Genomic DNA, 40,544 nt, shown 5'->3' on the forward strand with positions numbered 1-40,544 from the left:
GTCGGCAACCGCGCCCGGATCTACGGCATCAACACCATCGGCCTGATCCGCCGGGGTTTCTCGCAGGACACGATCACCAAGCTGCGCCGCACCTACCGCGTGCTGCTGCACGCCAATACCAGCCGCGCCCTCGCGCAGATCGAGCGCGACCCGAACCTGCAGTCGCCCGAAGTGGCCTACGTGGTGAACTTCATCCGCACGTCGAAGCGCGGGGTTGGTCTGAGGAGACCCAGTCGGCGGGTCGAAGAGGTGGTTGAGGACTGAGTCAATTCCCAACGAGCAAGGCCCAACTCCCAATTAACTCCCAACTTGGGAATTGGCAGTCGGGCCTTGGGAATTGACCTGGACGCCCCCGTTACTGGGGATGCTTCACCGTCACCGTATACGTATACGGGACGTTGTCGGTCGTGACGTTGCCGTTGTCGTAGACCCGGACGCAGTACGAGCCGAGCGTCGTCGCGTTGGCCTTGAACTCGAACGCCTGGAGCGCCGCCGGATTGTCGAAGACGGCGGTGCAGACGTTGAGCGTCGAGTTGAACGTGCCCAGGCTGAAGCCGACGTTCTTGGCCGGATCCGGCCCGACGGCGGTGAGGGTGGCGGTGACGGCGCCGCCGAGCAGGGTGACGAAAGAGTGCGTCGAACCGGACGCCGGGTTCACCGTGCCGGTGAACGTCTCGGTCACTTCCGCCGGCGTGGGTGCCGTGCCCGTGGTGGTGTCCCCGCAGCCGGCCAGCACGGCCGTCGCGCCGAGCAGCAGTCCGCACACTATCCGTCGCAGCATTTCCCTCTCCTAGCCCAATGATAGACTTCGCTTGTTAGACTTCTTGTGGCTCGCATCGGTCTTATTGCCGGCAACGGCCGGTTTCCCTTCCTGGCGCTGCAGGGGGCGCGCAGCCTCGGTCACGACGTGACGGTCGTCGCCGTGAAAGAGGAGGCGTTTCCGGAGCTGGAAGCGGCGGCTCGGGACGCCGGCGCAGACCTCCACTGGGTCTCGCTCGGCCACCTCGGTAAGTGTATCAAGATCCTGAAGGCGGCCGGCGCCCGGCAGGCGCTCATGGCGGGGCAGGTCAAGCACGCCAGAATCTTCTCCGGCATCGTCCCCGACATGACCCTGCTGTCGGTGATCACGCGGCTGCGCGCGCGGAACACCGATGCGCTGATCTCGGCGGTGGCCGACGTGCTCCGCGGCGAGGGGATCGAGCTGCTGAATTCGACCGCGTTCCTCGAGCCGCTGCTGGCGCGCCCCGGCGTGCTGAGCCGACGCCCGCCGACGGCGGAGGAGCGCGAGGATCTCGAGTTCGGGTATCGCATGGCGGATGCGATCGCCGGGCTCGACATCGGCCAGACGATCGTCGTGAAGGACAAGGCGGTGGTGGCGGTCGAGGCGATGGAAGGCACCGACGCCGTGATCCGGCGCGCCGGCGAGATTGCCGGGCCCGGCAGCCGTGTGATCAAGGTGGCGAAGCCGAAACAGGACATGCGCTTCGATGTTCCGGTGGTGGGCGTGGCGACGATCGAGGCGATGAAGGCGGCGGGGGCGAGCGCGATCACGATCGATGCCGGCAAGACGCTGATCGTCGACGGAGAGCGGTTCTTCGACGCCGCCAATGCCGCGGGAATGGCGGTCGTGGGTCGTGGATAGTTCCCCGATCCGCACCGCCGTCATCGGGATCGGGCATCTGGGCAGGCATCACGCGCGGCTGCTGGCGGGAATCGACGCCGCGACGCTCGTCGCCGTCGTCGACACCGATCCCGAGCGCGCCGCAGCCGCGGCGGCCGCGACCGGCGCGCGCGCGCTGGCGGATTATCGCGAGCTGTTCGGCCAGGTGGATGCCGTGACGGTCGCGGTGCCGACGGAGCTGCACCGCGAGATCGCGCTGCCGTTTCTCGAGCGCGGGATCGCGGTGCTGGTGGAAAAGCCGATCGCGCGTACGCTCGCGGAGGCTGACGCGCTGATCGCCGCCGCTGCCGCGTCCGGCGCGACGCTCGCGACCGGACAGACCGAGCGCTTCAATCCGGCGATCGCGACGGTGATGCCGTTCGTGACCACGCCGCGGTTCATCGAGGTGCACCGGCTCGGCGTCTTTCCCGACCGGAGCCTCGACATCGACGTCGTGTTCGACCTGATGATTCACGATCTCGACATCATTCTGGCGCTGGTCAAGGCGGAGCCCACGTCGATCGAGGCGGTCGGCGTGCCGGTGCTGACCGACAAGTTCGACATCGCCAACGCGCGGCTGCGGTTCGCGAGCGGCTGCATCGCCAACGTGACCGCGAGCCGGATCAGCAAGGAGCGCGTCCGCAAGATCCGGTTCTTCCAGCCCGACGCCTACGTGTCGATCGACTACGCCGAGCAGGAAGTGGAAGGCTACCGGCTGCTCCGGCGTGCCGGCGAGCGCCCGCAGATTCAGGGCGGCAAGCTGCCGGTGACGCGCGAGGAGCCGCTGAAGCGGGAGCTCACGGATTTCGTCCACGCCGTCCGCGACACGCGCCGGCCGCTGGTCACCGGCGAGGACGGCCGCCGCGCGCTGGCGCTGGCCCAGGCGATTGCAGACAGGATGGAGACCGTTTGACGTACAAGGATCTGAACACGTTCATCTCCGCGCTCGACCAGGACCGCGAACTGGCACGCATCAAGGAGCCGGTCAGCCCCGACCTCGAGATCTGCGCCGTGACCGATCGCGTGTCCAAGTCCCCGGGCGGCGGCCCGGCGCTGCTGTTCGAGAACCCCAAGGGATACGCCATGCCGGTCGCGATCAATCTCTACGGATCGATGAAGCGGATGTGCATGGCCCTCGGCGTCGAGTCGCTCGACGCGCTCGCCAGGGAGATCGAAGCGCTGACCAACCCGAAGATGCCCGCCGGCATGCTCGACACGCTGAAGATGCTGCCGATGCTGTCGCGGCTCAAGGACCTGATGCCAAAGACGGTCAGCAGCGCGCCGTGCCAGGAGGTCGTGACGAAGAACGGCACGCTGGACGAGATCCCGATTCTCACCTGCTGGCCGGAAGACGGCGGCCCCTACATCACGCTGCCGATGGTCTTCACCAAGGACCCCGAAACCGGCATGCGCAACATCGGCACCTATCGCATGCAGGTGTACGACTCGCGCACCACGGGCATGCACTGGCAGCGCCACAAGGGCGGGGCGCAGCACCATCGCATCGCCGAACGGATGGGGAAGCGGCTCGAGGTCGCGGTCGCGCTCGGCGCCGATCCCGCGTTGCCGTTCGCCGCCACCGCGCCGATGCCCGAGGGGCTCGACGAGCTGCTGCTCGCCGGCTTCCTGCGCCGAGAGCGGGTCGAGCTGGTGAAATGCGTGACCGTCGATCTCGAAGTGCCGGCCAGCGCGCAGATCGTTCTCGAAGGTTACGTCGAGCCCGGCGAGCGCCGCCGCGAAGGCCCGTTCGGCGACCACACGGGTTTCTACTCGCATCCCGACGACTATCCGGTGTTCCATCTGACGTGCGTCACCCGGCGCAAGAATCCGATCTACCTGACCACGGTCGTCGGCATCCCCCCGATGGAGGACTACTATCTCGGCAAGGCGAGCGAGCGCATCTTCCTGCCGTTGATCAAGAAGACCGTCCCCGAGATCGTGGACATGAACTTCCCGGCCGAAGGCATCTTCCACAACATCGTCATCATCTCGATCGACAAGCGGTACCCGGGACACGCGCGCAAGATCATGAACGCGGTGTGGGGGCTCGGCCAGCTCATGTTCTCGAAGTCGGTGATCGTCGTCGACAAGGACATCGACGTGCAGAACCTTTCGGAAGTCGCCTGGGTCGTGGGCACGCACATCGATCCCGAGCGCGACATCCAGTTCATGCGCGGCCCGGTGGACGATCTCGAGGACGCGAGCGATCTCGCCGCCTACGGCAGCAAGATGGGGATCGACGCGACGCGGAAGTGGAAATCGGAAGGTTTCATGCGGCCCTGGCCGACACGGATCCGGACCACGGACGCGGCGGCGCGGCGCGCCGATCAGATCTGGACGCAGATCCGCCAGGGTTGGAAGCCATGAGCACGATCTCGATGGCCGACGCGGAAGCCATCCTCACCGACCGCAACGTCATCGCCGTGGGCGCACGGGGAGACGACGAGCGGCGCCGCCGGCACGGCACGAAGACGACGTTCGTGCGCGTGTTCGAGGTCCACGGCGACGCCGTCCCCGCGGCCGTGCCCGCGGGCACGGCCGCCGGTGAGGTTCGGCTGACCGGCAGGCCGGCGTCAGCAGACGCGGCGGTTGCGAGCGTGATCGCCGTACGCGCCCTCGCCCGAGCGATCCCGCTCACCGCATATTCGCTGGCCGACCTTCTCGCCCTCGCTGGTGGAAGCAGCGCCACCCTGACCGAACTGGCGCGCCGTCTCGCGGCGGCGGGACTTGGCGCCATTGCCGAGGCGCCGATCGACCTGCTGCCCGACCCGGTGCAGACGATTCGCGCCGTCCGCAGCGCCGGCCTGGACGTGCCGCGGCTTACCGTCCAGCAGCCCGCCGCCGATCCTCTGCGGCACGTCGCGCTGGCGCGCGACGTGCAGGCAGGCGCGGGCGGCGTCCGCGCCTTCGCGCCGCTGCCGCGCGTCCAGTCGGTCGCGCAGCCGACCACCGGGTACGACGACGTGCGGCTCGTGGCGGTGTCGCGGCTGATGCTGGACAACATCGAGTCCATCCAGGTCGACTGGGCGCTCTACGGCCCGAAGCTCGCGCAGGTCGCGCTCACCATGGGAGCGGATGACGTGGACAGCGTGTCGCCGTTCGACGGCGATCTCGGACGCCGCCGCAGCCCGCTCGAAGAGATCCGCGGCAACATTACCGCCGCCGGCCTCGAGCCGATCGAGCGTGACGGCACCTGGCAGCCTCGCTAGATTTCCAAATTCCCAAATTTCCAAATTTCCAAATCCTGCATGATTCGGGTAGGCGCCGTCACGTATCTGAACGCCCGGCCACTGGTGTACGGGCTCGAGCACAGCGATCGGTTCTCAATCCGATACGACCTTCCGTCGGAGTGCGCCCGGCTGCTGCATGCGCATGAGACCGACGTCGGACTGATCCCGTCGATCGAGTATCTGCGCGGACCCTCGCCGTACTGGATCGTGCCGGGGCCGGCGGTGACCTCGCGCGGGGCCGTCGCCTCGGTTGCGATCTTCACCCGCCGCGAGCCGCGCGACATCCGCACCATCGCGATGGACACCAGCTCGCGCACGTCTGTCGCGCTCGCCACCGTGCTGCTGCGGCGCCGCTTCGACGTGGCGCCGGCGCCGGCGCCGATGGCGCCCGATCTCGAGGCGATGCTCGCCACCGCCGATGCGGCGCTGATCATCGGCGACGTCGCGCTGTTTCTGGATCACGAGGCGGCCGGCGCCGCCAAGATCGATCTGGGTCAGGAGTGGACGGCGATGACCGGCCTGCCGTTCGTCTATGCCTGCTGGACGGGCTGGGCGGATGCCGTCGCGCCGCACGACGTGACCCTGCTGCAGCGCGCCAGGGACGCGGGGATGGCGCAGTCGCACGCGGTGGCCGCGGCCTACTATCCCGACGATACCCCGCGCCAGGCGATCGCCCGGCGCTACCTGCGCGATAATATCCAGTACGTGCTCGGGGAGAGCGAGATCGAGGGCTTGAAGACGTTCTATCGCTATGCCAGCGAGCTCGATCTGGCGGACTTCGACGGCACGCTGCGGTTTTACGATGCCGAGGACTGAGACGCTCGCGGCGAAGATCCGTGCCGGCGGCCGCGTGAGCGCCGACGAGGCGCTGCACCTGTATCGTCACGCGCCGCTGCCGCTGCTCGGCGAGCTGGCCGACGGCCTCCGCGCCGCCCGGCACCCCGGCGGCATCGTCACCTACATCATCGACCGCAACGTCAACTACACGAACATCTGCGTCGCGCGGTGCAACTTCTGCGCGTTCTACCGCCCGGTGGGTTCCGGCGACGGCTACGTCCTCGGCTTCGAGGAGATCTTCAAGAAGATCGACGAGACGATTGCGCTCGGCGGCGTGCAGCTGCTGCTGCAGGGCGGCCACAATCCCGATCTGCCGATCGAGTGGTACGAGGACCTCTTCCGCGCCGTCAAGCAGCGGTATCCGTCGTTCAAGCTGCACGCGTTGTCGCCGCCCGAAGTGATCCATCTGACCAGGATGACCCGTCTCCCGGCTCCGGAGGTCATCGATCGCCTGATCGCCGCGGGGCTCGACAGCATTCCCGGCGGCGGCGCCGAGATCCTGGTCGACCGCGTCCGCAGGCTGCTCAACTGCTACGGCAAGGCGACCGCAGACGAATGGCTCGAGGTGATGCGCCAGGCGCACCTGAAGGGGCTGCGCACCACCGCGACGATGATGTACGGGCACGTCGAGACGGTGGAGGAGCGGATCGAGCACATGCGCCGGCTGCGCGAGGTGCAGGACGAGACCGGCGGCTTCACCGCGTTCATCACCTGGAGCTACCAGCCGGAGCACACCGAGCTGGGCGGCGGCGAAGCGACCGGCGTCGAATACCTGCGGATGCTGGCGCTGGCGCGGATCTTCCTCGACAACTTCCCGAGCCTGCAGGCGTCATGGGTGACGCAGGGCGGCAAGGTCGGCCAGCTCTCGCTCGCCTACGGCTCGAACGACATGGGCAGCGTGATGATCGAGGAGAACGTCGTCCGCGCCGCCGGCGCGAGCTACTGCATGGACGAAGTCGAGATCGTGCGCAACATCGAGAACGCCGGGTTCGTCGCCAAGCGGCGCAACATGCATTACGACATCCTGGGCGACCCGTTCTTCCGCGAGCAGGCAGTGCCGCGGCAGTTGGCCCTGGCCACGGCGCGCGCCGACGGCGACACCAGCCGCCCCGAGGAGCTGAAGCTCTACGCCGCCCGCAGCGCCGCGGAAAAGCGCCTGCGGGCCAACGACGGCCCGTCCTAGCACGGCGTTCGCTGCGAGGGCCGACGGCTTACGCTCCGGCACGAAGATCACAAAGGCCACAAAGACACTAAGAAACCCAATAGGTCTTCTTTGTGAGCTTTGTGATCTTCGTGGACTTTGTGTCGGAGCGTTGAGCCGTCGGCCGTCACAGGCGGATTACACTTGAATGTTGCCCGTCGCTTACAGAGCCGCCTGGGTCCTTCCGATCTCCACGCCACCGATCGCCGGCGGCGTGGTCACGGTCGATCGCGGCATCGTCACGGCCGTCGGCGCGTACGCGGGGGGCGCGGTCGAGGATCTCGGAAGCGTGGCGATCCTGCCGGGGCTGGTGAACGCCCACACCCATCTCGAACTCTCGTGGATGCGCGGGCAGGTGGCGCCGAACACGTCGATGCCTGCCTGGGCGGCATCGCTGATGGCGCTGCGTCGCACGGTGTCGCACGAACCGCCGGAGCCGATCGGTGATGCGATCGCCGAGGCGCGGCGCGCGGGCACCTGTCTGGTCGGCGACGTCACGAACACGTTCGCGACGTTCGATCCGCTGCTCGACAGCGAGCTGTCGGCGGTGTTGTTTCGTGAGCTGCTCGGATTCGCGGTCGCCGATCCCGAAGCCGCGATGGCCGGCGCGGTCGAGCAGATCGCCGCGCTGACGCCGGTCGAATGGCTGCGTCCCGCGCTTGCGCCGCACGCGCCGTATTCGGTCGCACCGGCGCTCCTGCAGGCGATCGCCCGCGCCAACGACGGCCGTCCGCTGAGCATTCATCTCGGCGAGTCGGCCCAGGAGATCGAGTTCCTCGCCGACGGGACGGGGGAGTGGCGCGGGCTGCTGGAGGCGCTCGGCGTCTGGAACCCGTCGTGGACCCCGCCCGGCTGCGGTCCGGTGGAGTACCTGGATCGCCTCGGACTCGTCGACCACCGGCTGCTCGCCGTCCATGGCGTCCATTTCACCGATGCCGACCTCGGGCGTCTCGCGGCCGCGGGAGCCACGGTGGTCGCGTGCCCCCGCAGCAACCGCTGGACCGGCGCGGGGGAGCCGCCCATCGGGCGGTTCTACGCGTCCGGCGTCCGGGTCGCGGCCGGCACCGACAGCCTCGCCAGCGTGGCGGATCTCGATATGTTCGCGGAACTGGCCGAAATCCGTCGTCTCGCGCCTGGCGTCCCCGCCGCGCGCCTGCTCCACAGCGCGACCCTGGCCGGCGCGCAGGCGCTCGGGTTCGGCGCGGAGCTCGGCTCGATCGAGCCGGGAAAGCGGGCCCAGCTCCTGGCGGTTCGCGTGCCGCCAGACGTCCCGGACGTGGAACAATATCTGCTGAGCGGTATCGAGACTGCCGACGTCCGCTGGCTCGATTCGTAAATACTACCGGCTACCGGCTACCGGCTACCGGCTACCGGTTACCGAACCTCGACATTGAACAGGCTTGCGACATACCTCTCGTTCGTGCGCTTCTCGCACAGCGTCTTCGCGCTCCCGTTCGCGCTGACCGGGGCGCTGCTCGCGCTCCGGGCTTATCCCATCGGCCCTCGCGAGATCGCCTGGCGCGTTTTGTGGATCGTGATCGCAATGGTGGCGGCGCGGACCGCGGCGATGGGCTTCAACCGGCTGGCGGACGCGCGATGGGACGCGCAGAATCCACGCACCGCCATGCGTGAGATCCCACGCGGCGCGATGAGCCGCCGCGAGGCCGCGGTGTTCGTGATCGCCGCCGCCGCCGTCTTCGTCGGCGCATCCTCGCGGCTCGGCGCGCTGTGCTTCGCGCTGTCTCCGGTCGCGCTCGCCATCGTCTTCTGGTATTCGCTGGCGAAGCGGTTCACCAGCTACACGCAGTTCTTCCTCGCCCTGGCGATGGCCGTGGCGCCGGTCGGCGGCTGGCTCGCCGCGGGCGGGCCGATCGCCGCGGCGGAGCCCTGGCTGCTCGGCGCGGCGATTGGCGCCTGGGTCGGCGGCTTCGACATCCTCTACGCCTGCCAGGATCTGGACTTCGATCGCGCCGCCGGCCTCAATTCGATTCCGGTGCGCTTCGGCGTCCGCGCGTCGCTGCTGATCTCGCGCCTGATGCACGCCGCCGCGGTCGTGTTCCTCGCCTGGCTCGGCCTCGTGGCCGATCTCACTCCGCTCTATTTCCTCGGCGTCGCCGTCGTCGCGGCGCTGCTCGTCTACGAACAGTCGCTGGTCAGCGAGCAGGACCTGTCGCAGGTGAAGCGCGCGTTCGACCTGAACGGCTACGTCGGCATCCTGTATTTCGTCGCGACCGCGGTATCGATCTATGTCGCCTGAGCATCCTCCCGCGCCGCCTCGGAGACGCACGTTCGCGCTGGCGATTACCGGCGCCAGCGGGGCGATCTACGCGACGCGGACGATGGCGGCGCTGCTCGAGCGCGAATGCCACCTCGAGGTGGTGATTTCCGACTACGGCCGCCGGCTGCTGCACGAGGAGCTGGGCGAGGCGGCCGCGGTGCCGCGGCTGAGGGAGTACCTCGTCGGCAAGTACGGCGACGCCGCGTCGCGCGGCTCCTACAGCGTCCTCAGCAACAAGGATCTCGGCGCCACGATCGCGAGCGGCAGCCACGACTGCGAGGGGATGGTGATCGTCCCCTGCTCGATGAAGACCCTGGCGGGCGTCGCGCACGGGCTGTCGCGCAACCTCATCGAACGCGCGGCGGACGTGATGATGAAGGAAAAGCGGCGCCTCGTGCTGGTCCCGCGCGAGGCGCCGATGAGTCTGCCGCAGCTGAGGAACATGGTGCTCTGCGCCGAGGCGGGTGCGATGATGCTGCCGGCGATGCCGGCCTTCTACCAGATGCCGAAGAGCCTCGACGATCTCGCCGACTTCATGGCCGGCAAGATCCTCTCGGCGCTCGGCTTCGAGCAGACGCTGTATCCCAAGTGGGAAGGATGACGCTCACTTCACGAGCGGCCCGCCGCCGATCATCGCGCCGCTGAACGACGCGCTCCCGTTCGGGTCCCGGTCGGGATCGCGGTTGCCGCGCGGGCGCGAGTAGGCGATCCCCGCATGGTAGGACTCCGCCGCGGAGAGCACGCCCGCCGGACACGCGCCGGAGGCGAACGGGTACATCAGGCTGCCGCGATCCGACACGTGGAAGAAGCCCATCGCGTGACCGACCTCGTGCATCGTCACCGCGCCGGGCACCTTCACGCTCCCGCAGGAGCACACGTCGATATACAGCGTGATCTCGCCCGGGTTGCGGCCGACGTATGACGTGCCGCAGGTGCGTCCGCCGGTGTTGCGCATGAAGTTGACGGCGATCCACCCGGTCCGCTCGGGCCGCGCGTCGGTGCCCGTCTCGACCGTCGCGGTGTAGGTGCCCCCGGTGTAGGCAGGGACGGCGCGGCGGATCGCATCCAGCGTCACGGCCAGCACTTCCGGCTCCACGGCGCGGCCGCCGGCGTCGACGGTGCGCACGTAGAAGCTCGGGGCGCTCGTCCAGCGCAGCACCGGCCACGGCGATCCCTCGCTGTTGTCGTACGTATCGCGCACGAACTGCCGGTAGAACTCCATCGAGAACGGCGCGGAGTCGCGGATCAGCGTGATGTCGACGCCGGTCCGCGCGCTGCGGCTCCACGAGAACCAGGTGTCGCGCGTGATCATGCCGTTGGCCGACACCGCCACCGGATACGGGGAAGACGGCGGGTTCGCCACGTCGCCGAGCATGAAGTTTCCGTCGGCGTCGGCGACGACGGCGCCGAGCGACCATCCCGGGGTGAGGGTTGCGCCGCCCACGCCCTGACCCGTTCCGTACGCCGTGACCCGTCCGGCGGCCGACCACGTATTCGTGGGTGTCGTCGGGGTCGTCGGGGTAGTGGGCGATCCGGGCGTCGACGGGGTGCCTCCGCCGCCACCGCAGCCGGCACCCAGCGCACACGCGATGATGGCGCACGCCGCGGCACCCCGCGAAAATGCGTTCGTCATATTGAGTTGTCCTGTCGGGGAGCGACCGATCTTACCACGGCCGAGCCGGGAGCTCTACCATGGGAAGGTAAGATCGCGGGAGTGGCCACGCTTCCCGACAAGTCCCCGGCGCGCATCGCGGCGATGTTCGACGCGATCGCCCGGCGGTACGACTTCCTCAACCACTTTCTCAGCGTGGGGCTCGATACGCGCTGGCGCGCCCGCGCCATCCGCGATGCCGCCCTGCCGCCGGACGCCCGCGTGCTCGATCTCTGCACCGGCACCGCGGATCTGGCGATCGCCGCCGTCGCCGGCGTGCCGACCGCACGCGTCGTCGGCGTCGATTTCGCCGGTGCGATGCTGCGCGTCGGCCTGGACAAGCTGCGCGGCCGCGGTCTCACCGGCCGGATCTCGCTCGTGCGCGGCGACGCGACGCGGATTCCGGTGCGCGACGGCTGGGCGGACGCGGCGACCATCGGTTTCGGCATCCGCAACGTGGCCGACCCGGAAGCGGCGCTGCGCGAGCTGGCGCGGACGATCAAGCCGGGCGGGCGCCTGGTGATCCTGGAGTTCGGCGAGCCGCGGATTCCGGGGATCCGGACGCTGTACCAGTGGTATTTCCGCTACCTGCTGCCGAGGCTCGGGAAGGTCGTCTCGAAGCACCAGAGCGCCTATTCGTACCTGCCTGCCTCCGTCGGCACGTTCCCGCCCCCGGCACAGTTCGCCGCCACGATTTCTTCACACGGGTTTCGCGACGTTCGTGCCGTCCCTTTGTCGCTCGGCATCGTCTATCTCTACGGCGGCACCCGCGCGCAGCTGTTATAATCGTGTAAATCACTGATGTACTTCGACTTTGAGGATCGTCGCCCGGACACGCCCATCCTCGAGCGGCCGCTCACGCGGCTCGAGCAGATGCTCCTCACGGTCATCGCCTATCTGCTCATCGTGATCGCGCTGATTCTCTATCCGCGCATGCCCTGGGTGAAGGCGGCGGAAGCGGCCCGCCTGCAGAAGCTGGAAGAGCAGCGTCAGAAGCAGCAGGACGACCTGCGCGATCGCGCGCAGTTCGTCTTCGTCCAGCCGAAGATCGAGATGGACGCGAAGATTCCGCCGAAGCTCGCGGAGCTCTCCGATCGCACGCGCCGGGCCCAGACGATGGAGCGGGCGCGCGACCCGAAGAACGACGTCGCGTTCTCGCGCGGCAACTCCGGCGAGAAGATCATCAGCGACGCGCCGAAGGAGCGGCCGCAGCCGTCCGAATCCGCAGCCCCGCCGGCCGGCAACGAGGGCACCAACCCGAACGGCGGCCAGAAGCCGGATCCCAACGCGCTCGCGCTGCCGACCGCGCCGCAGGCGACGATCGCGCGCAACGACCCGAACCGCAACCCGATGCTCGGCGGTCCGGCGCCCGGCGTGCTCAGCGACGCGATCCGCAACGTCCAGAAATACTCGCAGGGCGAGTCGCTGCAGAACGTCCAGGGGAACGGCGACTTCGGTCCGTCGATTCAGTTCGATACCAAGGGGGTCGAATTCGGTCCGTGGCTGCGCCGCTTCGTGGCGCAGATCCGGCGCAACTGGTTCGTGCCCTACGCGGCGATGTCGCTGCGCGGTCACGTGGTGCTCAGCTTCAAGGTGCACAAGGACGGCAGCATCACCGACCTGCAGATCATGAAGCCGTCGGCGATCGAGGCGTTCACGCGGTCGTCGTTCAACGCCATCAAGCTGTCGAACCCGACGGTGCCACTGCCGACGGAGTTCCCGGACGAGAACGCGCCGTTCATCGTGACGTTCTACTTCAACGAGACCCCGCCCGGAGGGGGCAGTTAGGACTCCGTGTCGTGAGGCATCGGCAAGTACCGGACTCGACTGAGACGCGCCGACGGCTCGGGCACAAAGATCACGAAGACCACAAAGACCACAAAGTCACGAAGACATCGTGGGTCGTTTTTGGTGATCTTCGTGACCTTTGTGGTCTTTGTGTCGCGCCGTGGGCACGTCTCAGTCAAGCCTGTTTCCGCGGCATGACCTGTCAAATGGCAACCCGGACGCAACAGGTCGGTCTCTTTCTCGTGCTCACCATCGTCGCGATCTACGCCGTCGTCCGTGCGTGGGCGCGGTGAAGCCGCGGCTGATCGCGATCGTGGGCCCCACGGCGACGGGGAAGAGCGCCCTCGGGATCGCGCTGGCGCAGCGGTTCGAGGGCGAGATCGTCAGCTGCGATTCGACGGCCGTGTACCGCGGGTTCGACATCGGCACCGACAAGGTGCCTCCCGCCGAGCAGCAGGGCATTCCCCACCACATGGTCGACGTCGTCGAGCCGACCGAAGAGTATTCCGCCGCGCGCTACGCGCGCGAGGCGGCGGCCGTCGTCCGCGACATCACGGGGCGGCGGCTGCTGCCGATTCTCGTCGGCGGCACCGGCTTCTACTACCGGGCGCTGACGCGCGGGTTGTTCGAAGGGCCGAGCCGCGACGAGCGGCTGCGGCGGCGGCTCGAACGGGTCGCCGAGCGCCGCGGCGCGGCGAGCCTGCACGCGTGGCTGGCGAGAGTCGACCCGTCGTCTGCTGCACGTGTCAAGGCGGCGGACGTCAAGCGGGTGGTGCGCGCGCTGGAAGTGTGGATCCTGACCGGCCGTCCGCTCACCGAGCATTTTGCCGCCACCGCGTCCCCGCTGCCGGAGTACGACGTGACCGCGTTCGCGCTGCAGATTACTCCGGAGGAAACGGCCGAGCGCGTGGCGCGGCGCGTCGACCAGCAGTTCGCACAGGGACTGCTCGACGAGATCCGGGGACTGCTGGCGCGGGGCGTCCCCGAAGACGCGCTGCCGTTCACGGGGCTGGTCTACCGCCAGGCGCTCGAGCACCTGCACGGCGTCCGCGGCGAAGCGGAGACGCGCGAGCTGATCGTGCGCGAGAACCGGAAATACTCGCGGCGCCAGTTGATCTGGTTCCGGAAAGAGCCTAACCTACGCTGGATTCACGCCGCCGGCGAGCGTGCCGAGACGCAGGAACTGGTGGCCAGCCTCCTCGACTTTCGCCGCCGGCAACCCCAGGAACTTTGACCCTGCTGCCCGATCGAGTCTTTCTGACGGTGCTCGACAGCGTCGGCGTCGGCGAGCTTGCCGACGCCGATGCGTACGGCGATCGCGGCAGCGACACTCTCGGCAACATTTCGCGGGCCGTGCCGCTCCGGCTTCCGACGCTGCGATCGCTGGGGCTGGCGCGCGTGGCGCGCATCGATGGCGATCCGCCGCCGCCGAGCGCGCCGGGCGCCGTTCCCCTGGGCGCGTTCGGCCGCATGGCGGAGCGCTCGCCCGGCAAGGACTCCGTCACCGGCCACTGGGAGATCGCGGGCATCGTGCTCGACCGCCCGTTTCCGACCTTTCCCGACGGCTTCCCCGCGGAGGTGATGGCCGAGTTCGAGAAGCGGATCGGGCGTGCCGCGATCGGCAACTACCCGGCGTCGGGCACGGCGATCATCGACGAGCTCGGTCCTGAGCACATGCGGACGGGACGGCCGATCGTCTACACATCCGCCGACAGCGTGTTCCAGATCGCCGCGCACGAAGAGGTGATTCCGGTTCCGGAGCTGTATCGCATCTGCGAGATCGCCTTCGACCTGGTCGGGAAGGGGATGAACGTGGGGCGCGTGATCGCGCGGCCGTTCGTCGGCCGGCCGGGGGCCTTCACGCGGACGGCGAACCGCCACGACTACGCGCTCGAGCCCGCCGGGATCACGCTGCTCGACCGGCTCACCGACGCGGGACACCACGTCCATGCGATCGGCAAGATCAAGGATCTCTTCGCCGGCCGGGGCATCACCACCGCCGTGCACACGAAGTCAGACGATGAAGGGGTCGATGCGATCGAGGCGGCGATTGCGGCCGGCGGACCAGGGCTGGTCTTCACCAACCTGGTGGACTTCGACACCCAGTACGGCCACCGCAACGACGTCGAGGGCTACGCCGCGAATCTCGAGCGGTTCGACGCGCGGCTGGCGCGCCTCCTGCCCCGGCTTCGCGAGCGCGATCTGCTCGTCATCACCGCCGACCATGGCAACGATCCGACGACGCCGAGCACCGACCACGCGCGCGAGCACGTGCCGGTGCTGATCGCCGGCGCCTGCGTCCGCCCGGGCGCGGACATCGGCACGCGGCCAACCTTCGCGGATCTCGGCCAGACGCTGGCGGAAGTCTTCGACGTCAATCCGCTGGCACACGGCACGAGCTTCCTTCGCGATATCCTGCGATGATGATCCGCAGACAGCTCGAGCAGCGGGAGCACGAGATTCTCGCGCCGCAGGCGGCCAAGAGCGACGCGACGAAGGGGCGGCTGCGCCCCGAGCCGGAGGATCCGATCCGGCCGGCGTTTCAGCGCGATCGCGATCGCGTCATCCACAGCAAGGCGTTCCGGCGGCTGAAACACAAGACGCAGGTATTCTTCGCGCCCGAAGGGGACCACTACCGCACGCGCCTCACCCACACGCTCGAGGTGTCGCAGATCGCCCGCAGCATCGCCAAGGTGCTCAGGCTGAACGAGGAGCTGACGGAAGCGATCGCGCTCGGACACGACCTGGGGCACACGCCGTTCGGCCATGCCGGGGAGCGGGTGCTGCAGACGCTGGTGCCCGGCGGCTTCGAGCACTACGAGCAGAGCCTGCGCATCGTCGACGTCCTGGAACATGACGGCGCCGGCCTGAACCTCACCTGGGAAGTGCGCGACGGGATCGCGCGGCACTCGAAAGGCAAGCACGGCGTGCCGGTCGGCGCGGATCCGGCGCACCGCGCCAGCACGATCGAGGGACAGATCGCGCGCGTCGCCGACATCATCGCCTACGTCAATCACGACATCGACGACGCGGTCCGCGCCGGGCTGCTGAAGCACGAAGACCTGCCGCACGAACGCACGCAGCTGCTCGGCCGCACCTCCTCCGAGCGCATCGGGACGATGGTGACGGACGTGGTGCTCCGGACGCTGGAAGGAGGAATGACCGACGTGCGGATGAGCGACGAAGTGCTCGACGCGACGATCGGCCTGCGCAGCTTCCTGTTCGAAGCGGTGTACGAGAACGACGTCGCGACCGCCGAGTTCAAGAAGGCGGCCGGGATTCTCGGCGGCCTGTGGGAGAAGGTTCGCGAGAACCCGCACGCGTTCCTCGATCCCCGCGTGATCGAGAGCGAAGGGCTCGACGTGGCCGCCAAGGATTTCGTCGCCGGGATGACCGACCGCTACGCCGTCAACCTCTACGAGCAGCTGTTCATCCCGAAACCGTGGGTATCCGTGAATCCCTAATCTCCGATCGCTGATCCTGAATCGCGCATCGCGGATCCTGAATCGCGAATCCCGAATCCCGAATCCGTTGCAGCCGGTAACCGGTAACCGGTAACCGGTAACTGGCAACCGGCAACCGGCAACCGGTAACCGGCAACCGGCAACCGGCAACCGGCAACCGGCAACCGGTAACCGGTAACCGGTAACCGGCGCCTGGAGCACCCATACCCTACGGAGCTCCCGCACCCCAGCCAAGCGGGTTTCAGGTTATAATGAGCGGTTCCTGCCCGTGAGGAGAGGGACCACCGTGACCATGCGATTCGACCTCAGGCAGCTTGGGCGGAAAGGGAGCGGGACGCTCCGGGACGAGCACGTCGATCGGACGTTTCAGCCGGCCGACTTCGCGGCCTCGCTCTCGGCGGACGAGGAATACACGGTCGCGGCGCCCGTCCATCTGGTGATGGACGTGCACAGGGACGGCGGCGCCTATCGCGTCACCGGCCGCGTGCAGACCCGGCTCCGCCTGGAGTGCGGCCGCTGTCTCGAGGCCTTCGAGATCCCGATCGACAGCGCGTTCGAGCTCCGCTACGTGCCCGAGCCGGCGGCCGGCGCCGACGGGGACGAGCGCGAGGTCAGCGAAGACGATCTGACCACCGCGTTCTACAAGGAGGACGCGATCGACCTCGGCGAGCTGATGCACGAGCAGTTCGTGCTCGCGCTGCCGATGAAGCCGCTCTGCTCGGAGGACTGCAAGGGGTTGTGCGGGCAGTGCGGCACCAATTTGAACCGGGGCACCTGCGAGTGCAAGCCGACGTGGACCGATCCGCGCCTGGAAGGCCTCAAGGGGATGCTCAAAGAGAGCTGAACAAGGAGTAGCATGCCGAATCCCAAACGCCGGCACTCGAAGACCCGCACCGCCAAGCGCCGCACCCACGACGCCTTGCAGCCGATCGGCCGCAGCGTGTGCCCGCAGTGCCAGGAAGCGAAGATGCCGCACGTCGTCTGTCCGAACTGCGGCTACTACAACGGCCGGCAGGTCAAGGCGGTCGAAGAGTAGCTCTCAGCCTTCAGCGTTCAGCTCTCAGCACGCGCTGACGGCGGCTGAAAGCTGACAGCTGACAGCCGACAGCTCTATGCGCATAGCCATCGACGCCATGGGGGGCGACGGCGGCCCCGCCGTCACCGTCGATGGCGCGCTCGTCGCGGCGCGGCACCTCCAGGTCGGACTGCTGCTCGTCGGCGACGCGGCGGTGATCGAAAGCGAACTGGCCCGCCATCCGGTCGCCAGCCTCTTCCGCCGCATCGACGTGCAGATCGCCGACGCGCCCGAGCGCGTGGAGATGTCCGAAGGCGCCGCCCAGGCGCTGCGGCGCAAGCCGCGCGCCTCGATCCGCGTCGCCGCCGAGGCGGTGCGCGACGGCCGCGCCGACGCGCTGTTCAGCGCCGGCCACACCGGCGCGTCCGTGATGGCGGCGCACGCCGCCTTCGGCCTGCTGCCCGGCGTCGATCGTCCGGCGCTCGCCACCATCATTCCGACCCGCCGCAGCCCCGCGGTGCTGCTCGATGCGGGCGCCAACGTCGGCTGCCGCGCCGCGCATCTCGTGCAGTTCGCCGTCATGGGATCGGCCTATGCGCGCGTCGCCCTCGGCGTCGAGTCGCCGCGCGTCGCGCTGCTCTCGATCGGCGAAGAAGAAACCAAGGGCAACGAGCTGATCCGCGAAGCGCACCAGCTGCTCAAGTCGGCGCCGATCACCTTCATCGGCAACGTCGAAGGACGGCATGTCTACTCCGGCGACGCCGACGTGATCGTCTGCGACGGCTTCACCGGCAACGTCACGCTCAAGCTCAGTGAAGGGCTGGTCGAGACGGTCGAAGCCCTGCTGCACGACGAGCTGGCGGCGACCTTCGGCGGCCGCGTCGGCTACGTCCTGTCGCGCCAGGCCTTCCGCCGCTTCCGCCGCCGCGTCGACTATTCCGAGTACGGCGGCGCGCCGCTGGTCGGCCTCGACGGCCTCTGCATCGTCGGCCACGGCCGCTCGTCCCCGAAGGCGGTCGCCAACGCGGTCACGATGGCCGTGCGCGCGGTGAACGAGGATCTGATCGGCCGGCTCACGCGCGATCTCTCCCCGATCTCCGTTGCCCGATCCCCGATCCCCCGATCCCTCAAATGATCGCGTTTGTCTTCCCCGGGCAAGGCTCGCAGAAGGTGGGAATGGGACGTTCGCTCGCAGAGGCGTTCCCGATCTGCCGCGAGACGTTCGCCGAAGCCGACGCGGCGCTGGGCGAATCGTTGAGCACGCTGTGCTTCGAAGGGCCGGCCGATCGCCTGATGCTGACCGAGAACACGCAGCCGGCGATCGTCGCCATGAGCACCGCCGTGGCCCGGCTGGCGGCCTCGCGCGGGCTGCAGCCGGCGTTCGCGGCCGGCCACAGTCTCGGCGAGTACTCGGCGCACGTCGCGGCCGGTACGCTATCCTTCGCGGATGCGCTGCGCACGGTGAGGCGCCGCGGGCGATACATGCAGGAGGCGGTGCCGGTCGGCGAAGGGGCGATGGCGGCGATCCTGGGGCTCGACGCCGACACGGCCGGGCGCGCGTGCGCGGAGGCCGCCCAGGGGGACGTCGTCACGCCGGCGAATCTCAACGCGCCGGGCCAGGTGGTGATCGCCGGCCATGCCGCCGCGGTGACGCGCGCCGGCGCGCGCGCGAAGGAGCTTGGCGCCCGCCGCGTGATGCCGCTCGCCGTGTCCGCGCCGTTCCACTGTCCGCTGATGAAACCGGCGGAGGAACGGCTCGCGCCCGAACTGCGAGCGCTGTCTGCCGCCGATCCGGCTTTTCCCATCGTCGCCAACGTGGACGCGCTGCCGAAGCGCCGCGCCGACGAATCGATCGAGGCGCTGATCAGCCAGGTGTCGTCGCCGGTCCGCTGGGAAGAGGTGGTCAGGCGGCTGATCGCCGACGGCGCACGGACGTTCGTCGAACTGGGTCCCGGCACCGTGCTCGCGGGGTTGATCAAGAAGATCGACCGCGAGGTTGCGGTCTACAGCGTCGAGGATGCGGCCGGGCTCGACGCATTGAAGCTATGATCGATTTGACGGGACGGGTCGCGATCGTCACCGGCGCGTCGCGCGGGATCGGCCGGGCGATTGCAGCGAAGCTGGCGGCGCAGGGGGCGGTGGTGATCGGCGCCGCGCGCGGCGACAACGCCAGGGCGACGGCCGACGCGATCGTCGCCGCCGGCGGCAAGGCTGAAGCGGCGGCCGCGGATGTCGCCGATCCCGCGGCGATCGAACGGCTGGTCGCCGCCACGCTCGAACGGCACGGCCGCATCGACGTGCTGGTCAACAACGCCGGCATCACCCGCGACCAGTTGATGCTGCGGATGAAGCGCGATGACTGGGACGCGGTCATCGCCACCAACCTGACGGCCGCGTTCATGCTGACGCAGGCCGTGCTGAAGCCGATGATCCGGCAGCGCAGCGGCCGCATCATCTGCATCAGCTCGGTGGTCGGGCAGGGCGGCAACGCGGGGCAGGCGAACTACGCGGCGTCCAAGGCGGGACTGATCGGGTTCGCCAAGTCGGTGGCGCAGGAAGTGGCCTCGCGCAACGTCACCGTGAACGTGGTGGCGCCGGGGCTGATCGAAACGGACATGACGCGCGCCATCACCGACGCCGCGCGCGACGACTGGTCCGCCCGCATTCCCTTGAAGCGGCTGGGCACGCCGGACGACATCGCGGCGGCGGTCTGTTTCCTTGCATCGGACGAGGCGGCGTATATTACTGGACAGGTCCTTGCCGTCAACGGCGGCATGTACATGTAGGTGAGTTTGGAGGGTGTTTAGATGGCCGTAGCAGACAAGGTGAAGAGCATCATCGTCGAGCAGCTCGGGGTCGACGAAGAGGAAGTGACGCCGGATGCGTCGTTCGTGGATGACCTGGGCGCCGACTCGCTCGACACCGTCGAGCTCGTGATGGCGTTCGAGGAGGAGTTCGGGATCGAGATCCCCGATGAGGACGCCGAGAAGATCACGCGCGTGAAGGAAGCCATCGAGTACATCGAGTCCCACGCCAAGTCCAAGAAATGACCGGCGGCAGGCGCGTTGTGGTGACGGGCGTCGGGCTGGTGTCCCCGCTCGCCATCGGAACGCAGGCGAACTGGGAAGCCCTGCTCGCCGGCCGGAGCGGCATCGGGCCGATCACCCGGTTCGATGCGTCCAGCTTCTCGGCGCGAATCGCGGGCGAGGTCAAGGGCTTCGACCCGCTGCAGTTCGTGGACAAGAAAGACGTCAAGAAGATGGACGTCTTCATCCAGTTCGCGCTGGCCGCCTCGCAGTTCGCGGTGGACGACGCCCGGCTGCAGGTCACGGCGGATCTCGCCGACCATGTCGGCGTCTACATCGCCTCCGGCATCGGCGGGTTCCAGACCATCGAGCGCGAGCACCAGGAGCTGATGAAGGGCGGCCCGCGCCGCATCTCTCCGTTCTTCATTCCCGCCTCGATCATCAACCTGGCCGCGGGCCAGGTCTCGATCCGCTTCAACGCCCGCGGCCCGAACTTGGCGACGTGCACGGCGTGCACCGCCTCGGCGCACGCCATCGGCGAGGCCTACGAGATCATCCGCCGCGGCGACGCCGAGGTCATGATCGCCGGCGGCTCGGAAGCGGCGATTACCCCGATGGGCGTCGGCGGCTTCGCCGCGATGCGCGCGCTGTCGACGCGCAACGCCGAGCCGCATCGCGCCAGCCGTCCGTTCGACAAGGATCGCGACGGCTTCGTGATGGGCGAGGGCTCCGGCATCTGCATCCTCGAGACGCTCGAGTCGGCCACCCGGCGCGGCGCCGGCATCTACTGCGAGCTGGTCGGCTACGGCCTGACCTCCGACGCCTATCACCTCACCGGCCAGCCCGAAGAAGCGCACGGCGCGATCCGGTCGATGACGATGGCGCTGAACAAGGCGGGCATTCAGCCGTCCGAGGTGAATTACATCAACGCGCACGGCACGTCGACGCCGATCAACGATCCGACGGAGACGCGCGGCGTGAAGAAGCTGTTCGGCGAGCACGCCTACAAGCTGGCGCTGTCGTCGACCAAGTCGATGACCGGGCACCTCCTGGGCGCCGCCGGCGGGCTGGAAGCGGGCATCACCGCCCTGGCGATCAAGCACCAGATCGCCCCGCCGACCATCAATCTCGACAACCCCGACGCGGCGTGCGATCTCGACTACGTGCCGTACACGCCCAGACCGATGACCATCAACTACGCGCTGTCCAACTCGTTCGGGTTCGGCGGGACCAACGGCACGCTGTTGATGAAGAGGTTCGACCCGCACGCGTGATTCGCACGCCGGTCGCGCAGGGAGCTCAAGCGAGGGGCCGCTGGGAACCGGCGCGAAGCCGGCCCCGAGCGCCAAGACCATGAAAATTGTCGTCTGTATCAAGCAAGTGGTGACGCGAGAGTGGCAGCTGCGCGTCAACGATCAGAAGACCTGGATCCGCGATCAGGATGCGGGGTTCGAGCTGAACGAGCCTGACGCTTACGCGCTCGAAGAAGCGCTGCGGCTCAAGGAGAAGCATGGCGGCGAGGTCGTGGCGTGCTGCGCCGGTCCCGCCCGTGCCACGCAGGTCATCCGCGAGGCGCTCGCCCGCGGCGCCGATCGCGCGATCCACGTCGAAGCGGACGCGCTGGCGACCGCCGACGCGAGCGTGATCGCCGACGCGCTGGCGGCGGCAATCAAGGACGAAGCGGTCGACCTGGTCCTGACCGGGCTGCAGTCCGACGATCAGGGCTTCGGGCAGGTCGGCGTCATCCTGGCCGAGAAGCTCGGCATGCCGCACGCGACCATCATCATGGAAGTGCAGCAGGGGGACGGCGGGCTGCTGCGCGTGAAGCGCGAGCTCGAAGGCGGATGGTTCCAGTGGGTGGCCCTGCCGATGCCGGCGCTGCTGACCATCCAGAGCGGCATCAACCAGCTGCGCTACGCCACGCTCAAGGGGATCATGGCGGCGAAGAAGAAGGAGATCAGGAAGGTGACGCCGCCGGCGGCCGCGCCGGCGCAGCGCATCACCAGCCTCTACTTCCCCGAGAAGGGGAAGAAGACGCAGATGCTCGCCGGCTCCCCGGCCGAGGCCGCGAAAGAGCTGGTGAAGCGGCTGCGCGAGGAAGCGAGGGCGCTGTGATTCTCGTCATCGCCGAACATCGCGACGGCAAACTGAACCGCGCCACGCTGGAGACGATCGCCGCGGCGCAGGCCGCGAGCGCGCAGGCCTCAGGGCCCGTCAAGGCCGCCGTGCTGGGCTCCGGCGTCGACACGGTGGCGGCGGAGGTTGCCGCCGCCGACCTCGCCGAAGTGATTGCCGTGGACGACGCCGCGCTGAAGGACTACACCGCCGACGGCTTCGTCCTCGCGCTGCAGGCGCTGATCGACGCCGAGAAACCGGATCGCGTGTTCCTGCCGCACACGTACCAGACCCGCGATTTCGCGCCGGCGCTGGCGGCCCGCCTCAACCGGCCGCTGATCACCGACTGCGTCGCCGTGAAGGACGGCGCCTACGTGCGGCCGATGTTCCAGGGCAAGCTGCAGGCCGACGTTGCCGTCGAGGGGGCGCACCTGGCGACGTTCCAGATCGGCGCCTACCGCGCGGATGCCATGAAGGCCGGCGGCGCGCCGGCGGCGGTGCGGAAGGCGGCGATCGCCATCGACGCCTCCAGGATCCGGCAGCGTCCCGAGCAGCCCTTCAAGGAAGCGAAGCAGGCCGTCGACCTGTCGCAGGCGGAGCGGATCGTGTCGGTCGGCCGCGGCATCAAGGCGCAGGAACACCTGCAGCTCGCCCAGCAGCTCGCGCAGGCGATGGGCGCCGAGATCGCCGCCTCGCGGCCGATCTGCGATGCCGGCTGGCTGCCGATGGATCGGCAGATCGGCAGCTCCGGGCAGACGGTCGCGCCCCGGCTGTACGTCGCGCTCGGCATCTCCGGCGCCATCCAGCACCTGGTCGGCATGAAGGGCGCCCGCACGATCGTCGCCGTCAACAAGGATCCGGAAGCCCCGATCTTCGAGATCGCCGACTACGGCATTGCCGGCGATCTCTTCGAGGTGGTGCCGGCGATGATTGCGGAATTGAACAAGTAGCGTGGCCGAACGCGAGGTTCTCGAAGTCGACGTCCTCATCGTCGGCGGCGGACCCGCCGGCATGTCGGCAGCGCTGCGGCTCGCGCAGCTGCAGAAAGAAAAGGGGGGCGAGCCCCTGGCAATCGCGGTGCTCGAAAAGGCGCGCGAGGCCGGCGCGCACATGCTGTCCGGCGCGGTGCTCGACCCTTCGACGCTCCGCGACCTCATCCCGGACTTCAAGGCGAAGGGAGCGCCGCTCGCCACCGAGGTGCACGGCGACGACATCTACTTCCTGACCCGCACCGGCAAGGTGCGGCTGCCGATCACGCCGCCGTTCTTCCGCAATCACGGCAACTACATCATCTCGCTGAACCGCTTCGTGAAGTGGCTCGGCGGGCTCGTGGAAGCGGAAGGCGTCGACGTGTTCACCGGCTTCCCCGCGACCGAAGTGCTGTTCGATACCGCCGCGCAGCCGGCTCGCGTGATCGGCGTCCGCACCGGCGATCGCGGCATCGACAAGCACGGGCAGCGCAAGCCGACCTTCGAGCCGGGCGTCGACATCCACGCCAAGGTGACGATCTTCACCGACGGCGTCCGCGGCAACCTCACCAAGTCGCTGGTACGGCAGCTCGGTTTGGACGACGGCAGGAGCCCGCAGGTCTACGCGATCGGCATCAAGGAACTGTGGGAGCTGCCGCCGGGACGCACCACGCCGGGCCGCGTGATGCACACGATGGGGTTCCCGCTGCGCAACGAGGAGTTCGGCGGCGGCTTCGTCTATTCGCTGCCCGACAACCTCGTCTCGCTCGGGCTGGTGACGGGGCTGGACTACAAGGACCCGATGTTCGACCCGCACATCGCGTTCCAGCATTTCAAGCGGCACCCGCTCATCGCCTCGATGCTGCAGGGGGCGACGCTGGTGCGGTACGGCGCGAAGGCGCTGCCGGAAGGCGGCTGGCACACGGTGCCGAAGCTGTACGCCGGCGGCGCGCTGATCGCGGGCGACGCCGCCGGGTTGATGAACTCGGCGCGGCTGAAGGGCATCCACCTCGCCATGCGGTCGGGGATGCTCGCGGCGGAGACCTGCTTCGAGGCGATTCGCAAGGGGGATACCTCGGAGGCGGCGCTGCAGGCCTACGAGTCGCGCATCAACGCCAGCGCGGTCCGCAAGGAACTGTATCCGGTCCGCAACGTCCACCAGGCGTTCGGCTACGGTTCGTTCGCCGGGGCGATGTTCGCGGGGCTGTCGCTCGTCACCGGCGGCTGGTGGTTCCGCGATCCGCTGCCGTCGCACGGCGGCTGGACGCGCATCCAGAAGCTCGGCGAGTACTACAAGGACGCGCGGCCCGATCCCGACACACCGGTGAACCCGGTCAGGATCGATCGCCAGCTCACCTTCGATCGCCTCACCGGCGTCCACTATTCCGGCACGCGCCACCCGGAGGATCAGCCGTCGCACCTGATCGTGCACGACGCGAACGTGTGCGCCACGCGCTGCCGCGAGGAGTACGGCAACCCGTGCATCCGCTTCTGCCCGGCGAACGTCTACGAGATGGTGGACGACGGGGCGCGGGGAAAGAAGCTGCAGATCAACGCCTCGAACTGCGTCCACTGCAAGACCTGCGACATCATGGATCCGTATCAGATCATCGACTGGGTGCCTCCGGAAGGGGGCGGCGGCCCCCACTACGAAGGCATGTAGGATTTGGAAATTTGGAAATTTGGGAATCTGGGAATCTGGAATCGGGTAGCGTGAGCTTCTGACGCAGGAATCCGCTCTCTCGCCGGCGCAGCTTCGACGGGCGGCCCTGATTTCGGCGGGTGCCGCTCCGCTGATCCGGGTGCTCGGCGCGACCTATCGCTGGCGCGTCGATGGCTACGCGCACTACGACGCCATCGTCGCTTCCGGCCGGCAGCCGATCTTCGCGTTCTGGCACGGACGCATTCTGCCCGCCACGCTGTTCTGGAAGCGCCGCGGCATCGTCGTCATCACCAGCCAGAACTTCGACGGCGAGTGGATCGCCGGGATCATCCGGCGGTTCGGCTACGGCACGGCGCGCGGATCGACGTCGCGCGGCGGGGCGCGGGCGCTGGTGCAGTTGCGGCGCGATCTCGCGGCGGGAAAGCCGGCCGCCTTCACCGTCGATGGTCCGCGCGGTCCCGCGCGCGTGGCGCAGCCCGGCGCGGTGTTCCTCGCCGGCGCGACCGGCCAGCCGATCCTGCCGTTCCACATCGAGTCCAGTTCGTCGTGGACGATGAAGAGCTGGGATCGCACGCAAATCCCGAAGCCGTTCGCGCGAATCGCCCTGGCGATCGGTCAGCCGCTCGAAATCCGCGACACGCAGGATCCGACGATCGACGCCGGGGTCGAGCAGCTGCAGCGCACCCTGAGCGCACTGGAACTGCGGGCCCAACAGATCGTGGCCGGCTCGCGCGGACTTCGAAGCAGGAAAACCTGAGAACGAGAGAATATTTGATCTCCCGTTCTCAGGTTCTCCTGTGAAAGACACTGAATGCTGCTGATATCGAGTACCCGCTTCGCCGAACACACCACGCCGCCGGGGCATCCCGAGGGGCCGGAGCGCGCCGACGTGTTCACCGCGGTGGCGGACGCGTGGCGCGACCAGGGGGTGCGGGTAATCGAGCCGCGCGCGGCGACGCGCGAGGAACTGCTGCGAGTGCACGACGCCGGGTACGTGGACGCCATGACGCGGATCGCCGGACGCGCGGCGAAGCTGGACCCGGACACCTACACCTCGCCGGAATCCTACGAGGTCGCACTGCTCGCGGCAGGAGCGGCGGTCCAGGCCGCGGATCATGCGCTCGACACCGGCGAGCCGGCGCTCGCGCTGGTGCGGCCGCCGGGGCATCATGCGGAGCGGGATGCGGCGATGGGGTTCTGCCTGTTCAACAACGTCGCGGTCGCGGCCGCGGCCGCACTCGCGCGCGGGGTGGAACGGGTGGCGGTCGTCGACATCGACGTCCATCACGGCAACGGCACGCAGTGGATGTTCTACACGGAGCCGCGCGTCCTGTACGTGTCCACGCATCAGTTCCCGTTCTATCCGGGGACCGGCGCCGCGGACGAGACCGGCTCTGGCGCCGGCCGGGGTTTCACGCTGAACATTCCGCTTGCGGCGGGCGCGACCGACGCCGACTACGCACGCGCCTACGAGACCGTTGCGGCGCGGCTGGAGGAATACGCGCCCGGGCTGCTGCTGATCTCGGCCGGGTACGACGCGCACGAGGACGATCCCCTGGCCTCGATGCGCGTCAGCACCGCGGGTTACGCCGCCATCGTCCGGGCGCTGCGCGACACCGCCCGGCGCATCGGCTGTCCGCTCGCGGCGGTGACCGAAGGGGGCTACGACCTGGCCGCGCTGCGCGCGTGTCTCGACGAGACCATCAGGGTGCTGCGCGAAGCTATAATTTAAGGATCGTGCCGGAGTACAAACCCCAGACAGTCGAAGCCAAGTGGCAGGAGCGGTGGCGGACGTCGCGCGCCTTCGAGGTGACCGAGGACGCGTCGAAGCCGAAGTTCTACTGCCTCGAGATGTTCGCCTACCCGTCGGGCCATGCGCACGTCGGGCACGTCCGCAACTACATGATCGGCGACGTCGTCGCCCGGATGAAGCGGATGCGCGGCTTCAACGTGCTGCACCCGTTCGGCTGGGACGCCTTCGGCCTGCCGGCCGAGAACGCGGCGATCAAGAACGGCACGCATCCCGAGACCTGGACGCTCGACAACATCGCGCACATGAAGGGGCAGCTGCAGCGGCTCGGCATCAGCTACGCCTGGGAGCGCGAGATCGCGACCTGCCTGCCTGACTACTACCGGTGGAACCAGTGGATCTTCCTGAAGATGCTCGAGCGCGGGCTCGCCTACCGGAAGCGATCCAACGTGAACTGGTGCCCGAGCTGCAAGACCGTGCTCGCCAACGAGCAGGTGGTCGACGGCGCGTGCTGGCGGTGCGGCACGGTCGTCACGACCCGCGAGCTCGAGCAGTGGTTCTTCAAGATCACGCATTACGGCGACGAGCTGCTGGACGGCATGCGCGAGCTGGAGGAGTGGCCCGAGAAGGTCCTCACCATGCAGCGCAACTGGGTCGGCCGCTCCGAAGGGGCCCGCGTGCGCTTCGCGCTCGAGGAGGGCTCCAGCCTCGAGGTGTTCACCACCCGCATCGACACGATCTTCGGCGCGAATTTCATCGTGATCGCGCCGGAGCATCCGCTGGTGCAGCGGTTCGCGGACGCGGCGGACGATCCGGCGGCGTTCCGCGCGCGGGTGACGAAGTTCACCTCGCAGGATCGATCGGCGCGCATGACCGGCGAGGTCGAAAAGGAAGGCTTCGACACCGGCCGGACGGCGATCAATCCGTTCACCGGCAGGGCGATCCCGATCTGGGTCGCGAACTTCGTCCTCATCGACTACGGCACCGGCGCGGTGATGGGTGTGCCGGGGCACGATCAGCGCGACTTCGAGTTCGCCCGCAAGTACAACCTGCCGGTCACGGTCGTGGTCGAGAAGCCAGGGGAGAAGCTGGACGGCGCGACGATGACCGAGGCGCACGCGGGGGAAGGCGTGCTGGTGAACTCGGGGGAGTACGACGGGCTTCCCTGGGAGGAGGCCAACCGCCGCATGACCGCGGATGCGGCGGCGCGCGGAATCGGCGAAGGCACCGTTCAGTACCGGCTGAAAGACTGGGGCATCTCGCGGCAGCGTTACTGGGGCACGCCGATTCCAGTCGTCTACTGTGAGACGGACGGCGTGGTGCCGGTCCCGTACGACAGCCTGCCGGTGGAACTGCCGAAGACGGCGGAATTCAGCGGCCGCGGCGACTCGCCGCTCGGGCAGATTCCGGAGTTCGTCAACACCACGTGTCCGACGTGCGGGGGGGCGGCGCGCCGCGAGACCGACACGATGGACACGTTCGTCGATTCGTCGTGGTACTTCTTCCGCTTCTGCGATCCGAAGAACGACGGGCTGCCGTTCGATCCGGAGAAGGTCACCTACTGGGGGCCGGTCGACTTCTACAGCGGCGGCGTCGAGCACGCGATCCTGCACCTGATCTATTCGCGTTTCTTCACGCGCGTGTTCCGCGATCTCGGAATGACCGCCCTCAGCGAGCCGTTCGCGCGGCTGCTGACGCAGGGGATGGTGCTGAAGAGCGGCCAGGTCATGTCCAAGTCGAAGGGCAACGTCGTCGATCCGGACGACATGATTGCCAAGTACGGCGCCGACGCCCTGCGACTCTACGTGATGTTCGTCGCCCCGCCCGAGAAAGAGATCGAGTGGACCGACGCCGGCCTCGAGGGGAGCTGGCGGTTCCTGGCGCGCGTCTGGCGCCTGGTCGATTCACTCGCGGAAACCATCGGCGGCGAGGGGATCCCCGAGCCCGGCACGCTGGAGCTGAACGCCGCCGAGCGGGCGCTGCGGCGAAAGACGCACGACACCATCCGCCGCGTCACGCTGGATCTCGATCCGCGCGTCCATCTCAACACCGCGATCTCCGCGATGATGGAGCTGGTCAACGAGCTGTATGCGTTCTGCAGCGGCGGCCGCTCGGTGCCGGTCGGCGACCAGCCCGAGGATGTCGGGACGATCGCGCGGCCGTCGACGATCGCAGTGCTCAAGGAAGCGATCGAGGCGCTGGTGCTGATGATCTCGCCGTTCGCGCCGCACATGGCAGAGGAGCTGTGGGAGGCGCTGGGCCATGCCGGCGGCGTCCTCGCCGCAGGCTGGCCGAAGTACGACGAGGCGGTCGCCAAGGCGGACGAGGTCGTGGTTCCGGTGCAGGTCAACGGGAAGGTGCGCGGCCGCGTGACGGTCGCGGCGGGCACCAGCGAGGAGGAGCTGCGCGCCGCGGCGCTCGGCGATCCACAGGTGAAGCCGCACCTCGCCGGGAAGCAGGTCAAGAAAGTGGTGGTCGTGTCCGGCGGCAAGCTGGTCAGCATCGTCGTGGGGGACAAGTGACGCGGTTCCTCGCAGACACGCGATCCAGGCGTCGGCTTTACTGCTGGATCGGGTTGGCCGTGCTCGCCGCCCTCCAGAGCGGATGCGGCTACTCGCTGGCCGGACGCGGATCGTTTCTGCCGGCCTACATCAAGCGGATCGGCGTGCCGCAGTTCACCAACAACACCGCGGTCTTCGAGCTGGATCGGCAGGTCACCGAACGCGTCCGCAGCGAGTTCATCGGCCGCGGCAAGTGGACGATCGTGCCGGACGCGACCGGCGTGGACGGACTGGTCACCGGCGTCATCTCGTCCGTCACACTGACGCCGGTGGCCTTCAATACGGCGCAGCAGGCGACGCGCTACGCGTTGACGTTGAGCGCCTCCGTCGAGTTCAAGGACATGCGCACCAACACGGTGCTGTGGTCCAACCCGTCGATGCAGTACCGCGAGGAGTTCGCGCTGAACCCGACCAGCGCGCTCGACACGGCCACGTTCCTCGGCCAGGACGTCAACGCGCGCGAACGGATGGCCAACGAATTCGCCCGCGCGCTCGTCAGCTCGATTCTCGAAGCCTTTTAGCCGATGGCTCTGGCCTCTCAGGTCCGGCAGCAGATCGCCCGGGGCACGGCGGATCCGGTCTATCTCCTGCTCGGCGATGACGACGCGGAGATCGCGCGGCTGGCGGCGGACATCAGCTCGCTGGTCGAAGACGAGCTGCGCGTCTTCAACGTCGAGCGGATGTACGCGGGGGAGAAGACCACCACCCCGGCGTCCATCGTTCAGGCGTGCCGGCAGATCCCGATGATGGGCGAGCGCCGCGTCGTCGTCGTGGTGCGCGGCGAGCGGCTGCTGAAGCCGAAGCGCAGGAGCAGGGAAGACCCCGCCGAGGGGGACGAGGATGCCGAGCCGCCGAGCGACCTGGACGCGCTGACCGAGTACGTGCAGAGCCCCTCGCCGACCACCACGCTCGTGATCGCGGCCGCGGACATCGACAAGACGCGCAAAGCCGGCAAGGCGATCATGAAACACGCCACCGTCGTCGAGTGCTGGGGACTGAAGCCGGGCAAGGAAGCCCGCGGATCGGATCTGCACCAGGCGACGCGGATCGCGGAACAGATGGTGAAGAAGGCGGTCGCCGAGGCGGGGCAGGTGATCGAACCGGCGGCGGCGCGGCTGGTGGCCGAGCGCGCCGGCTTCGACATCGTCCGGCTCCGCGGCGACATCGAGCGGCTGATGCTCTACACGACCGGCAAGCCGGGCATCACGCTGGCGGACGCGCGCGAGATCGTCAGCGCCGAAACGGCGAACGACGACTGGGCGGTGACCAACGCGATTCAGAATGGCAATGCCAGGGAGGCGCTGCGCCAGCTCGCGCTGGCGTTCGACGCCGGCGCGGTGTCGTATCAGGTGCTGGGGCAGCTCGCCTGGTTCGTGCGGGACAAGATGAACGATCCACGGCGGATCCCGGCGGCGGTGGAGGCGCTGTTCCGCACGGACCTCGACCTGAAGAGTTCAGGAGGAGACCCGCGAGTGCTGCTCGAACGCCTGGTGGTGGAGTTGTGCCGTCCGCCGTCGCCTCGCGGCCCGGCCGGACCGTAGCGCCCGCTAGGCCGCGCTGCGCCCGGCGACGCGCTTCGCCAGGCGCGACTTGTAGCGCGCGGCGGCGTTGCGGTGGATGACCCTCTTGCCGGCCATCTTGTCGACGAGCGAAATCGTGCTGCGGAGCGCGTCCTTCACCTTCGCCGGATCCCCCGCGTCGATGGCGGCGCGGATCGAGCGCAGGGCGCCGCGGAGGCGGGCGCGGTACTGGCGGTTCGCCTCCCGCTTGACGAGACTCTGGCGGTGGGCCTTGACGGCGGATTCGTGACTAGCCATAAACGCCTGATTTTAGCACACCTTTCCTCGCCGGCGCCCGTTCGCTAGGACCCGCCGCGCTTCATCCGGCGTAATTCCCGCCGTTCGCGCTTGTCCGGGGCGCCGGCCCCCGGCCGCCGCACGAAGGGAGCCGCCAGCCGCGCCATCCGCCGCAGTTCGACTTCCTCGGGAGTCGGCTTCGGCGTCACGTCCTCGTACATCAGCCGCGCCTGCGCCCTGGGCATGTGCTGCCCGGCCAGGACACGGACGATGACCTTCTGCCGCCGGCCGAACGGCCGGCTGATCTCGATCTCGTCCCCCTCCTTGAGGTCGCGGTGCGGCTTCGCCGCCTGCCCATTGACGTCGACCTTGCCCCCCTCGGCCGCGCGCTTGGCTTCCGAGCGGGTCTTGAAGAGACAGGCCACGTCGAGCCAGACGTCAAGGCGCATAGGGGATTTGGAAATTTGGGAATTTGGGAATTTGGAAATCTTTCCCAATTGTACCGGCTGGCGGACAGCGGTGAGCGAGCGGCCGGCGGGTCGGCGGCTGCCTACTTCTGCGAGTACCGGACGACTTCCCGGCCGTTGACGATCTCCACCCGGCGGACGATCGGCTTCGGTCCGCTCTCGGCCGCCGCGCCGGCGTTGGCGCGGATCTTCGAGACGTAGTTGCGGGTTTCCTTGTAGGGGGGCACGGCGTTGCCGTAGCGTTCCACCGCTTTCGGCCCGGCGTTATAGGCGGCGAGCGCGAGCGAGATGTCGTTGCCGAAGCGGACGAGCAGGCTTTTCAGATAGGCGACGCCCGCCTTGACGTTCTGCACGGGGTCGAAGGCGTCCGTCACGCCGTACTGCGCGGCCGTGCCGGGCATCAGCTGCATCAGGCCCATCGCCCCCTTCACCGACCGCGCCCGGGGGTTGAATGCCGACTCGGCCTGGATCACCGCCCGGACGAAATCGGGGTGCAGCGCATGCTGGGTGGCGTTCTCGACGATCAGGTCGTCGAATTCAGTGATGCGGCGCTTCGACGCCGGGGCCTCGTTGACGACGCCGTACCCGGCGCCCACGTAGGCGACCGAATACGTCCTGGCCGCGGGGCTTTGCGGCCGGTCCGAGATGATCAGGCGCCCTGACGCATCTGTCCACGAGTACAGCTGGGCGTGCGCCAGGGCAGGCGTAATCACGCACAGGAGGACGGTGGAGAGTGCGATGCGGAGCATATCCTCGTGCCAGCTCGACAGTGTACGGCCGGGCCGGGCTCTACCACAACGGCAAGGGCGTTGCCGTGGGTTGTCAATGACTTACGAGGATATTTTCGGCTCCGGCGTCCCGTTCCTGCACGCCCGATTACAGAAGTGAACCGACGACCTCCGGAGCCCGCTGGAGCAGTTCGTCGATTTTCGAGGGGTCCTTGCCGCCGGCTTCGGCGAAGTCGGGCCGGCCGCCGCCGCCGCCCCCGACGATCGGGGCCAGTTCCTTGACGACCCGTCCGGCCTGGATCCGCGCGGTGAGATCCTTGGTGACCGACACCACCAGCGACACCTTGCCGTCGTTCTCCGAGGCAATCACGACCAGCCCGCTGCCCAGGCGATCGCGCAGGGTATCGGACAACCCGCGCAGCGCAGCCTTCTCCAGGCCGCTGACGCGCCGCGCGATCATTCGCACGCCCTTCACCTCGCGCACGTCGTCGTGTCCGCCCGCGGCGCCGCCGCCGCCGAGCGCCGCCTTCATCCTCAACTGCTCGATCTCGCGGGTGAGGCGCTTGACGTCGGACTGCAGGCGCTGAACGATCTCGACCCCCTGGTCTGCGGAGGTGTTCAGCGCGCCGAGCACCCGATCCAGCGCCTGCCGCTGCTGCTGCTGAAAGGCCACGGCGCCGGCGCCGGTGAGCGCTTCGATGCGGCGCACGCCCGCGGCGACGCCGCTCTCCTGCGTGATCACGAACGGACCGATGTCTCCGGTGGCGCGCACGTGGGTGCCGCCGCACAGCTCCTTGCTGAACGAGCCGTCGCCGATCGACACCACGCGCACCCGATCGCCGTACTTCTCGCCGAACAGCGCCATTGCGCCCGACGCCATCGCCTCCTCGGTGGCTTTGACCTCGGTCTGCACCGGCGCGTTCCGGTAGATGTGCTCGTTGACGATGCGTTCGATCTCGTCGAGCTGCTCGCGCCGGATCGCCTGGAAGTGTACGAAGTCGAAGCGGAGGCGATCGGGCGCGACCAGCGAGCCCGCCTGCTTGACGTGCGTGCCCAGGACCCTGCGCAGCGCGGCGTGCAGCAGATGGGTCGCGGTGTGATTGCGCCGCGTCGCGTCGCGGGTATCGGCATCGACGGTGGCAGTCACGATGTCGCGCGGCTTGAAGACCCCGCGCTCGACGGTGACGCGGTGCGCGCGCGGGCCGCTGGCCGCCAGCCTGGCCAGCCCGTTCACCTGCGCGACGGCGCCGGTCGCCTCGCTGGCGATCGTGCCGCTGTCGGAGACCTGGCCGCCGGACTCGAGGTAGAACGGCGTCCGTTCCAGCACGACGTACCCGGTCTGCCCCTGCTTCAGTTCCGCGGCTTGCCGCCGTTCGCCGTCGAACACTGCGATCACCGGCACCCCTTTCACGCTGGTGGCGGTGTAGCCTTCGAACTGATCGCCAGGCGCAGTCGCCGCCGTCCGATCCGCGTCAGACGCGTAGGAGAACTCCTGCGTGCGCTTCCCCTCGAACGTGCTCCCCGCGCGGGCGCGCTCGCGCTGCCCCTCCATCGCCCGCTCGTAGCCTTCACGATCGAGCGTCACGCCGCGCTGGCCCGCCAGATCCTCCATGAAGTCGAGCGGCACGCCGAGCGAGTCGTACAGCCGGAACGCTTCATCGCCGGGCAGCACCTTCGTCCCGGCCGCGGCGCGGTCGAGCGCCTCTTCCAGGCGCGGCAGCCCGCCGGTCAGCACGGCATCGAACCGTTCCTCTTCGCTCCGCACCACCAGCACGATGTTGTCGCGGTTGCGCGGCAATTCGGGGTACGCATCCCCCATCTCGCGAACGACGACGTCGACCAGCGAGTGGAGCACCGGCTGCGTGAACCCGAGCTTCTTGCCGTGGCGCATCGCGCGGCGCATGATCTTGCGGAGCACGTAGCCGCGCCATTCGTTCGACGGGATGACGCCGTCGGCGATGAGGAACGTCATCGCGCGGAGGTGATCGGCGATCACGCGCATCGAGACGTCGGAGGGATCGTCGAGCGTCGCGCCGTAGCGGCGGCCGGCGCGATCCCCGATTGCCTTCAGGATCGGCGCGAACAGATCCGTGTCGTAGTTCGAGATCCTGCCCTGGATGACGGCGGTGATGCGCTCGAGCCCCATCCCGGTGTCGATCGACGGCGCCGGCAGCGGGTTCAGCGTGCCGTCCGGCTGCCGATCGAACTCCATGAAGACGTTGTTCCAGATCTCCACGTAGCGGTCGCAGCTGCAATCGATCGCCAGGCACGGCTGGCCGGCGGCCTCGCGCTCGCAGGGAATGTCGTTGCCGCGGAAGTAGTGGACCTCGGAGCAGCGGCCGCACGGCCCGGTGTCCCCCATCTGCCAGAAGTTCTCCGCCAGGCCGAGCTCGGTGATCCGGTCGCGCGGCACGAACCGCTGCCAGATGGCGAACGCCTCGTCGTCACGCGGAATCCCGGCTTCTCCCTTGAAGACGGTGGGGAACAGCCGGTCCGCCGGCAGGTTCCAGACCGTGGTGAGCAGCTCCCACGCGAACGGGATCGCGTCATTCTTGAAATAGTCGCCGAACGAGAAGTTGCCGAGCATCTCGAAGAAGGTGTGATGCCGCAGCGACGGGCCGACGTTGTCGAGATCGTTGTGCTTGCCGCTCACGCGCATGCACTTCTGAGACGTCGTGGCGCGGGTGTAGGCGCGCTTTTCCCTGCCCAGGAACAGGTCCTTGAACTGGTTCATCCCGGCGTTGGTGAAGAGCAGGGTCGGATCGTCCCCCGGCACGAGCGACGAGCTCGCGACGATGGCATGCCCGTGGCGCTCGAAATACTTGAGAAACGAGCGCCTGATCTCCTTCGACGTCATGCTCGACATTGTACCGTGACAACACGATAGGATCGGAGCCCGATGCAGAACGTCTTCGAGCAGGGCGGCGAAGTCGGCGCGCTCATGCGCGACATGGACTGGACCGGCACCGCGCTCGGTCCGCCCGACGACTGGCCGCAAAGCCTGCGGATTGTCGTGCGCATCATGCTCACGTCGCGCTTTGCGATGTGGATTGGCTGGGGACCCGAGCTGTCGTTTCTCTATAACGACGCGTACGCGCGCATGTCGCTCGGTCCCAGGCATCCGTCGGCGCTGGGGCGTCCCGCGCGGGAGGTGTGGGCGGAGATCTGGAAGGACGTCAGCCCGCGCATCGACCAGGTCATGTCGTCGGGGCGGGCGACCTGGGACGAAGGGCTGATGCTGATCGTCCTGCGCTACGGCTATCCGGAAGAGACGTATCACACCTTCTCCTACAGTCCGCTGTTCGACGACAGCGGCACGATCGCGGGCAACCTCTGCGTCGTGACCGAGGAGACCGAGCGGATCATCGGCGAGCGCCGCCTCGGGGCGCTGCAGATGCTGGCCTCGATGCTGGCTGGTGCGAACGAGGCCCAGGAGGTGTACGCGGCGGTGGAGACCTGCGCCGCCGCCAACGGGCGCGACATTCCGTTTGCGCTGCTCTACGCGGTGGACGAGGCGAGCGCCCACGCGACGCTCGTCGCGCGCAGCGGTATCACCGAGGATCACCAGGCCGCCCCGAGCCAGGCGGCGCTCGAGGACGGCGGACCCTGGCCGTTCGCCCGCGTGCTGCAGGGCTCGGACGACCTGATCGTGGATCACCGGGCCGGCGACGCGGCGTGGCCGTCGGGACCGTGGGACGTGCCGGTGACGCGTGCCGTCATGCTGCCGATCACGCTGCAGGGGCAGCTGCGGCCGTCTTACGTGTTCATCGCCGGCCACAACCCGTACCGTCCGCTCGACGAGTCCTGCCGCAGCTTCCTCGGTCTGCTGGTGGGGCAGATCGCCTCGGGCCTCGCCAACGCGCGCGTCTACGAAGACGAGCGGCGCCGCGCCGAAGCGCTGGCGGCGCTCGATCGCGCCAAGACGGCGTTCTTCTCGAACGTCAGCCACGAATTCCGCACCCCCTTGACGCTGATGCTCGGGCCGACCGAAGACGCGCTGGCGCACGGCGGCGTCATGCACCGTCCCGAGCTGGAGACGGTCTATCGCAACCAGCTGCGGCTGCTCAAGCTGGTGAACTCGCTGCTGGACTTCTCACGGGCGGAAGCCGGCCGCGCCCAGGCGACCTACGAGCCGATCGATCTCGCGGCGCTGACGACCGATCTCGCCAGCAACTTCCGGTCGGCGATCGAGCGCGGCGGACTCGCGTTCGAGGTCGACTGCCCGCCGCTGCCGGAGCCGGTCTTCGTCGATCGGCAGATGTGGGAGAAGATCGTTCTCAACCTGCTGTCGAATGCGTTCAAGTTCACGCTCGAAGGCAGCATCAGGGTGGCGATTCGCGCCGCGCGCGGTGCCGTCACGCTGTCGGTGGAGGACACCGGCGTCGGCATTCCGGAGGCGGAGCAGCCGCGCGTGTTCGAGCGCTTCCATCGGATCGAAGGCACGCGGGCGAGGACGCACGAGGGCACCGGCATCGGCCTCGCGCTCGTCCAGGACCTGGTCGCGCTGCACGGCGGGGCGATTACCGTCGAGAGCCAGCCCGGACGAGGCACGACCTTCAGCGTGACGATTCCCCTGGGCGCCGCGCACCTCCCGGCGGAGCGGATCGGCTCCGCGCCGGCGCTCGCGTCGAGCGCGATCGGCGTGCAGCCCTTCTTCGTCGAAGCCGAGCGGTGGCTCGAATCCGCCGCGGCGCCCGACCTCGCGGTCGACGAGGCGCCGATCGAGGCAGGGCCGCCGGAGCGCGGCCGCATCCTCGTCGCCGACGACAATCTCGACATGCGCGACTACCTGCGGCGGCTGTTGTCGCCGCGCTGGGTGGTCGACACCGCGCGCGACGGACGGGAGGCGCTGGCGCGGATGCAGCGGCATCGAGCCGACCTGGTGATCACGGACGTCATGATGCCGGAGCTGGACGGCTTCGGACTGCTCGCCGCGCTGCGCGCGAACCCCGAGACCCGCGACGTGCCGGTGATGATGCTCTCGGCACGGGCGGGGGAAGAGATGCGGCTGGAAGGGCTCCAGGCCGGGGCTGACGAGTATCTGGTCAAGCCGTTCTCCGCGCGTGAGCTGACGGCGCGCGTCGAGACGCTGCTGATCCGCGCCTCGATGCACGCGGTCGAGAACCTGCAGCGCCGTCAGCTCGTCGACATCTTCCGCCAGGTCCCCGCGGCAATGGCGATCCTGCGCGGTCCGGATCACGTGTTCGAGCACGCCAATCCCGCCTACCTCGCGCTGATCGGCAATCGCGACGTCATCGGCAAGCCGGTGCGCGAGGCGTTGCCCGAGCTCGACGGGCAGGGGGTCTACGAGCTGCTCGACGGCGTCTTTACCACCGGGCAGCCCTACGTCGGCAGCGAGCTGCGCCTGAGGGTGGAGCGCACACGGGGGGAGGCGCCGGAGGAGCTGTTCTTCGATTTCGTCTATCAGCCGCTGCGCGATGCGACGCAGCAGATCGACGGGATTGCGGTCGTCGTCTTCGAGGTCAGCGAGCTGGTGCGCGCGCGCAGCGACGCGGAGTCGGCGAGCCGCGCCAAGGACGAGTTCCTCGCCATGCTCGGGCACGAGCTGCGCAACCCGCTGGCGCCGATCCTCACCGCGCTGCAGCTGATGCGGCTGCGCGGCGGGGCCGCGCTGGAGCACGAGCGGACCGTGATCGAGCGGCAGACCCGGCACCTGGTCCGGCTGGTGGACGACCTGCTCGACGTCTCCCGCATCGCCCGCGGCAAGATCGAGCTGCGGCGCGAGCGGCTCGACGTCGCCGACGCGGTGGCGAAGGCGATCGAGATGGCGAGTCCGCTCCTCGAGGAGCGCAAGCATCGCCTCGACGTCCGCGTCCCGCGCGGACTGGACGTCGTCGCCGACCCGGCGCGGCTGGCGCAGATCGTCGCCAACCTCCTCACCAACGCGGCGAAGTACACCGACGGCGGCGGCCGGGTCGTGATCAAAGGCGCGCTGGAGGGGGACATGGTGGCGGTGCGCGTCGCCGATACCGGCATCGGCATCGATCCGATGATGCTGCCGCGCGTCTTCGAGATGTTCACGCAGGAGCGGCAGACGCTGGATCGGACGGCGGGCGGCCTCGGCCTGGGGCTGACGATCGTGCGCAATCTCGTCCAGCTGCACGGCGGCACCGTCGAGGCGTACAGCGAAGGGCGCGGCAGAGGCAGCGAGTTCGTGGTGCGCCTGCCGGCGGCGCCGTCGGCGCACGAGGCGGCCGCGCTGGCGGAGGCGGCGTCGGCGGAGCGGGACCTGCCGCGCGAAGGGCTGCCGGTGCTCGTCGTGGACGACAACGCGGACGCCGCCGACATGCTGCGCGAGTACGTCGGCGCGCTCGGCTACCGGGTGACGGTGGCGCTGGACAGCCTGGCGGCGCTGCGCGCCGCCGACGAGAACCCGCCGGCGATCGCGCTGCTCGACATCGGCCTGCCGGTGATGGACGGCTTCGAGCTGGCCCGCCGCTTCCGCGAATCGGACCGGCACGCGGCGATCAAGCTCGTCGCCATCACCGGCTACGGCCAGGAAACCGATCGCCAGCGCAGCCGGGACGCCGGCTTCGACGCGCATCTCGTGAAGCCGGTCGACATGGACCAGCTCGAGCACCTGCTGTCGGTGCTCACTACGGGCCTCCGATAGAGGCACGGATCTCACGGACGACACCGGTTGGTCCGCCCCGCGGTTCTCCGCGCGGTCCGTGGCCGTCAGTGATCGTCGGTGAAGTCACCGCGCCGGAACGCACGCAGGGCGGCGGTAATGCCGCCCGGCGAGAAGCCCTGGCGCATGAGGAACTGGTAGACGCGGGCGTACTCGGCGGGGGTCGCGATCGTCGTCTTGCCCCGCAGCTTCTTCTTCAACGCGCGCGCGATCAGCGTGCGCTCGTCGACCGAGCCGAACCCCTCGGCGAGCGCCTCGGCGGCGACCTCCTTGTCGATCCCCATGGCCTGCAGCTCGCGCTGGATCCGCAGCCGCCCGCGTCCCTTGACGGCCAGCGCGCTTCGCACGTACGCGGCGGCGACGCGGCGGTCGTCGAGCGCGCGATTCTCGATCAGCAGACCGATTGCGCGCTCGATGTCGTCCTGGGAATGATCGCGCTCGCGGAGGCGCTCGCGCAGCTGGTGAACGGAGAGCTCACGCCGGCCGAGCAGATGCAGCGCGTCGACGTAGGCGGTTCGATCGGGGGATCGGGCGATCGGGTGATCGGGTGATCGAGGCACGCGTCTGCTCACCGATTATGCGATCACCCGATCACCCGATCACCCGATCACCCGATCGCCCGATCACCCGATGCTATCGTCCTCCGAACCGTTCGATCGTCGGCATCGCCGGCCTGGCGGGCGCGGCCGGTGCGGCGGGCTTGCTCCCGGGCCTGGGGGCGGCCAGCTTTGCCGCCATCTCGTCTCGCGCCATGTCGGCGGTGGTCGAGATGCCGGACACCTTGAGCTTGAAGTCGTCCACGTTCGACGCCCAGCGCAGCGCCTCTTCGAGCGTCACCAGCCCCTGCGAATAGAGGCCGAAGATCGCCTGGTCGAAGGTCTGCATCCCGTACTGCGACGTGCCGGAGGCGATCGCGCCCGAGATCATCGACGTCTTGTCCTTGTCGATGATGCAGTCGCGGATGAATGCCGTCGACGTCATCACCTCGACCGCGGCGGCGCGCCCCATCCCGTCGGCGCGCGGCAGCAGGCGCTGCGAGATCGCCGCCTTGAGCACGGCGGCGAGCTGAATCCGCACCTGGCGCTGCTGGTGGGGCGGGAACACCGCGATGATGCGGTTGATCGTTTCGGTCGCGTCGAGCGTGTGCAGCGTCGAGAACACGAGGTGGCCGGTCTCGGCGGCGTGCAGGGCGGTCTCGACGGTCTCGAGGTCGCGCATCTCGCCGACCAGGATGACGTCGGGGTCCTGACGCAGCGCGGCGCGCAGCGCGTGCGCGAACGACTGGGTATCGACCGAGATCTCGCGCTGGTTGACGATCGACTGGTTGTCCCGGTGCAGGTACTCGATCGGATCCTCGACCGTCATGACGTGCGCCTGGCGCGTCGCGTTGATGTAGTCGATCATCGCCGCCAGCGTGGTGCTCTTGCCCGATCCGGTCGTCCCGGTCACCAGCACCAGGCCGCGCTCTTCCGACGCGATCCGCTTCAGCACCGGCGGCAGGTTCAGCTCGTCGATCGTCTTGATGCGCGTCGGGATGATGCGCAGGACCAGCCCCACGGTGCCGCGCTGCTGGAACACGTTGACGCGGAAGCGCCCCAGCCCGTCGATGCTGTAGGCGAGGTCGACGTCCTGGTTCTTCCGGAACTTCTCGACGTGCTCCGGCCCGAGGATCGTCTGGGCGATCGCTTCGGTAT

General features: G+C 68.7%; 39 protein-coding genes. 31 read left to right on the forward strand and 8 right to left on the reverse strand.

Annotation, left to right across the window (positions count from 1 at the left end):
- Nucleotides 1–264: hypothetical protein (locus tag VFK57_04690; GenBank protein ID HET7694983.1), on the forward strand; the 264-nt coding region annotated here is incomplete at its 5' end.
- 91 nt (nt 265–355) lie between these two features.
- Here the strand turns inward: VFK57_04690 and VFK57_04695 are convergent.
- Nucleotides 356–781, reverse strand: a complete 426-nt coding sequence (locus VFK57_04695) for a hypothetical protein (protein HET7694984.1) — start codon at nt 779–781, stop codon at nt 356–358.
- A 45-nt stretch (nt 782–826) separates the two neighbouring features.
- Here VFK57_04695 and lpxI point away from each other — a divergent pair, with 45 nt between their 5' ends.
- The 9 genes from lpxI (at nt 827) to VFK57_04740 (ending at nt 9,807) form a co-directional block, all read left to right on the forward strand.
- Nucleotides 827–1,642: a UDP-2,3-diacylglucosamine diphosphatase LpxI gene (lpxI, locus tag VFK57_04700; GenBank protein ID HET7694985.1), complete on the forward strand. Its 816-nt coding sequence runs from the start codon at nt 827–829 to the stop codon at nt 1,640–1,642.
- A complete protein-coding gene (locus tag VFK57_04705) occupies nt 1,635–2,573 on the forward strand; it encodes a Gfo/Idh/MocA family oxidoreductase (GenBank protein HET7694986.1) in 939 nt (312 codons plus the stop codon). Before lpxI ends, VFK57_04705 begins: the two co-directional genes overlap by 8 nt.
- Nucleotides 2,570–4,027, forward strand: coding sequence for a menaquinone biosynthesis decarboxylase (locus tag VFK57_04710; protein HET7694987.1), 1,458 nt, complete (start codon nt 2,570–2,572; stop codon nt 4,025–4,027). Before VFK57_04705 ends, VFK57_04710 begins: the two co-directional genes overlap by 4 nt.
- The gene (locus VFK57_04715; protein HET7694988.1) at nt 4,024–4,869 is read left to right on the forward strand and encodes a hypothetical protein; all 846 of its coding nucleotides are present in this window, start codon (nt 4,024–4,026) and stop codon (nt 4,867–4,869) included. Before VFK57_04710 ends, VFK57_04715 begins: the two co-directional genes overlap by 4 nt.
- 39 nt (nt 4,870–4,908) lie before the next feature.
- Nucleotides 4,909–5,706: a menaquinone biosynthesis protein gene (locus VFK57_04720; protein ID HET7694989.1), complete on the forward strand. Its 798-nt coding sequence runs from the start codon at nt 4,909–4,911 to the stop codon at nt 5,704–5,706.
- Entirely contained in the window at nt 5,693–6,910 is a 1,218-nt protein-coding gene (gene mqnC, locus VFK57_04725; GenBank protein ID HET7694990.1) for a cyclic dehypoxanthinyl futalosine synthase, read from the forward strand. The genes VFK57_04720 and mqnC overlap by 14 nt, the downstream gene beginning before the upstream one ends.
- Before the next feature lie 166 nt (nt 6,911–7,076).
- Nucleotides 7,077–8,264, forward strand: a complete 1,188-nt coding sequence (locus tag VFK57_04730) for an amidohydrolase family protein (GenBank protein HET7694991.1) — start codon at nt 7,077–7,079, stop codon at nt 8,262–8,264.
- A 54-nt stretch (nt 8,265–8,318) separates the two neighbouring features.
- Nucleotides 8,319–9,185: a UbiA-like polyprenyltransferase gene (locus tag VFK57_04735; GenBank protein HET7694992.1), complete on the forward strand. Its 867-nt coding sequence runs from the start codon at nt 8,319–8,321 to the stop codon at nt 9,183–9,185.
- Nucleotides 9,175–9,807, forward strand: coding sequence for a UbiX family flavin prenyltransferase (locus VFK57_04740; protein HET7694993.1), 633 nt, complete (start codon nt 9,175–9,177; stop codon nt 9,805–9,807). Before VFK57_04735 ends, VFK57_04740 begins: the two co-directional genes overlap by 11 nt.
- Nucleotides 9,808–9,810: 3 nt before the next feature.
- Here VFK57_04740 and VFK57_04745 read toward each other — a convergent pair whose 3' ends face one another.
- Nucleotides 9,811–10,650 carry a M12 family metallopeptidase gene (locus VFK57_04745; GenBank protein ID HET7694994.1) on the reverse strand — a complete coding sequence of 280 codons (840 nt, stop codon included), beginning with the start codon at nt 10,648–10,650 and terminating at the stop codon, nt 9,811–9,813.
- A gap of 270 nt (nt 10,651–10,920) precedes the next feature.
- Here VFK57_04745 and ubiE point away from each other — a divergent pair, with 270 nt between their 5' ends.
- The 20 genes from ubiE (at nt 10,921) to holA (ending at nt 30,748) form a co-directional block, all read left to right on the forward strand.
- Complete coding sequence (gene ubiE, locus VFK57_04750; GenBank protein ID HET7694995.1) at nt 10,921–11,643, forward strand: bifunctional demethylmenaquinone methyltransferase/2-methoxy-6-polyprenyl-1,4-benzoquinol methylase UbiE; 723 nt, start codon at nt 10,921–10,923, stop codon at nt 11,641–11,643.
- A 15-nt stretch (nt 11,644–11,658) separates the two neighbouring features.
- Nucleotides 11,659–12,645 carry a TonB family protein gene (locus VFK57_04755; protein HET7694996.1) on the forward strand — a complete coding sequence of 329 codons (987 nt, stop codon included), beginning with the start codon at nt 11,659–11,661 and terminating at the stop codon, nt 12,643–12,645.
- Between the two features lie 280 nt (nt 12,646–12,925).
- A complete protein-coding gene (miaA, locus tag VFK57_04760) occupies nt 12,926–13,879 on the forward strand; it encodes a tRNA (adenosine(37)-N6)-dimethylallyltransferase MiaA (GenBank protein ID HET7694997.1) in 954 nt (317 codons plus the stop codon).
- Complete coding sequence (locus tag VFK57_04765) at nt 13,876–15,069, forward strand: phosphopentomutase (protein HET7694998.1); 1,194 nt, start codon at nt 13,876–13,878, stop codon at nt 15,067–15,069. Before miaA ends, VFK57_04765 begins: the two co-directional genes overlap by 4 nt.
- Nucleotides 15,069–16,109 carry a deoxyguanosinetriphosphate triphosphohydrolase gene (locus tag VFK57_04770; GenBank protein ID HET7694999.1) on the forward strand — a complete coding sequence of 347 codons (1,041 nt, stop codon included), beginning with the start codon at nt 15,069–15,071 and terminating at the stop codon, nt 16,107–16,109. The genes VFK57_04765 and VFK57_04770 overlap by 1 nt, the downstream gene beginning before the upstream one ends.
- 292 nt (nt 16,110–16,401) lie before the next feature.
- A complete protein-coding gene (locus tag VFK57_04775; GenBank protein ID HET7695000.1) occupies nt 16,402–16,953 on the forward strand; it encodes a DUF177 domain-containing protein in 552 nt (183 codons plus the stop codon).
- A gap of 12 nt (nt 16,954–16,965) precedes the next feature.
- Nucleotides 16,966–17,145, forward strand: a complete 180-nt coding sequence (rpmF, locus tag VFK57_04780) for a 50S ribosomal protein L32 (GenBank protein HET7695001.1) — start codon at nt 16,966–16,968, stop codon at nt 17,143–17,145.
- 76 nt (nt 17,146–17,221) lie between these two features.
- Nucleotides 17,222–18,259, forward strand: coding sequence for a phosphate acyltransferase PlsX (gene plsX / locus VFK57_04785; GenBank protein HET7695002.1), 1,038 nt, complete (start codon nt 17,222–17,224; stop codon nt 18,257–18,259).
- Entirely contained in the window at nt 18,256–19,173 is a 918-nt protein-coding gene (fabD, locus tag VFK57_04790; GenBank protein HET7695003.1) for an ACP S-malonyltransferase, read from the forward strand. Before plsX ends, fabD begins: the two co-directional genes overlap by 4 nt.
- Nucleotides 19,170–19,910, forward strand: a complete 741-nt coding sequence (gene fabG, locus VFK57_04795; protein ID HET7695004.1) for a 3-oxoacyl-ACP reductase FabG — start codon at nt 19,170–19,172, stop codon at nt 19,908–19,910. The genes fabD and fabG overlap by 4 nt, the downstream gene beginning before the upstream one ends.
- A gap of 21 nt (nt 19,911–19,931) precedes the next feature.
- Entirely contained in the window at nt 19,932–20,174 is a 243-nt protein-coding gene (gene acpP, locus VFK57_04800; GenBank protein HET7695005.1) for an acyl carrier protein, read from the forward strand.
- A complete protein-coding gene (gene fabF, locus VFK57_04805) occupies nt 20,171–21,424 on the forward strand; it encodes a beta-ketoacyl-ACP synthase II (protein HET7695006.1) in 1,254 nt (417 codons plus the stop codon). Before acpP ends, fabF begins: the two co-directional genes overlap by 4 nt.
- Before the next feature lie 109 nt (nt 21,425–21,533).
- Nucleotides 21,534–22,265, forward strand: a complete 732-nt coding sequence (locus VFK57_04810) for an electron transfer flavoprotein subunit beta/FixA family protein (GenBank protein HET7695007.1) — start codon at nt 21,534–21,536, stop codon at nt 22,263–22,265.
- Nucleotides 22,262–23,215 (forward strand): electron transfer flavoprotein subunit alpha/FixB family protein, encoded by a 954-nt coding sequence (locus tag VFK57_04815; protein HET7695008.1) that lies wholly within the window; start codon nt 22,262–22,264, stop codon nt 23,213–23,215. Before VFK57_04810 ends, VFK57_04815 begins: the two co-directional genes overlap by 4 nt.
- A gap of 1 nt (nt 23,216) precedes the next feature.
- On the forward strand, nt 23,217–24,896 hold the full coding sequence (locus VFK57_04820; GenBank protein HET7695009.1) for an electron transfer flavoprotein-ubiquinone oxidoreductase: 1,680 nt from the start codon (nt 23,217–23,219) through the stop codon (nt 24,894–24,896).
- 139 nt (nt 24,897–25,035) lie between these two features.
- A complete protein-coding gene (locus VFK57_04825) occupies nt 25,036–25,653 on the forward strand; it encodes a lysophospholipid acyltransferase family protein (GenBank protein HET7695010.1) in 618 nt (205 codons plus the stop codon).
- A gap of 54 nt (nt 25,654–25,707) precedes the next feature.
- A complete protein-coding gene (locus VFK57_04830) occupies nt 25,708–26,628 on the forward strand; it encodes a histone deacetylase (GenBank protein ID HET7695011.1) in 921 nt (306 codons plus the stop codon).
- Between the two features lie 5 nt (nt 26,629–26,633).
- On the forward strand, nt 26,634–29,168 hold the full coding sequence (gene leuS / locus VFK57_04835) for a leucine--tRNA ligase (protein HET7695012.1): 2,535 nt from the start codon (nt 26,634–26,636) through the stop codon (nt 29,166–29,168).
- A gap of 59 nt (nt 29,169–29,227) precedes the next feature.
- On the forward strand, nt 29,228–29,728 hold the full coding sequence (lptE, locus tag VFK57_04840; GenBank protein ID HET7695013.1) for an LPS assembly lipoprotein LptE: 501 nt from the start codon (nt 29,228–29,230) through the stop codon (nt 29,726–29,728).
- Between the two features lie 3 nt (nt 29,729–29,731).
- Nucleotides 29,732–30,748 carry a DNA polymerase III subunit delta gene (gene holA / locus VFK57_04845; GenBank protein HET7695014.1) on the forward strand — a complete coding sequence of 339 codons (1,017 nt, stop codon included), beginning with the start codon at nt 29,732–29,734 and terminating at the stop codon, nt 30,746–30,748.
- 6 nt (nt 30,749–30,754) lie between these two features.
- Here the strand turns inward: holA and rpsT are convergent, their stop codons facing one another.
- The 4 genes from rpsT to alaS form a co-directional block, all read right to left on the reverse strand.
- On the reverse strand, nt 30,755–31,024 hold the full coding sequence (rpsT, locus tag VFK57_04850) for a 30S ribosomal protein S20 (protein HET7695015.1): 270 nt from the start codon (nt 31,022–31,024) through the stop codon (nt 30,755–30,757).
- A 44-nt stretch (nt 31,025–31,068) separates the two neighbouring features.
- Nucleotides 31,069–31,452 (reverse strand): RNA-binding S4 domain-containing protein, encoded by a 384-nt coding sequence (locus VFK57_04855; protein ID HET7695016.1) that lies wholly within the window; start codon nt 31,450–31,452, stop codon nt 31,069–31,071.
- Between the two features lie 101 nt (nt 31,453–31,553).
- Nucleotides 31,554–32,219 carry a lytic transglycosylase domain-containing protein gene (locus VFK57_04860; GenBank protein HET7695017.1) on the reverse strand — a complete coding sequence of 222 codons (666 nt, stop codon included), beginning with the start codon at nt 32,217–32,219 and terminating at the stop codon, nt 31,554–31,556.
- A 127-nt stretch (nt 32,220–32,346) separates the two neighbouring features.
- Nucleotides 32,347–35,055, reverse strand: a complete 2,709-nt coding sequence (gene alaS, locus VFK57_04865; GenBank protein HET7695018.1) for an alanine--tRNA ligase — start codon at nt 35,053–35,055, stop codon at nt 32,347–32,349.
- Between the two features lie 42 nt (nt 35,056–35,097).
- On the opposite strand from alaS, the gene VFK57_04870 reads away from it, so the two are divergent.
- Nucleotides 35,098–38,832 carry an ATP-binding protein gene (locus VFK57_04870; protein ID HET7695019.1) on the forward strand — a complete coding sequence of 1,245 codons (3,735 nt, stop codon included), beginning with the start codon at nt 35,098–35,100 and terminating at the stop codon, nt 38,830–38,832.
- 65 nt (nt 38,833–38,897) lie between these two features.
- Here VFK57_04870 and VFK57_04875 read toward each other — a convergent pair whose 3' ends face one another.
- Nucleotides 38,898–39,422: a regulatory protein RecX gene (locus VFK57_04875; GenBank protein HET7695020.1), complete on the reverse strand. Its 525-nt coding sequence runs from the start codon at nt 39,420–39,422 to the stop codon at nt 38,898–38,900.
- Nucleotides 39,423–39,483: 61 nt separating this feature from the next.
- A partial coding sequence (locus VFK57_04880; GenBank protein HET7695021.1) for a PilT/PilU family type 4a pilus ATPase occupies nt 39,484–40,544 on the reverse strand: 1,061 nt, incomplete at its 5' end.

This window comes from Vicinamibacterales bacterium (assembly GCA_035699745.1).
In the GTDB taxonomy this organism is placed as follows: domain Bacteria; phylum Acidobacteriota; class Vicinamibacteria; order Vicinamibacterales; family 2-12-FULL-66-21; genus JAICSD01.

Bases quoted from the DNA above. Each gene is read 5' to 3' on its own strand.
- VFK57_04855 (HET7695016.1), bottom strand. From the start codon at position 31,452: ATGCGCCTTGACGTCTGGCTCGACGTGGCCTGTCTCTTCAAGACCCGC.
- fabG (HET7695004.1), top strand. From the start codon at position 19,170: ATGATCGATTTGACGGGACGGGTCGCGATCGTCACCGGCGCGTCGCGC.
- VFK57_04740 (HET7694993.1), top strand. From the start codon at position 9,175: ATGTCGCCTGAGCATCCTCCCGCGCCGCCTCGGAGACGCACGTTCGCG.
- mqnC (HET7694990.1), top strand. From the start codon at position 5,693: ATGCCGAGGACTGAGACGCTCGCGGCGAAGATCCGTGCCGGCGGCCGC.
- rpmF (HET7695001.1), top strand. From the start codon at position 16,966: ATGCCGAATCCCAAACGCCGGCACTCGAAGACCCGCACCGCCAAGCGC.
- VFK57_04720 (HET7694989.1), top strand. From the start codon at position 4,909: ATGATTCGGGTAGGCGCCGTCACGTATCTGAACGCCCGGCCACTGGTG.
- alaS (HET7695018.1), bottom strand. From the start codon at position 35,055: ATGACGTCGAAGGAGATCAGGCGCTCGTTTCTCAAGTATTTCGAGCGC.
- fabD (HET7695003.1), top strand. From the start codon at position 18,256: ATGATCGCGTTTGTCTTCCCCGGGCAAGGCTCGCAGAAGGTGGGAATG.
- VFK57_04860 (HET7695017.1), bottom strand. From the start codon at position 32,219: ATGCTCCGCATCGCACTCTCCACCGTCCTCCTGTGCGTGATTACGCCT.
- rpsT (HET7695015.1), bottom strand. From the start codon at position 31,024: ATGGCTAGTCACGAATCCGCCGTCAAGGCCCACCGCCAGAGTCTCGTC.
- VFK57_04730 (HET7694991.1), top strand. From the start codon at position 7,077: ATGTTGCCCGTCGCTTACAGAGCCGCCTGGGTCCTTCCGATCTCCACG.
- acpP (HET7695005.1), top strand. From the start codon at position 19,932: ATGGCCGTAGCAGACAAGGTGAAGAGCATCATCGTCGAGCAGCTCGGG.
- VFK57_04715 (HET7694988.1), top strand. From the start codon at position 4,024: ATGAGCACGATCTCGATGGCCGACGCGGAAGCCATCCTCACCGACCGC.
- VFK57_04775 (HET7695000.1), top strand. From the start codon at position 16,402: ATGCGATTCGACCTCAGGCAGCTTGGGCGGAAAGGGAGCGGGACGCTC.
- VFK57_04695 (HET7694984.1), bottom strand. From the start codon at position 781: ATGCTGCGACGGATAGTGTGCGGACTGCTGCTCGGCGCGACGGCCGTG.
- VFK57_04755 (HET7694996.1), top strand. From the start codon at position 11,659: ATGTACTTCGACTTTGAGGATCGTCGCCCGGACACGCCCATCCTCGAG.
- VFK57_04770 (HET7694999.1), top strand. From the start codon at position 15,069: ATGATCCGCAGACAGCTCGAGCAGCGGGAGCACGAGATTCTCGCGCCG.
- VFK57_04870 (HET7695019.1), top strand. From the start codon at position 35,098: ATGCAGAACGTCTTCGAGCAGGGCGGCGAAGTCGGCGCGCTCATGCGC.
- holA (HET7695014.1), top strand. From the start codon at position 29,732: ATGGCTCTGGCCTCTCAGGTCCGGCAGCAGATCGCCCGGGGCACGGCG.
- plsX (HET7695002.1), top strand. From the start codon at position 17,222: ATGCGCATAGCCATCGACGCCATGGGGGGCGACGGCGGCCCCGCCGTC.
- VFK57_04830 (HET7695011.1), top strand. From the start codon at position 25,708: ATGCTGCTGATATCGAGTACCCGCTTCGCCGAACACACCACGCCGCCG.
- fabF (HET7695006.1), top strand. From the start codon at position 20,171: ATGACCGGCGGCAGGCGCGTTGTGGTGACGGGCGTCGGGCTGGTGTCC.